The 42,077-nt window shown below is 61.2% G+C and carries 43 protein-coding genes and 1 tRNA gene; 15 read left to right on the top strand and 29 right to left on the bottom strand.

The window, feature by feature from the left end; all coding sequences use genetic code 11:
• Positions 1–167 precede the first annotated feature (167 nt).
• Positions 168–851 carry a replication endonuclease gene (locus tag SSPSH_RS19960; RefSeq protein WP_084623709.1) on the top strand — a complete coding sequence of 228 codons (684 nt, stop codon included), beginning with the start codon at positions 168–170 and terminating at the stop codon, positions 849–851.
• A 224-nt stretch (positions 852–1,075) separates the two neighbouring features.
• Here the strand turns inward: SSPSH_RS19960 and SSPSH_RS16235 are convergent, their stop codons facing one another.
• From SSPSH_RS16235 to rpsU, 10 genes are all read right to left on the bottom strand, one after another.
• The gene (locus SSPSH_RS16235; protein ID WP_006915187.1) at positions 1,076–2,035 is read right to left on the bottom strand and encodes a hypothetical protein; all 960 of its coding nucleotides are present in this window, start codon (positions 2,033–2,035) and stop codon (positions 1,076–1,078) included.
• A gap of 107 nt (positions 2,036–2,142) precedes the next feature.
• Positions 2,143–2,219 (bottom strand) — tRNA-Ile (locus tag SSPSH_RS16230).
• Complete coding sequence (locus SSPSH_RS18150; protein ID WP_152522848.1) at positions 2,210–2,749, bottom strand: group I truncated hemoglobin; 540 nt, start codon at positions 2,747–2,749, stop codon at positions 2,210–2,212. The genes SSPSH_RS16230 and SSPSH_RS18150 overlap by 10 nt, the downstream gene beginning before the upstream one ends.
• 1 nt (position 2,750) lies before the next feature.
• Positions 2,751–3,611, bottom strand: coding sequence for a DUF3034 family protein (locus tag SSPSH_RS16220; RefSeq protein ID WP_006915184.1), 861 nt, complete (start codon positions 3,609–3,611; stop codon positions 2,751–2,753).
• Positions 3,608–5,932, bottom strand: coding sequence for a putative bifunctional diguanylate cyclase/phosphodiesterase (locus SSPSH_RS16215; RefSeq protein ID WP_006915183.1), 2,325 nt, complete (start codon positions 5,930–5,932; stop codon positions 3,608–3,610). Before SSPSH_RS16215 ends, SSPSH_RS16220 begins: the two co-directional genes overlap by 4 nt.
• A complete protein-coding gene (locus SSPSH_RS16210) occupies positions 5,929–6,618 on the bottom strand; it encodes a methylamine utilization protein (RefSeq protein WP_021031894.1) in 690 nt (229 codons plus the stop codon). The genes SSPSH_RS16215 and SSPSH_RS16210 overlap by 4 nt, the downstream gene beginning before the upstream one ends.
• Positions 6,619–6,777: 159 nt before the next feature.
• On the bottom strand, positions 6,778–8,646 hold the full coding sequence (gene rpoD, locus SSPSH_RS16205) for an RNA polymerase sigma factor RpoD (protein WP_006915181.1): 1,869 nt from the start codon (positions 8,644–8,646) through the stop codon (positions 6,778–6,780).
• A gap of 54 nt (positions 8,647–8,700) precedes the next feature.
• A complete protein-coding gene (gene dnaG, locus SSPSH_RS16200; RefSeq protein WP_006915180.1) occupies positions 8,701–10,464 on the bottom strand; it encodes a DNA primase in 1,764 nt (587 codons plus the stop codon).
• Between the two features lie 120 nt (positions 10,465–10,584).
• Positions 10,585–11,028: a GatB/YqeY domain-containing protein gene (locus tag SSPSH_RS16195; protein ID WP_006915179.1), complete on the bottom strand. Its 444-nt coding sequence runs from the start codon at positions 11,026–11,028 to the stop codon at positions 10,585–10,587.
• 88 nt (positions 11,029–11,116) lie between these two features.
• Entirely contained in the window at positions 11,117–11,332 is a 216-nt protein-coding gene (rpsU, locus tag SSPSH_RS16190) for a 30S ribosomal protein S21 (protein WP_006915178.1), read from the bottom strand.
• An 81-nt stretch (positions 11,333–11,413) separates the two neighbouring features.
• On the opposite strand from rpsU, the gene tsaD reads away from it, so the two are divergent.
• From tsaD to SSPSH_RS16170, 4 genes are all read left to right on the top strand, one after another.
• Positions 11,414–12,475, top strand: a complete 1,062-nt coding sequence (tsaD, locus tag SSPSH_RS16185; RefSeq protein ID WP_021031892.1) for a tRNA (adenosine(37)-N6)-threonylcarbamoyltransferase complex transferase subunit TsaD — start codon at positions 11,414–11,416, stop codon at positions 12,473–12,475.
• Between the two features lie 154 nt (positions 12,476–12,629).
• The gene (gene folB / locus SSPSH_RS16180; protein ID WP_006915176.1) at positions 12,630–12,986 is read left to right on the top strand and encodes a dihydroneopterin aldolase; all 357 of its coding nucleotides are present in this window, start codon (positions 12,630–12,632) and stop codon (positions 12,984–12,986) included.
• Positions 12,983–13,483, top strand: coding sequence for a 2-amino-4-hydroxy-6-hydroxymethyldihydropteridine diphosphokinase (folK, locus tag SSPSH_RS16175; protein WP_006915175.1), 501 nt, complete (start codon positions 12,983–12,985; stop codon positions 13,481–13,483). The genes folB and folK overlap by 4 nt, the downstream gene beginning before the upstream one ends.
• A gap of 119 nt (positions 13,484–13,602) precedes the next feature.
• On the top strand, positions 13,603–14,409 hold the full coding sequence (locus SSPSH_RS16170) for an undecaprenyl-diphosphate phosphatase (protein ID WP_040608465.1): 807 nt from the start codon (positions 13,603–13,605) through the stop codon (positions 14,407–14,409).
• A 22-nt stretch (positions 14,410–14,431) separates the two neighbouring features.
• Here the strand turns inward: SSPSH_RS16170 and SSPSH_RS16165 are convergent, their stop codons facing one another.
• From SSPSH_RS16165 to SSPSH_RS16125, 9 genes are all read right to left on the bottom strand, one after another.
• The gene (locus SSPSH_RS16165) at positions 14,432–15,655 is read right to left on the bottom strand and encodes a multifunctional CCA addition/repair protein (RefSeq protein WP_006915173.1); all 1,224 of its coding nucleotides are present in this window, start codon (positions 15,653–15,655) and stop codon (positions 14,432–14,434) included.
• A gap of 14 nt (positions 15,656–15,669) precedes the next feature.
• Positions 15,670–17,619 (bottom strand): transglycosylase SLT domain-containing protein, encoded by a 1,950-nt coding sequence (locus SSPSH_RS16160; protein ID WP_040608463.1) that lies wholly within the window; start codon positions 17,617–17,619, stop codon positions 15,670–15,672.
• Between the two features lie 222 nt (positions 17,620–17,841).
• Positions 17,842–18,810 carry a hydrogen peroxide-inducible genes activator gene (locus SSPSH_RS16155; RefSeq protein ID WP_006915171.1) on the bottom strand — a complete coding sequence of 323 codons (969 nt, stop codon included), beginning with the start codon at positions 18,808–18,810 and terminating at the stop codon, positions 17,842–17,844.
• A 29-nt stretch (positions 18,811–18,839) separates the two neighbouring features.
• Positions 18,840–19,763, bottom strand: a complete 924-nt coding sequence (gene hemF / locus SSPSH_RS16150) for an oxygen-dependent coproporphyrinogen oxidase (protein WP_006915170.1) — start codon at positions 19,761–19,763, stop codon at positions 18,840–18,842.
• Position 19,764: 1 nt separating this feature from the next.
• Complete coding sequence (locus SSPSH_RS16145) at positions 19,765–20,367, bottom strand: L-threonylcarbamoyladenylate synthase (RefSeq protein WP_006915169.1); 603 nt, start codon at positions 20,365–20,367, stop codon at positions 19,765–19,767.
• Positions 20,368–20,398: 31 nt separating this feature from the next.
• Positions 20,399–22,930 carry a DNA topoisomerase I gene (locus SSPSH_RS16140; RefSeq protein ID WP_006915168.1) on the bottom strand — a complete coding sequence of 844 codons (2,532 nt, stop codon included), beginning with the start codon at positions 22,928–22,930 and terminating at the stop codon, positions 20,399–20,401.
• Between the two features lie 155 nt (positions 22,931–23,085).
• Entirely contained in the window at positions 23,086–23,556 is a 471-nt protein-coding gene (locus tag SSPSH_RS16135; protein WP_006915167.1) for a Smg family protein, read from the bottom strand.
• Between the two features lie 49 nt (positions 23,557–23,605).
• Positions 23,606–24,727, bottom strand: coding sequence for a DNA-processing protein DprA (dprA, locus tag SSPSH_RS16130; protein ID WP_006915166.1), 1,122 nt, complete (start codon positions 24,725–24,727; stop codon positions 23,606–23,608).
• 29 nt (positions 24,728–24,756) lie between these two features.
• Positions 24,757–25,896, bottom strand: coding sequence for a LysM peptidoglycan-binding domain-containing protein (locus SSPSH_RS16125; protein ID WP_021031891.1), 1,140 nt, complete (start codon positions 25,894–25,896; stop codon positions 24,757–24,759).
• A 120-nt stretch (positions 25,897–26,016) separates the two neighbouring features.
• Between SSPSH_RS16125 and def the strand changes: the two genes are divergently transcribed.
• From def to SSPSH_RS16105, 4 genes are all read left to right on the top strand, one after another.
• On the top strand, positions 26,017–26,538 hold the full coding sequence (gene def, locus SSPSH_RS16120) for a peptide deformylase (protein ID WP_006915164.1): 522 nt from the start codon (positions 26,017–26,019) through the stop codon (positions 26,536–26,538).
• A 3-nt stretch (positions 26,539–26,541) separates the two neighbouring features.
• The gene (gene fmt, locus SSPSH_RS16115; protein ID WP_006915161.1) at positions 26,542–27,471 is read left to right on the top strand and encodes a methionyl-tRNA formyltransferase; all 930 of its coding nucleotides are present in this window, start codon (positions 26,542–26,544) and stop codon (positions 27,469–27,471) included.
• On the top strand, positions 27,464–28,795 hold the full coding sequence (gene rsmB, locus SSPSH_RS16110; protein ID WP_006915160.1) for a 16S rRNA (cytosine(967)-C(5))-methyltransferase RsmB: 1,332 nt from the start codon (positions 27,464–27,466) through the stop codon (positions 28,793–28,795). Before fmt ends, rsmB begins: the two co-directional genes overlap by 8 nt.
• A 100-nt stretch (positions 28,796–28,895) precedes the next feature.
• Positions 28,896–29,462 carry a type 1 glutamine amidotransferase domain-containing protein gene (locus SSPSH_RS16105; protein ID WP_006915159.1) on the top strand — a complete coding sequence of 189 codons (567 nt, stop codon included), beginning with the start codon at positions 28,896–28,898 and terminating at the stop codon, positions 29,460–29,462.
• A gap of 96 nt (positions 29,463–29,558) precedes the next feature.
• On the opposite strand, the gene SSPSH_RS16100 is transcribed toward SSPSH_RS16105, so the two are convergent.
• The 10 genes from SSPSH_RS16100 to trkA form a co-directional block, all read right to left on the bottom strand.
• A complete protein-coding gene (locus tag SSPSH_RS16100) occupies positions 29,559–30,269 on the bottom strand; it encodes an SIMPL domain-containing protein (protein ID WP_006915158.1) in 711 nt (236 codons plus the stop codon).
• Positions 30,270–30,608: 339 nt separating this feature from the next.
• A complete protein-coding gene (gene hisF / locus SSPSH_RS16095) occupies positions 30,609–31,394 on the bottom strand; it encodes an imidazole glycerol phosphate synthase subunit HisF (RefSeq protein ID WP_006915157.1) in 786 nt (261 codons plus the stop codon).
• A complete protein-coding gene (gene hisA / locus SSPSH_RS16090) occupies positions 31,391–32,146 on the bottom strand; it encodes a 1-(5-phosphoribosyl)-5-[(5-phosphoribosylamino)methylideneamino]imidazole-4-carboxamide isomerase (protein WP_006915156.1) in 756 nt (251 codons plus the stop codon). The genes hisF and hisA overlap by 4 nt, the downstream gene beginning before the upstream one ends.
• Before the next feature lie 60 nt (positions 32,147–32,206).
• Complete coding sequence (hisH, locus tag SSPSH_RS16085) at positions 32,207–32,851, bottom strand: imidazole glycerol phosphate synthase subunit HisH (protein WP_006915155.1); 645 nt, start codon at positions 32,849–32,851, stop codon at positions 32,207–32,209.
• Positions 32,852–32,881: 30 nt separating this feature from the next.
• Positions 32,882–33,475: an imidazoleglycerol-phosphate dehydratase HisB gene (gene hisB, locus SSPSH_RS16080; RefSeq protein WP_006915154.1), complete on the bottom strand. Its 594-nt coding sequence runs from the start codon at positions 33,473–33,475 to the stop codon at positions 32,882–32,884.
• A gap of 110 nt (positions 33,476–33,585) precedes the next feature.
• Positions 33,586–34,026, bottom strand: coding sequence for a D-aminoacyl-tRNA deacylase (gene dtd / locus SSPSH_RS16075; RefSeq protein ID WP_006915152.1), 441 nt, complete (start codon positions 34,024–34,026; stop codon positions 33,586–33,588).
• Positions 34,023–34,979 carry a homoserine kinase gene (locus SSPSH_RS16070; protein ID WP_006915151.1) on the bottom strand — a complete coding sequence of 319 codons (957 nt, stop codon included), beginning with the start codon at positions 34,977–34,979 and terminating at the stop codon, positions 34,023–34,025. Before SSPSH_RS16070 ends, dtd begins: the two co-directional genes overlap by 4 nt.
• A complete protein-coding gene (locus SSPSH_RS16065; RefSeq protein ID WP_006915150.1) occupies positions 34,979–35,308 on the bottom strand; it encodes a tetratricopeptide repeat protein in 330 nt (109 codons plus the stop codon). Before SSPSH_RS16065 ends, SSPSH_RS16070 begins: the two co-directional genes overlap by 1 nt.
• Positions 35,309–35,335: 27 nt before the next feature.
• Positions 35,336–36,805: a TrkH family potassium uptake protein gene (locus SSPSH_RS16060; protein ID WP_006915149.1), complete on the bottom strand. Its 1,470-nt coding sequence runs from the start codon at positions 36,803–36,805 to the stop codon at positions 35,336–35,338.
• Positions 36,806–36,877: 72 nt separating this feature from the next.
• On the bottom strand, positions 36,878–38,257 hold the full coding sequence (gene trkA / locus SSPSH_RS16055) for a Trk system potassium transporter TrkA (RefSeq protein ID WP_006915148.1): 1,380 nt from the start codon (positions 38,255–38,257) through the stop codon (positions 36,878–36,880).
• A gap of 213 nt (positions 38,258–38,470) precedes the next feature.
• Here trkA and hisI point away from each other — a divergent pair, with 213 nt between their 5' ends.
• The 6 genes from hisI to SSPSH_RS16025 all read left to right on the top strand — a co-directional run bounded on the left by hisI (position 38,471) and on the right by SSPSH_RS16025 (position 41,674).
• Positions 38,471–38,905, top strand: coding sequence for a phosphoribosyl-AMP cyclohydrolase (gene hisI / locus SSPSH_RS16050; protein WP_006915147.1), 435 nt, complete (start codon positions 38,471–38,473; stop codon positions 38,903–38,905).
• A complete protein-coding gene (locus SSPSH_RS16045) occupies positions 38,898–39,239 on the top strand; it encodes a phosphoribosyl-ATP diphosphatase (RefSeq protein ID WP_006915146.1) in 342 nt (113 codons plus the stop codon). Before hisI ends, SSPSH_RS16045 begins: the two co-directional genes overlap by 8 nt.
• Before the next feature lie 15 nt (positions 39,240–39,254).
• Entirely contained in the window at positions 39,255–39,557 is a 303-nt protein-coding gene (gene tatA, locus SSPSH_RS16040) for a twin-arginine translocase TatA/TatE family subunit (protein ID WP_006915145.1), read from the top strand.
• 18 nt (positions 39,558–39,575) lie between these two features.
• A complete protein-coding gene (gene tatB / locus SSPSH_RS16035) occupies positions 39,576–40,010 on the top strand; it encodes a Sec-independent protein translocase protein TatB (protein WP_006915144.1) in 435 nt (144 codons plus the stop codon).
• Positions 40,007–40,783, top strand: coding sequence for a twin-arginine translocase subunit TatC (gene tatC / locus SSPSH_RS16030; RefSeq protein ID WP_006915143.1), 777 nt, complete (start codon positions 40,007–40,009; stop codon positions 40,781–40,783). Before tatB ends, tatC begins: the two co-directional genes overlap by 4 nt.
• Before the next feature lie 90 nt (positions 40,784–40,873).
• On the top strand, positions 40,874–41,674 hold the full coding sequence (locus SSPSH_RS16025; RefSeq protein WP_006915142.1) for an EF-hand domain-containing protein: 801 nt from the start codon (positions 40,874–40,876) through the stop codon (positions 41,672–41,674).
• The last annotated feature ends 403 nt before the right edge of the window (positions 41,675–42,077 follow it).

Genomic DNA, 42,077 nt, shown 5'->3' with positions numbered 1-42,077 from the left:
ACAGAAAGAATGTTGCTTAATCCACTAGCGCGGACGCGCTGTTATGTTCTCCACAAATCGGTTGGACAACTTTGTGGATAAACCGGGCGTAGCGCCGATATCAGCGCTCCGACAGCGATGATGATTTGTTCACCAACTGGCGTGCGGCGCTCAGCTAAACGGTATCGATTTCGCCTATACGGCGCTGTACGGTCCGAGAAAGCTGGCAGCGATATGCGTTCGAACACGATGGCAATGAGCCTGGCGTAAACACGCATCTTTTCCGTATCGAAGCGATCGATCCTGAAAAAGGAACGGCGGTCGGATACATCGCCAAATATATATCGAAAAATATCGATGGGCACCGAATAGAAACGGACGAGTACGGAACGTCCGCGGAAAAGGCTGCTGAGCGAATAGAAGCCTGGGCAAGCGTATGGCGTATACGGCAGTTTCAACAGATCGGCGGGCCGCCGGTATCAGTATGGCGTGAGTTACGCCGTGCCGATGGCGCGCCAGAGGGGCTGCTTAGCGAGGCGTGTACCGCGGCGGACTCGGGCAATTGGGCCGACTTCGTAACGCTAATGCGCGGGCCACAAGTAACGCGCAAAGAGATTCCCGTGCGCTTAGCCAAAGTGTGGAGTGACGAGCCAGGACGATATGGAGAGCCGACGGGCTATTCAGTCTTTGGCGTAACTGCGGGCGCGATCACGCTCACTACTCGCGTCCACAAGTGGAGCATAGAGAAGAGGGGCGAGCGCGCAGACCGCGGCGAGTTAAACGAGTCCGCGGCCTGCGCGACCGCCCCAATGCATGCGCCTCAGTTTTCAGCGCACGAGGCGGCGAAGCCGCCCTTGGAGTTCTGTCAATAACTGTACGAGATGGTCGAGCAGGGCTGTGTAAACACAAAAAAGCTCAGCTAATAGAATAGTGGCGACGCAGAATCTTTAGATCGCTGTCGACATTCTTATTAACAGCATGAGCTGTCAGCTTTCGACTATGGTGTTTGTTTGTTTCTGAAAGCGTAACAACGCTTTTAACCGCAGGTGTGCTCTTGGTTTTTTTAACGCGGCTGCCATTCGATGCTCGGCGCGTTTTAATTGCACTCATCGGCTAGACTCCGTAATAACAACAGACTATGTTCTAAGCGTATTCGTACTTCGAACGTTTCTAATACCCAGCTATAAAACTCGCTGTGGTGTTTGCGGAAGTACTTTTTACGATCCGCCTTAATAGACACCACGTACGGGACTTTGTTGCTGCTGCCATCGATAATAGGGTAGCAAATTAGCGACCCCTCTTCATCTTCGTTCTCTACCTTTCTATAACGTCTAGAGCGGTCAGGTTTTTTAGCTTCGGCCGCGATGTCTTCTATGATGACCATGCGCCGCCGTTTGATCGCATGCATGACTGTGCTGTCCGGTTTTGCCAACTCCTCCGGCGTAGCTAGCGGTGGTTTGCTGTCGGGGTGGAAATGGAACCAGCTTTCAGGGGCGCCGTTTTCGCTCACGCTCACAATTGCTGTAGCAATATTAGTATCGTGTCGATCGATAGCGTCAAAGAAAGTCTGAATGCCAATATTCAGTAGCGCAATCTGCTGATCTGGCTGCGTTATATTCCTAAAGGTCGCTTCCGCCGAGAATTCGCTGCGCGGTTTCTTATAGCTGGTAGAGACGTACTCCCCAAAGCGTTTAGATTTGGACCCCACGATAGTCTCGAGCACTTCGAAGAGACGGAGAAGGTCTTTGATTTCTACACGTTCGCTGCCTTTTGCTAATCGATGAACGCCTGAAATTATCGCGTTTAAACCGATGACATAGAGGGCAACAATTACCGATGCTAAGAATGGGTTCTGGTTGACCCAGTTGTAGAGAGGTCGAATGGGGCGGTAAAGGCTGTCCGCTTTATCAACGCGTAGGGTGGCAAAAAATAACGCGCCGGGTATCGATTGGAGCGCGGGTATAATCACAAACCGCACCCACCATATCTCTATAACCTTTTGAGCTTTGTGCGCAATTTGCGCGATCCGGGTACGGCTTATTGTTATATTTTTCATGCGGTGGACTGCGAGAACACACCTGCATAATGTGCAGTGCGTGTCTACATTGCGTCTACATCTTTATTCGTCGTCAAATCTGAGCGCGGGTAAACTATTCAGAATAATGGTGGGCCCGGCAGGACTCGAACCTGCGACCAAGGGATTATGAGTCCCCTGCTCTAACCAACTGAGCTACAGGCCCCGTACATCGCGGGGAGCACTATATCGGGATAGTGGAAGGTCGCCAAGGATGAGTTGGCGTAGTTCGGGCGAGGGCGGCGCCGGTGCGTCGACGATCGCGCGTCGATCGCGCGCAAGACGCGCCAGTAAGCGATTTTGGGTTGCGGTGGGCAAACCGTGTTCTTCCATCGATAGCACAAGGTCTTCGACCAGCGCGTTGAAGTCGGCGCTGCTGATCTGTTGGCCGCGATGCGCGTTGAGCATGCTATCGCCGGTGTATTCACACGGCCCGTCCGCGATCACGCAGATATAGTCGGTCAGCATGCGATGCAGGCGATCGATATCCACGCGTCGGAAATCGCCGGCGATACGTTTGTCGCCGGCGACTGTCAGCAACAGTGTTTCGGTGAGTTCGGCGATGCCCTCGCGTTCGCCCAGTGCACGGTACAGGCTGCGATCGTGAGCCGGCATCGATTGACATGCGCTCAGGGTCAGCGCCACCACGACCGTGATTGGTGCCCAGGCAGCGCTTAAACGAAGTCTCGCGCCCATCCTAAAAGCCTGTCTGCAGCGATAGAAAATAGCCGGTCTGATCGTCGAACCCCGCAACCCGCCCTAGATCGACATAGGCGAGGGTAAAGGCAAGCGCCCGCGAGGGTACATAAACCAGATACAACGTTTTCCAATCGTCCTCGGTCACGCTATCGAGCTTGTCCGGTTTCTCGCGATACTCGGCCCCGATCAGCCAGCGACGGTTGAGGAAGAGCCCGGCGCCGAATTCGCCGACGAGTTCGTAACTGTTGTCATTGGCACTGCCGAAGCCGAGCAGACCGAGCTGGTTGGCACGGGTAGCGCGCGCGGTGGCATTGACGATGACGTTGCGGTTGGCAATCGCTGCAAGAAATACCTTGCTGGCAGCGAAATAGAAATCCACGCCGTGGTTGTCCACAGCGCCGAGCAGGGCCGGTACGCCGAAATCGGCGTTGTGGGTATATTGCATACCCACGCTGTATTGGCCGAATCGGTCGTATAGTGCTTCGCCTGCCAGGCGCAACTTGAGCCCAACGGTCTGCTGTCGGATGTCGATGGCGAGTGGTTTTACGTCCAACCGATTGTGAGCCACGGTAACGGCCAGCCGGTTGGCCCAGTTAAAGCCAACACTCAGCGTTTGCAGGTTGAAATCGTCGACACGTGCGGTCGAGGTCGACAAGTTGAGGGTGGATTCACTATCGCTGGCATAGCCGTTGAGCACAGCCCAGGTCGTGATGCCGCCGCCGGCTGTGCCGTTGACATTGGTCACACCGCCGGTTGCCCAAAGACGGCTGCCGTTCGCCTGAGCGATCGTGGCTACGGTGAGCAGCAGCGCGAACGCCCATGCTGGGTAATAGCGGTATCGGTTCGACACGCTATTCATTGTTGTGGCTGTGGGTCGCTTGCGTGGTTGAGCCAGCGTGCGCGATTGGCGTCATGTTCGCCGACCCAGGCAATCATGGCGTCTGCAGGCATCGGCCGGGACAGGAAATAGCCCTGCATGAGATCGGCACCGCGGTGCGTCAGATATCGCCAGGATGCTGCGTTCTCGATGCCTTCGGCGACCACTTCGAGCCCGAGCTTGTGGCCGAGATCGATAATCAGGTCGACGATGAACTGATCGGCCGGGGTTTCGGCGAGCCCGAACACAAAAGACTTGTCGATCTTGAGCTCGTCCGGCGCCAGGCGTTTGAGTTGGGCAAGTGACGAATAGCCGGTGCCGAAATCATCGACCGATATACGCGCACCGCGCGCCTGGAGCGCACGAAGATTCTGCAGGGCCGTCTGGGGATCGCGCAGTAACGCGCTTTCAGTGACTTCGAGCGTAATTTTCTCGCTGGTCCGGCATTGCTCCAATAGGGGAGCGAGCGTTGCCTCGAGTTCGCTCTGCGCGATCTCGTCTGCAGAGAGATTGATCGCGACGCCGATGGACAAGCCGTTGGCGTGCCAGTGCGCGAGATCACGACAGACTTGTTTGACGACCCACTCGGTAACGAGCCTAATTTGCCCCGAGCGTTCGGCCAACTGAATGAATTCGTCCGGGGAGATCGGTCCGAGGGTCGGGTGGTTCCAGCGGGCGAGCGCCTCGGCCTGTACGATCCGGGCGCTGGCAAGCGCCATCTTGGGCTGATACACGAGCGACATTTCGCCTTGCTCGATGCCTGGGACGATACCCTGGATGATAGTCAATTCGCGTTGATGCGCCTCGTCCATGCCGGGCTGGTATAGAAAAGTCGCGCAGCGACGCTGGCGTGACGCGTCCCGCGCGATAACGGTGCGCCGCCACGCAGATTCGATATCGTTCGCATGGTCGGGTACGCGAACGACGCCGATATCGAGCAACAGCTGGATCGACGTATGCTGAAGATACAGCGGCTGTTCCACCGGGGCGCGTATACGGTCGACCAGCGCGTCGATCTCGTCGTCGTCGGCGCTACATTCGATAAGTGCCAGAAAGTCGTTACCTTCAATCCGTCCCAGCGTGTGCGCCATGGTGCAGGCATTTTTGAGACGGCCGGCGACGGTTTTGAGTACCTCGTCGCCCAGCTTGTAGCCGAGCGCGCTGTTGATACGCGAAAAACCGTGTAACGCGAATCGTACGAGGGTAACTCGGGCGCCATCGTTCATCTGCCGGTAGAGCACGTCGCGAACGACGTTGCGGTTGGGCAGGCCGGTGAGCGCGTCGTGCGTAGCCTGGTGGCGGATACGGTTTTCGCGTTGTCGTACCGCGATCTGCATATCGTTGAGCGCATCGCTGAGCACATCGAATTCGCCGATGCCTTGGGCGCCCGGGGTCTCGTGGTATTGTCCAGCAGCGACCGACTCGGCGAATTCGCTGAGTTCGCGGACCGGTTGGCTCAGCCGGCGCGCCAGCGCGATCGCGACCAGTGCGCTGAAGCCGATGGTGACAACGAATACCAGGCTTAGGCTGCTTGCCAGATCGTAGTAGGGCGACAGTACTGTTTGTCTGGACAACGACAACGCTACGTCCAACTGGCGGCCGTCCGCATCGAACAGGGTATGTCGTTCGCTAAGAAACGCATCGCCTTCGAGCGACACATCGCCGTGCTGATTCTGTGGGCCAGTGGAGAATAATTCGCGCTCGCCTTCGTGCACGATGAAGTTGACGTTCACCCCGGTTACGCTGGCCACGTTGCGGGCAATATTGGCGTCGACGAGAAAACCCATACCGACCCAGGCGATAAGCCGCGGCGCATTCACCGGCGCGATGACGTACTGGTAGGGGCGTTCGTCGACCATTACCAGACCGCTGGCACGGCCCAGGCGCCGGGCCCGTTCGAGCACGTTATTGAATGGCTCGATACTCAGATCGGCGTCGGTACGCGGCACTTGCGTGGTCAGTTCGCCCGAGGGGGCCGCGAGGGTGGCCAGGTCAGCATGCGCGCGGTCGCCAAAGTTGCGCAGCACCGTACGCTGCGTGGGCTCGTCCTGGGTCGCGATCGCGGATTTGAACCCGTAATCCGAGGTCAGAATGCTGACCGTGGCCAGTAGCTGCTCGGCGCGTAGGTTGAGTACTCGGTCGAGCACCCGATTGGCGACCTGGAGGGTATCGTGCGCCTGGCTTACGCGTTGGTTATAAGTGCGATGCAGAATAGCGATCGTCACAGTAAGTTCGGCCAGTAGCACGAAACCGAGCAGCACGATCATGAGCTGGTTTCGGAACGTGCGCGGGCGCAGGGTCATTGGGCAATCCGATCGAATCGCTGTTGCAGGGACATGGATTCCTTTGGCGGCGACGCAGGCGGCGGTGATATATCGATATCGACAGGTATAAAGTTGATATCGGCCGCCGCGTGCCGAATTACACCCTTCTGGCCATGATTAAGCCATTCATGCCAAATATAGAGCTCGCGCGGTAAGGCGGGGACGTTTTCGAGTACAGCACGCCCGTCTTTGGCCGTGACAGCCATCCTGGGTGCATCGTTAACCACGATGAACGCATGCATCTTGTCGTGGATATTGCAGCCGAGCGCGATAACACCGGGTTGGTCGAACAGAATCGGCCGTTCCGGAAAGCCGACATACAGCTTGATATCGAACGTCTTGGCCTCGGAAAACGAGTAGACGTGGTGGCGCGTGTTGTCGTAATTGGGGAACAGCACGCTGGTATTCACGGGCACGGCCAATACGTGCGGGATGAACGTCATATCCCGCTGGCGCATTACTGCCGGTTCGGGATCCGGCTCAGCCGGGGCTGCATTGGGCCACCGCACCGCAACGACGGCATTGCCAAGCGGGCGGCCCTGGGGATCGGTTACGCGCACGGTGAGATCTGCGGCCCAGCCGGGCTGCACGGCAAGCATCCATAGCCATATTCCGACCGCAAGCCGCCGGCCCGTGTCTCGACTGTCGACCCCCATCACAGCCATGCGTCTCCCGCAGATCGATGGCATGAACGGCAGAGTTGCCGGTCACGCTCATCCGCTTGCGGCTTGCAGATGCAATTTCGCCGCAAGCGAGATACTAATTGTCGGTCTAACGTGTGAGCGCACCGTTCATATTCGAACGGCGCGCTCACACGATCGATCCTATTCGTCCAGAAAGCTCTTCAGGAAAGTTGCCCGCGAGGGGTGGCGCAGCTTGCGCAGTGCCTTCGCTTCGATCTGACGGATACGTTCGCGGGTTACATCGAACTGTTTGCCGACTTCTTCGAGCGTATGGTCGGTGTTCATGTCGATGCCGAAGCGCATGCGCAGCACTTTGGCCTCGCGCGGCGTGAGGCTGGCCAGCGTGTTGTGGGTTGCTTCGCGCAGCGATTCGCCCGAGGCGGAGTCGTCCGGCGCAACCGCGTTGACGTCCTCGATGAAATCGCCCAGGTGCGAATCCTCGTCGTCGCCGATGGGCGTTTCCATCGAGATCGGTTCCTTCGCGATCTTGAGGACCTTGCGCACCTTGTCCTCGGGCATTTCCATACGCTCGGCCAGCTCTTCAGGGGTGGCTTCGCGGCCCATTTCCTGCAGCATCTGCCGGCTGATGCGGTTGAGCTTGTTGATCGTTTCGATCATGTGCACCGGAATACGGATGGTGCGTGCCTGATCGGCGATCGAACGGGTGATGGCCTGGCGAATCCACCAGGTGGCATAGGTGGAGAACTTGTAGCCGCGGCGATATTCGAACTTGTCCACCGCCTTCATCAGGCCGATGTTGCCTTCCTGGATGAGGTCCAGGAACTGCAGGCCGCGATTGGTGTATTTCTTCGCGATCGAGATCACCAGACGCAGGTTGGCCTCGACCATTTCCTTCTTGGCGCGACGAGCCTTGGCCTCGCCAATCGACATCTTGCGGTTGATTTCCTTGATGTGATTGACGTTAAGGCCGTTCTCGCTCTCGATTTCGCGAATGCGACCCTGTGCCCGAACCAGCTCCTCGCGGCGGCCGGCAATCGTCGACGAATAACGGCGTTTCGCCCGGATCAGCTTGTCGAGCCAGACTTCGCTGGTGAGATTGTCCGGCAGCTGGCGTACGAAATCGCGCCGCGGCATGCCGGCTTCGGTTACACAGATCTGCAGCATTTCACGTTCGATGCTGCGGATATCCAGCATCGTGGTGCGCAGCTGCAGAGTCAGGTCGTCTGCGGTCTTGGGCACCAGCTTGAAGCGCATGAAATGCGTGGCCAGCGCGTTGAGCGCTTCTTCCGTGGCCTCGTGTTCGCGGCCATGCTTGTCGAGCGTGGCAACGGCGGCTTCATGCAGGCTCTTGAGCTTGTCGAACTGGGCCTTGGCTTCTTCCGGGTCGGGGCCGTCGTTCGACGGCGCCGAGCCTTCGTCGTCGTCGTTATCGCTGTCGGCGGCTTCGTCTTCGTTGACTATCGGGTCGCCGGTGTCGGGATCGACAAAGCCGACCAGCACGTCGGTCAAGCGTTTGTCATCGGACTCCACCTGGCTCCAAAGCTCGAGCAGGCGGCCCGTTGTGGCCGGGAAATAAGCCAGCGAGAACATCATCTCGGCCAGGCCTTCTTCAATACGCTTGGCGATCCGGATCTCGCCCTGGCGGTCGAGCAGTTCGACCGTGCCCATTTCGCGCATATACATGCGCACCGGATCGGTGGTGCGACCGAATTGCGGATCCAGCGCGGCCAGTGTTGCCGCGGCTTCCTCCGCATCGTCGTCATCGTCTTCGTTGACGGTGTTTTCGTTCATCAGCAAGCTGTCATCTTCCGGTGCGGATTCGTGCACCGTGATGCCCATGTCGCTGATCATGTTGACGATATCTTCGATCTGTTCAGGATCGACGATATCGTCTGGCAGCGTATCGTTGACCTCGGCATAGGTCAGATAACCTTTCTGCTTGCCGTGGGCAATCAATAGACGAAGCTGCGATTTCTTGTCTTTGCTCATGTGCTTTTGCTGCGTATGTTGGGCTCGTGGGGCGTGGCGAACGCTGCGATAACCGGCCATGGTAACAAGTCGTGCGGCTGACGGCGACTTCGAGGCCCGGCGGCAGGCATTGTTCTAACCGGTTTGTTGACGATAACGTCTGAGCTGCTGATGTATCTGCTGCAACTCGGTGGCGGCCGCTGCATCCAGCGGGCCGCGATTTTGTTGGGCGACCAGTTCATCGTAACGCCGGCGAAGTGACGCCAGCGATGCGGTATTCGAACCCAGTCGTGCAACGGTTTCATCGAACTCCTGCGCCCGGCTTTCGGCATCACCTGGCGGCGTCGTTGCTGCCAGTTCCTGTAGCCGGTCGAAAAACCGGTGTTCGCGGTAGCGTTCCAGCCACTGCGATACCGATACGTTTGGGGTTTGTGCGAAAAACTCAATCGCTTCGGCAAGAATCGTTGCGCCCGGTGTGTCGGCCTCGCGTAGGGCCGCGCTATCGCGCACACGCTCGGCGAGTGCGCTATCGGCAAATAAAAGGCTCAGGGCGCGGCTCACCGGCGTCACTCTAGTCTTCTGTTGTGTAGAGCCTTTATCGACCGCTGCGCTCGACGTTGAAGGCGTACGGGCATACATCGTGCGCAAATCGTCTGCGGGCAGGCGCGCCAGCTGTGCCAGTTCGCCGATCAGTTCGGCCCGAAACGCCTCCGGCGGCAGGGCGTTCACGTAGGGGCGGGCCTTTTCGATCAAGGTGGCCCGGCCGTCGGGTGAATCCAGTGACAGGCCGTCGGTCAGAGCCTCCATCAACACGGCGGATGCAGGCCGCGCGGCATCGATTGCGGCCTGGAATCGTTGGGTACCATCCTCGCCTCGTACCATTGAATCAGGGTCCTCGCCTTCGGGCACGAACAGAAAGCGCACGCGCCGCGCGCCGCGCATCACCGGCAGGCTCTGGTCGAGCGCTTTGCGTGCCGCGCGTACGCCGGCGGCATCGCCATCAAAACAGAACACCACTTCTTCCGTATGTCGAAACAGCGTGGTCAGATGCGAGGCCGTGGTCGCTGTGCCGAGCGTGGCCACGGCGTTGGCAAAACCGTGCTGGGCGAGGGCGATTACGTCCATATAGCCTTCCACGACCAGCAACCGTGGCAGATCGCGCATGGCCTGACGGGCTTCGAACAGCCCGTACATATGGTCGGACTTGTGAAAGAGTGGCGTTTCCGGCGAGTTCAGGTACTTCGCCTTGTCGTCGCCGAGCGTGCGCCCACCGAAAGCGATCGTACGGCCACGCGTATCGCGGATCGGAAACATCAGCCGATTGCGGAACCGGTCGAAAAAACCGCCGCCGTCGCGCTCGATAAGAAGGCCCGCGCGAGCCCCCGACGCGCTATCGCGAAGCTGGCGCGTCAGGGCATCCCAGCTGTCGGGCGCAAAGCCCAAACCGTACTGTTTGGCCATCGCGCCGGACACGCCGCGCGTTTTAAGATAATCGATCACATCCGGATTGCGGCGCAGCTGGGTCTGATAAAAGCGATCGGCCAGGTTCATCGCATCGAAGAGCGGATCGCGCGGCGGACCACTCGGTGCCTGCGTCTGCGCATCTTCGGGGATTTCCAGCCCGGCGTTCTGGGCCAGAACGTCGACCGCGTCACGAAACTCCAGGCGGTCGTATTCCATGAGGAAGCTGATCGCCGTACCGTGGGCGCCGCAGCCGAAGCAATAGTAGAACTGCTTTGTCGGCGAGACGGTGAAGGAGGGCGTTTTTTCATCGTGAAAGGGGCAGCAGGCCGCATAGTCCGTGCCGGACTTCTTCAGCGGCACGCGCGCGTCGACGAGCGACACGATATCCGTGCGGTCGAGTAGCTGATCTATGAAGTCCTGAGGGATGCGCGCCATGGCAGGCCAGACCTCCGCTGATCCCGGTAATGATACGACGTCCGCCGAGGCGCGAATGTAACGCCTCAGCGGTTGTCTGCCACGCAGATGTCGTCTTCACGACGACCCATTCGTGCGTTATTACTGCAGCCGGGCCTTGAGCCGTTGGCTGACCACGGCCATGTCGGCCTGACCTTGCAGCCGTGGTTTGAGCACGCCCATGACCTTGCCCATGTCGCGCATCGATTCCGCCTGGCTTTCGGCAATCGCATTTTCGATCGCCTGATCGATCTCGGCCTCGGAGAGCTGGGTCGGCAGATAATTTTCGAGCACCGCGATCTCGGCGGCTTCGGCATCAGCCAGTTCCGGTCGGTTGGCGTCGCGGTATTGTTGCTCTGCATCGCGGCGTTGTTTGACCATCTTCTCGACCACGGCCAATACGTCGCCATCGGCGAGTTCTTCGCGATCATCCACTTCGCGCTGTTTGACCGCGGCCATGAGCATGCGGATGACGGCAAGGCGTTCCTTGTCGCGCGTGCGCATGGCGGATTTCATGTCGTCCTGTAGCTGGGCTTTGAGACTCAAGCGCGTTCTCCTGTCGAAATAGCGTCCTTACAACGAAAAACAGCGGCTCTGGGGCCGCTGTTTCGTGCGTCGGTATTGAAAGCCGTAATCAGTACTGGCGCGTAAAACGCTGCTGTTCGCGCTGGAGCTTTTTGGCATGGCGCTTGACCGCGGCAGCGCGCTTGCGCTTGCGGGTCTGGCAGGGCTTCTCAAAAAACTCGCGACGGCGTACTTCAGTTACAACGCCCGCTTTTTCGCAGCTGCGTTTGAAGCGACGCAGGGCGACTTCGAACGGTTCGTTTTCTTTGACGCGTACGCTAGGCATTGAGCAATCACTCTCCGGAAGAATCTGCGGTTTATTGATCCAGCCATGGGCATGATTCGGCCCGACAGCTAGAATAAGGCGATGAAGTCTAATACCTGCACGCGCGCTTTGCAAAGAAAAAACGTCATCCTCGGCATCGAGAGTTCCTGCGACGAGAGCGCCGCGGCCATTTACGACAGCGAGCGGGGGCTGCTCGCCCACGCGTTGCACAGCCAGGTGGCGCTGCACGCTGACTACGGCGGCGTGGTACCGGAGCTGGCGTCGCGAGATCATATTCGCAAGCTCATGCCATTGATTGAACAGGTCAGTGCCGAGGCGGGTGCGCCACAACTCACCGGTATCGCGTATACGCGCGGCCCGGGTCTGGTAGGCGCGCTTCTGGTCGGCGCGTCCGTCGCGGCGGGGTTGGGCATGAGTCGTGGCCTGCCCGTGTTGGGTGTGCATCATATGGAAGGCCACCTTTTATCGCCTCTGCTCGAAAAACGAGCCCCGGCGTTTCCTTTTGTGGCCTTGCTGGTTTCCGGCGGCCATACGTTGCTGGTTCAGGTCGAAGGCGTGGGCCGGTATCGCATGCTCGGGGAGAGTCTCGACGATGCAGTGGGCGAGGCGTTCGACAAGTGCGCCAAGATGCTTGCGCTGGGTTACCCGGGCGGTCCGGCGCTGGCGGCACTCGCGCAGGCAGGGCGGCGGGATGCCTACGACTTCCCGCGGCCGATGCTCAAACGCCCGGGTCTGGATTTCTCATTCTCCGGGCTCAAGACGGCGGTGATGCTGGCTGTAAAGGGCGCGCCGGATACGCGCCAGGCGCACGCCGATATTGCGGCAAGCTTCGAGCAGGCGGTCGTGGATACACTGGTCGCCAAATGTGCGCGTGCGCTCAAACAGACCGGCCTGGGGCGATTGGTGGTAGCCGGCGGGGTAGGTGCCAACCGTCACCTTCGCGCCGCGCTGACCCAGTGCGGCGCGCGCGACGGATTCGAGCTGTATTTCCCGCAGTCACAATTTTGTACGGACAACGCTGCCATGATCGCGCTGGTGGGGAGTCTGCGTGCCGACGAGATGCGAACCGGGATCGCGCCGGCGGACGCTGTGGCCCGCTGGCCCCTGGATACGCTCGAAGTACCGCAGGCTGTCGGCGTATAGAGGCATAGGTGCGTCCGTCTGGATTGACCGTGCGTAGGCTGAATGCATTGGTCGTGACTCGGCGGCAGGACATGTCTGGCGGGTGATAGATTGCGGCACGTTGACGGAAAGCCGCCGCGCTTCGGGCGCGGCAAACCAGGGTTCAGGAGGCGGTTTGGACACGATCTTCATCGAACAGCTCGCGGTAGATGCCGTGATCGGCGTCTACGACTGGGAACGAGAGATAACCCAGCGGCTGTTCATCGATCTTGATATCGGCTTTACGATCCGCGACGCGGCGGCTGACGACGACGTCGATCAGACGCTGGATTACCAGGCCGTGGCCGAGCGGGTGCAGGAATTCGTGGCGGCCAGCCGCTACCGGCTCATCGAAACACTGGCCGAAGAGATTGCCCGTTTGCTGATCGCCGATTTCGACGTGCTCGAGGTGGGGGTACGTGTGAGCAAGCCGGGCGCGCTGCCCCAGGCTGCCAACGTCGGCGTACGCGTTACCCGTTCTCGCGAGGTATGACATTAGCGGTCGTTGGTATTGGCAGCAATGTATCGCCGCATGCCCATATTGCGCTCGCGTTGGATGTGCTCGAACAGAGTTTTGGGACGTTGTGGCGATCTTCGGTCTATCGCTGCCCGCCGGTCGGGATGCGGGGGGCGGATTTTCTGAATCTCGTGGCCGCTTTCGATACCGCGGCCTGTCTTGCCGATATCTGTGTACAGCTGCGCGATATCGAAGCGGCCTGCGGACGCGATCGCGCCCATACGCATACACCGCCATGTATCGATATCGATCTTCTGTTGTTTGGCGACGTGGTGCGCGAAAGCGATCCGGTATTGCCGCGTGCGGATATCCTCGACCAGGCGTTTGTGCTGGGCCCGCTAGCCGAAATCATGCCGCAGGCGCGCCATCCTGTATGCGGCACCTGCTATGCCGATCTTTGGGGACAGATGGCGGCGCAATCGAGCACGCTCGAACCGGTGCAGTTGCAGACAGATGCGCCCTTGTCGCCATGACCACGAGACCGCAACGAAAACGTAACGCGTCCTGCTGGATGCTCGCGCTATAGTGCGCGCTGCTTGCGGCCGATAGGGCCAAATACGCAGCCGATTATTTCTTTCTTTCGGGCGAGTCTATGGAGTGGTATCAGATGGTGGTGCTTGCGATCGTGCAAGGCATCACCGAGTTTCTGCCGATTTCGAGCTCGGCGCATCTCATCCTGGTGCCGCATTTTCTGGGCTGGCCGGACCAGGGGCTGGGTTTCGATCTGGCCATGCATCTCGGCACGTTAGTGGCAGTACTGGTCTATTTTCGCCACGACATGGTTCGGCTGTGGCACGCCTGGGTCGAATCGATAACTGCCGGCCGTCGTGACGGTGAAGTCGTCATGGCCTGGGGGCTGCTGCTTGCCACCGTGCCGGCCATCATATTCGGTCTTTTCCTCGGCTTGATCGGGGAATCGATGCTGCGCGTACCGGGTGTGATCGCGACCACGAGTATCGTGTTCGGGCTGGCTCTTGGATGGGTGGACTGGCGTGCGCCGTGTACACGCGAGCCGGACCAGATCGGCTGGCGTGCCTATCTGGCGATCGGGTTCGCGCAGGCCATCGCGCTGATTCCCGGCGCGTCGCGCTCCGGCATGACCATACTCGGTGCCCGTGCCTGCGGACTCAATCGCCAGGCCGCAGCGCGCGTTGCGTTCTATCTCGCGATTCCAATCACCACGGCGGCCATTGCTTTCGAAACCGTGTTGTTGATCCAGACGCCGACAGCCGACGCCTGGGGCGCAATGGCCATGGCCGCGGTGCTGGCCGGCATCAGCGCATTTGCCGCGATCCATTATTTCCTGCGCATGCTGCAATCGGTCGGCATGATGCCGTTCGTGGTCTATCGCGTGATTCTGGGCATCGCGCTGTTCGCGATTTTCGGCTGGAACGGTTAATGCCGTTAGGGCAGCGTACTCGTTAGCGGCGTCCGATCGCTTCGGCGATCGCGTTTATACGCTCGCGATGCAATGCCTCACCGATCTGCGGACCTTTAAGGCCTGAAGCGGCGAGCCGACCTGCATCGATGGCACGCGCGGCCTCGAACGCTGCGCGCGCGGTTGCCGGCTGGTCGTACTGTCGTTTTTCGAAGCCCAGCCGGCCGCGCACATCGGCGATACATACAGCGATGAGGATCTCGAGACGTTCCGGCCGGCGAAAGGCATCGATGCCTTCGAATACCTCGAGCATGGTGGCCGGACGCAGTTCGTGCATGCGGTGGATATGCGTATGCCAGCGCGTGACGATAGCGGCGGTCTCGCGTACGGCCTTGGGCACGCTCAGGCGGTTGCTGCAGTTATCGGCAAGAGGCACACCGGCGGCTTCGTGGCCATGATGGCCCGGCAGAATATGCGGCGGTGTGCTCGCCTTGCCGTAGTCGTGGCACAGCGCCGCATAGCGCGCGGCGAGCGAATCGCCAGCGGCCGCCGTCTGGCCGAGTACCAACAGCGTATGCACGCCCGAGTCGATCTCGGGGTGATGACGAATCGGCTGAATCACGCCGAACAGATTGTCGAGTTCCGGGAAAAGACGCGATAGGGCACCGCATTCGCGTAACAGATAGAAGAATAGCTGTGGCTCATCGTGCATGAGCGCGCGTTCGGTTTCGGCCCACACCCGTTCGGGCACCAGATGATCGACTTCGCCTGAAGCCACCATGTCGCGCAACAGCGCCATCGTTTCGTCGGCCACGCGAAAGCCCAGGGGCGCAAAGCGCGCGTAATAGCGCGCCAGGCGCAACAGGCGCACCGGGTCTTCGACGAAGGCCGGTGAGACGTGGCGCAATACGCGCGCTTCGAGATCGGACCGACCGCCGCATGGATCAATCAGCGTGCCATCGTCGGCGCGGGCGATCGCGTTGATGGTCAGATCGCGACGGACGAGATCGTCTTCGAGGCTGACATCGGCGCCGGTATGGAATACGAAGCCATGGTAGCCGCGCCCGCTTTTGCGTTCGGTACGAGCAAGCGCATGCTCTTCATGGGTTTCGGGATCAAGAAATACGGGGAAGTCGCGTCCGACCGGCCGATAGCCGGCGGCCACCATATCTTCGGGTTGAGCGCCGACTACCACCCAGTCGCGATCGGACACCGGTAAACCGAGCCATTCGTCCCGCAGTGCGCCGCCGACCAGATAACGTTGCATATTTCGTTCCCGGGCTAACGGCTAGCGGTTTGGTCGCCGTAGCTCGGTTTGATCTCGTCGATGCGTTTGTCGAGCGGCACAATGTTCTCGTTCAGCCGGGCCTGGAAGACGGTCATATGCGACATCGCCCGCTGCACGTAGTTGCGGGTCTCGGTATAGGGAATGTTCGCAATCCAGATCGTCGGATCCATATCGTCGTCGGGCAGCCAGCGCTGGATACGCTGCGGCCCGGCGTTATAGCTTGCACTCGCCATGGCAATATTGCCGTCCCAGCGATCGAGCATCTGAGCCAGATAGCCCGTGCCGAGCTGGATATTGATTTCAGGGATTGTCAGCGCGCTGCTCGAGGGGGATGTTGCGTCCATACGACGGGCTACCAGCCGGGCAGTGCCCGGCAACAGTTGCATCAGGCCGACGGCGCCCGCCGAGGAACGGATGGCCGGCTGGAACAGCGATTCGGTTCGCATGATGGCGAACACATAGGCCGGGTCGAGATCGTTGTCGTCGGCGAACTGACGTACCGCATCGCTGTAGGGCGTGGGGTAGCGAATATCCAGGTCGTCCCAGTAGTCGGCTTTCACCAGTGTAATGATCGCGCGTGAATGCCAGTTCCATTCATGGGCGATACGTGCAGCCTGGGCGAGCGCCGCCTGATCCAGACCGTCGATGACCGCGTTCCATTCGAGCCCGGCGGCATGCTCCATGCCGAGGGCGCGCAGTTCGTAGGCGCGATCGAGCGCGGCTCGCGACTCAACGCGTGCCCGTGCGGGGCGGTCCACGACCAGGGGCTGTTCGTTGAGGCTGTAGTCCTGATCGAGCGCGTCGGCGGCAAGATAGCCGTGGTAGCTGCGTTCCTGAGCCAGCGGCGTGTAAAGCGTACGCGCCTGTTGGGTGCGGCCCATGGCTTCGAGTGCCCGCGCATGCCAGTAGCGCCATTCTTCCTCGTCGGCGATGGCGGGCGGCAGATCGTTGATGGCGTCCACGACCAGCGGCCATCGCTCGTGATAGATCGCGGCACGAATTTCCCAGCCAAGCGCGTGCTCGTCGTCGTTCATACGCGCATGATCCATACGTGCGAACCACACCAGCGCCTGGGATTTTTGAGACTGGGCGTAGAGCAGGGCGAGCTGGCGCTTCATGTCGTGGCGCTGGGCTTCGTCGAGCTGCAGGCGTTCGGCCAGGGGCGTGAACAAGTCGGCCGCACGGTCGAGATCACGTAGCGCGTAGCGTTTGAATGCGTAGACCGCGATATCGCCGTCGAGGCCGGCCGACGCGTAGTGCAGGTTTGCAGGCGTTTCCGCAACATCAAGCCACTGGTCGACGCGTGCGCGCCGGTTCGCCGGCAGCTGGCGTGCCAGATAGCGGGTGAGGCCGAACTGGCCTGCCAGCACGGCCAGGCGTGCGCGCTCTAGAACTTCGTCCGCACCAAGTAGGCCCTGCGCTTCAAGCCAGCCGAATACAGGGTCGCAGGCATCGGGCTGACTGCGGCCAACGCGCCAGAGATCGAGCGCGGCGGCACGCGGATTGCCGCCCATCTGAATACGGGCGTTAACGGCGCGACAGGTCGCAGTCGAGCCGTCGCTGTCTTTCGTGTTGGCCAGTAGCATCGACCAGCGATCGCGCCGGGCCAGTGTCGGGAGCCAGTTGCGGCGCAGGCTTTCGGCCGGCGGAAGGTCCGGGTGGGCGGATATGAACGACTGGATCTGGGTGTCGAGCGCGGCGTTGGCATCGGTATCGAGCCGGTAGCGCAGTTCAGCAGCACTCAGATAATTGTAGAGCGGGTAAGTTTGTAGCTGCGCACGTAGGTCCGAGCGGTCGTCCAGACGGCCTTGCTGGGCGGCCGCGAGCGCATCGCGAAATACCGCGCGCTGGGCGGCATCGGCGGCGAGGCTGGTGCCGGCATACAGCAGCAGTATGGCCATGAAAAACAGGCGCATGGCGATCTTGGCGTTGGGGCTATTCACAGCGCCGAGTGTAACTCACGCTGGCCGGCGCGGCGGACGTGTTTTTGTTGACGCGGTATGAAAACAGCTGGCCAGTCGGGTTAATAAAACGAATGCGCGCTGCACGTATGCGTGGCGGGCGTTAGCCGTGAAGCCTTGTTCGAATGAAAGACGGACATGTGCCGGCCTTCATGGGGCGAGGCGTTGAAAACAGTGGCCATAGTCAGCTGTGCTGGTGCCGGATTAAAAGCTTTCAGCGAACGTGTCGTCGTCGACGTTGACCGCGACTTCTTCTGGCAACAGCGTGACGCCGCTGGGGTCGCATTGCATGACGGCATCGTGCAGGGCCGTGATGGCCCGTGGTCGCGGAAAGCTCTTGCGCCAGGCAATGGCAATACGGCGCATGGGCGCATCGCCGGCGAACGGTCGAGTCTCCAACAGGCGTGACTCTTCCGACAGGCCTGGAATCGACGAACGGGGCAATACGGTCACGCCGAGGCCGCTGGCTACCATGTGGCGAATCGTTTCCAGACTGGAGCCGGAATGCGGCTGGCGTTCGCGTTCGCGATCCCGACAGTCTTCGCAAAGCGCCAGTACCTGATCGCGAAAGCAGTGGCCGGGCCCGAGCAACAGCAGATCTTCCTCGGCGAGTTCGTTGGCATCGATCTCGTCGCGGTGGGCCCAGCGATGCGTCTGTGGCATGACGACGACGAAGGATTCGTCATAGAGCGGCCAAGTGGAAAAGCCGCCGACATCGTAGGGCATGGCCACGATCACGGCATCGAGCTCGTTGTTGCGTAACTGCTGGGTGAGTGCGCCGGTGAAGTTCTCTTCGATAATCAGCGGCATATCGGGCGTGCTTTCGCGCAGCGCCGGGATCAGGTGCGGCAATAGATACGGGCCGACCGTATAAATCACGCCCAGACGCAGGGCGCCCTTGAGCTCGTCACGGCCCTGTTCGGCTACGGTTTCCAAGGCGCTGACTTCGCCCAGAATACGATAGGCCTGTTCGATGATGCGGCGGCCGATCGGCGTGACCCGGGCCTCCCCGCGATTGCGTTCGAATACGGTGACACCGAGCTCGCCTTCGAGCTTCTTGACCGCGACCGACAGGGTCGGCTGGCTCACAAAAGCGCGTTTGGCGGCCCGGCCGAAGTGGCGCTCCTTGTCGAGCGCGATCAGATACCGCAGTTCGGTAAGCGTGATATGCATCGGGTGGTGAATCTCATCCTTCGGTCGGCTCAAGTCGCGCCGAGCCAGTCACGAGGCTTGAGAAAGTCCTCGTAGAGCGTGGCTTCGGGGCTGCCGGGTACGGGCGTGTACCCATATTGCCACGATGCCAGTGGCGGCATCGACATCAGGATGGATTCGGTACGCCCGCGCGATTGCAGGCCGAATAGCGTGCCGCGGTCGTAAACCAGATTGAACTCGACGTAGCGCCCACGCCGATAGAGCTGGAAGTCGCGCTCGCGCTCGCCGTAATCGTGCTCGCGCCGGCGCTCGATGATCGGCGCATAGGCATCGATAAACGCCTGGCCGACGCTACGCACGAAGGCAAAGCTGTCTTCGAAGCCAAGCTCATCGAAATCGTCGAAGAACAGCCCGCCGACGCCGCGTGTCTCGTCGCGATGGGGCAGATAGAAGTAGTCGTCGCACCAGGCCTTGAAGCGGCCGTAGAGTTCGTCGCCGAAAGGCGCACAGGCATCGCGCGCTGCTTCATGCCAGGCCACCGCATCGGCTTCGAACGGATAGTAAGGCGTCAAATCGAAGCCGCCGCCAAACCACCACACCGGGTCTTCGCCTTCTTTTTCGGCAACGAAGAAACGCACGTTGGCGTGGGCCGTGGGGGCATAGGGATTGCGGGGGTGGATGACCACCGACACACCTGTGGCAATAAACGAGCGACCGGCGAGTTCCGGCCGGCGCGCGGATGCCGAGGCCGGCAGGTTGTCGCCGGTCACGCGGGAGAAATTCACGCCGGCGCGCTCGAATGTTTCACCGTCGGCGAGCACGCGGGTATCGCCGCCGCCGCCGGCCGGTCGCTGCCAGGCGTCGATATGAAAATCGAGCGTGGGCTCGAACACGCTCAGGCGATCGCAGATATGGTCCTGCAGCTCGCGAAACCAGGTGATTACGCGATCGGCATCGATTCCGGCGTGACTCATCTCAGCGGCCTCGCAGCGTCTCGCCGCTGCGGGCGTCGCGAATCGTGCTGGGGCGCCCCGGCGTATCGGGCGTGCCGCCAAGGATCATGTCGACAAGCGTACGCCGATGCGTACCCAGCCGTGCACGTGCTTGCCAGGTACTGCGTACCGGCGGGCGCGCGCTTATGTTTGCACTGGTTGAAACCAGCGCGCCGCCGAATGCCCGGCATAGCGCAGCGCTGTCGGCGTGGGCGGTCTGGCGCAGGGCAATGCTATCGTGGGCTCCGGTGAGCCACCAGGGCGTGTTGTCTGCCGCGGGCAGCAACCAGGTTATGGCGGCGGGCCAGCTTTCAGTGGCCCGTGCCCAGGCCTGATCGGCGTCGCTTGCAACGAAGGGTTCGAGCTGCGTGCTATCGGCCCCAATGACAATCAGGCCGCGCTCGATATCGCGTTGCTTGAGCGTGAGCAGGCGCAGCACGGCCGCCGGATCCAGCGGATCGCAGGCCAGACCCCACACGCCTTCCGTGGCATGGGCGACCACGCCGCCCGCATGAAGAATACGGGCGGCATGGCGCAGGCGGTGGGCGCTGACATGCGCGCCTGCACGGTTCGAATCTGTAGTCATAGACGCTCGGTCGAGTCAGGCGTGTGCGTAATCAGGCGTCGCCCTTGTTGGCGCTGTCGGCCGATTTTGTGCTCGATTTGGCCGGCGCCTTCTTGGCCGTGCTGCGTTTGGCCGTGGTCTTCTTGGCGGCCGCGGCCTTGGTTGTGCTCTTGGCCTTGGACGTACTCTTGGCCGCCGTGGTTTTTTTCGCAGCGGTGCTCTTGGTTGTCTTGGCTGTCGACTTCGCGCTGGTTTTTGCGGTGTCTTTCTTGGCCGCGCCTTTACGGCCGCGCTTTTTCTTCTCGGGCGCCTTGGCGATGATCTCCTGACACTGTTCCAGGGTCAGATCGGCCGGCTCCTGGTCCTTGGGCACGCTGGCGTTCTTTTTGCCGTCGGTGATATAGACACCAAAGGGGCCGTGCTGGACCTTGATGCCTTCGGCTTCGAAGTGCTTGATCAGTTTCTTGGCGTCGGCCTCTTTCTTCGCGGCGACCACTTCCAGCGCACGTTCCTTGGTCACCGTGTAGGGATCGTCTTCCTTGAGCGAGGCGAACTTCTTGCCGTAACGCACATAGGGGCCGAAGCGACCGACGTTGACGATCATTTCCTCGCCTTCCGGCGTTTCCCCGAGATCGCGCGGCAGGTTGAACAGATACAGCGCCTCGTCGAGGGTGATCTTGTCCATGTCCTGGCCTTTGCGCAGGCCGGCGAACTTGGGTTTTTCTTCGTCGTCCTTGCTGCCGATCTGCACGAACGGGCCGAAGCGGCCGATGCGCACGATCACCGGTTTGCCGGATTTCGGATCGGTACCGAGTTCCCGGGCCTGGGCGACTTCTTCGCGCGAGAGATCTTGCTTGGACTCGATCTGCTCGGAGAAGCGATCCCAGAATTCCCTGAGCAACGGTTGCCATTTCTCCTCGCCACGCGAGACCGCATCCAGCCGGTCTTCCAGATTGGCGGTGAACTTGTAGTCCACATAGCGGGTGAAATGGTCGGTCAGGAACTTGTTGACGATCTTGCCCAGCGGCGTCGGCATGAACGCTTTGCCATCCATTTCGACGTACTCGCGATCCTGCAGCGTCGAGATGATTGAGGCATAGGTCGATGGCCGGCCGATATCGTATTCCTCGAGCGTTTTCACCAGCGCGGCTTCGGTAAAGCGCGGCGGCGGCTCGGTGAAATGCTGAGTCGGGATGATCTCGGCGAGCTTGAGCAGCTCGTTTTCTTCCAGGTGCGGCAGGCGCTTATCGGCGTCGTCGTCGCCCTTGTCGTCGTCCTTACCTTCCTTGTAAACCGAAAGAAAGCCCGGCTCGCGCAGGGTTCGGCCCGAGGCCCGGAAGAGGTGCTTCGCGTCGTCGCCAGCGGCGAGATCGGCCGAGACCGTATCGAACAGGGCATGCATCATCTGGCTGGCGACAGTGCGCTGCCAGATCAACTCGTACAGGCGCGCCTGATCGCTGGTCAGGTTGGATTTGATTTCGTCCGGGATACGCGCGCTCTCGGTCGGCCGGATGGCCTCATGCGCTTCCTGGGCGTTCTTCGATTTGGTCTTGAAGGTACGCGGCGCGTCGGGCAGGTTCTTGTCGCCATAGCGCTTGCCGATCATCGAACGCAGTTCGTTGACCGCATCCGCGGCCAGACTGACCGAGTCGGTCCGCATATAGGTGATCAGACCGGTCGCCTCGGCGCCGTCGATCGATACGCCTTCATACAGGCTTTGTGCCGTGCGCATGGTGCGCTTGGCCGTAAACCCAAGCTTGCGTGCGGCCTCCTGTTGCAGCGTGGAGGTCGTGAACGGCGGCGCCGGATTACGCTTGCGCTGTTTGCGATCGACCTTGACCACGCGCAGCTGGCCTTGCGCGGCCTTGGTGAGCGTTTCCAGGGCGGCATCAGCGCTGCCCTGGTTGTTGACCGTGAACTGCTCGACCTTTTCGCCGTCGAGCTGCGACAAGCGTGCAGAAAACGGCTGTGCGTCCTTTTCGACCTGGGCTTCGATCTTCCAGTATTCCTGGGGGATGAAGGCTTCAATCTCGGCATCGCGCTCGCAGATCAGGCGCAGCGCCGGTGACTGCACACGCCCGGCCGACAGCCCACGCTGAACCTTGCGCCAGAGCAGCGGTGAAAGATTGAAGCCCACCAGATAATCGAGCGCCCGCCGAGCCTGCTGGGCATTAACCAGATCGTCGGAGATTTCACGCGGATTGGCGACCGCGGAGCCGACCGCTTTCTTGGTGATTTCGTGGAAAACCACGCGGGCGACGTGCTTGTCTTCGAGCAGACCGCGTTCGCGTAGCAGTTCGAGCAGGTGCCAGGCAATGGCTTCGCCTTCGCGATCCGGGTCAGTCGCCAGCAGCAGGGCATCCGACTTCTTCAGCGAGCGGGCAATCTTGTCGACCTGCTTCGCGTTGCGATCGATGATGTCGTAGCGCATCGCAAAGTCGTGCTCGGTATCAACCGCGCCCTCCTTGGGCACGAGATCGCGCACATGGCCGTACGAGGCCAGGACCTCATAGTCCTTGCCGAGATATTTTTCGATCGTCCGGGCCTTGGCCGGCGATTCCACGATGACGAGATTACGACTCATCGATTCACGCTATATTTGGGATTGAGGCCTGCACTTACGCGCAGGGCGCTGCACACTAGCATAGCCTTTGAAGCATGCGCGACCGAGGCACGTCAACCGCGTCGGCCGGCGCATGACGAGCCTGCGAGCGGCCGAAGCGCAGGGCAGGGAGTTCGCTAGTGACTCGCCCCGGGCGATTCGGCGTGGATCATCGCTTCCATGCGGGCATAGGCCTGATCCTGACCGCTCGAGGACAGGACCATCATCACAACCCATTTAAGCTGTTCGATCTCGGCGCCTTCAAAAGCGTCTTCGGCCAGGGCCATCATCCGATCGATCACAATCTCTCGGGCGGTGGCACTGAGCACGCCGGCCTGCTGCAATTGGGCGAGATAGCCGCGGCATTCGGCATCGAGCACATGCATTTCGCGCTCGGCATACACCCGGATAGCGTCGTCGCTGGGCGTTTCGGCCATTGACTGGCCGGCGGGGTCGGTTGCGCGAATCCAGGCGAAGGCATCGTCGATCTCATCATCGAAGAAACCGGCGTCGCCCAGGTCGTCGCGTACGCTGGACAGGTGCTCGGCATCCGCCAGCGAGAAGTTCTCGAACAGATAGAGCAACACGTCGAGCAGGTTTTCGTTCATCGGCGCAGATCCGTCGTAGGTGAACCGTGGCGCTCAGCCATGCCCGCGTTCAGGACACTGCCCGGGTATAGGCGCCGCCCGGGCCCGCCTGTACGCGGCCTTCCAGTTCCAGGATGAGCAGAGTGGATGATACCGCATCTGCCGACCAGCCCGTGCGAGCGACCAGATCGTCGACCCGAGCCGGGCCGTGGCCGAGCGCGGCGAGAAGCGTGGCGTGGTCGTCGCTTTCGATAGTTGACGCGGCGGCGGACTCAACGTCTTCGTGTTCATGATCAGACGTATAGGCGTGTTGCCTGCGGTAGCCGTCGAGTACGCCGGCGATGTCTTCAAGTATGTGGTCGGTGGTTTCGACGAGCTTGGCACCATCGCGAATGAGTTGGTGGCAGCCGCGTGCCAGCGGGTTGTGGATCGAGCCGGGCAGAGCGAAGACATCGCGTCCGGCGGCGCTCGCCATTCGCGCGGTGATGAGCGAACCGGAGGCGCGTGCGGCCTCGACCACGAGTGTGGCGGTGCACAGCCCGGCAATAATACGGTTGCGTCGCGGAAAGTTGCCACGTGCCGGCTCGGTGCCGAGTCCGAATTCCGAGAGCAGCAGGCCGTTGGCGGCAATGCGCTCGGCCAGCTCCTTATGCATGGCGGGATACACGCGATCCAGGCCGGTGCCGCAGACCGCGATCGTCATGCCGTCGGCAGCAAGCGCGCCTTCGTGGGCTGCGGCATCGATACCACGTGCCAGGCCCGACACCACGACCAGCCCCGCTGAGGCAAGCGCAGAGCCGAATTCACGCGCGGCTTCGAGTCCCGCGGGGCTGGGGTTGCGACTGCCCACGATCGCAATCGCCGGATAGTTGAGAAGCTCGGTATCGCCGAGCCCGTAGAGCCAGGGCGGGGCCGGGTCGAGCTCGGCGAGCGCGCTTGAGTAATGACGATGGTCGCGGGTGATGAAATGATGATTCGGCGCTTCGAGCCAACGCTCGGTTTCATCGAGACGCGCGTTATCGCTGGCGGCGAGCGCTGCACAGGCCGCGCGGGGCACCCCGAGTTCGCGCCACGCACGTTCGCCGGCCGCCAAGGCGCGCTCGGCCGTGCCGAAGTGCTGGATCAAGCGGCTACCGAGCGTGGCGCCGATGCCCGGCGTACAAGCCATTTGCAGCTCGGCGTGCGGCATCATGGCACGGCCTGTCGCACCATCGGCACGTCTTAACGTGCCGGCGTGCGTACGAAATCTTCGATATGCACCGCACGTTCGGCGCGCATGATCACCGCAAAGCTGACCTGTTCGTCGGTCTTGAACACCAGCAGCTGACCCGATTTGAGTTCGGGCAGGCGAACCTGGCCACCCTTGACCGGATCGAGCACGACACGGCCGGCCTCGAAGATATCGAGCACGTGGCCGCGTTCGACACCGTCCGTACTGCCCAAACTCAGGGTTACAACCTGATACTGGCCGATGGCGGAGACGCCGTCATACACGGAGATGATGCGGCCTTCGATCGCACGATCGGGGGCGTGCGGATAGAAGTCGCGTACCAGGTCTTCGGTTTCCATAGGCAGCAATCGGTCGGCGACCAGGGCCTCACGATAACTTTTGGTGATTTCGGCTTTCGCGACCGGGCCGTATTCGGTGATTTGTATTTCGCCGACCGGTACGGCCTGCTGGCCGAGAATTTCGCCAGTATCGGGATCCTTGTAGGGGCCGGCATCGCGTACGAGGCTGTAACGATCGGCATCGTGACCCTGGCCGTCGACGCCGCGAACATAGCTGACGGTGCCTTTTCCGCCGACGAGATGCTCGTCGATAAAAGACACGATATAAGGCGCCTCGGCCAGTTCTTCCTGGCTGACCAGCCGCGGCCCGGTGATGAAGGCCCGGATTGCATCCAGCGGAATGGTCGCGACCGACTCGAGCGAACTTTCGCGTACCCGGGGTGAAAGCACTTTGGTGCCGGCCCGGCGAAGCTGGAAATTGCCGTCGGCGTCGCGGGTAAGAATCAGCACGTCGCCCGGATAGATGAGATGCGGATTGGCAATATCCGGGTTTGCATACCAGAGCTGGGGCCAATACCACGGGTCGCGCAGGTAATACCCGGCGATATCCCAGAGCGTATCGCCCTTCTTGACCACGTAGCGCAACGGCGCATCCGCACGCAATTGGCTGGACACGGTGTTCTCGCGCACCACGGGCGCTGCGCGTTCAGGCAGCGGCGTCGCCGGGGCTGCCGGCGCGAGTTCGGGCTCGGCCTGCTGATGGGCGCAACCGCTCGCGGCGATCGCCATGACCAGGGTCAAACCCGTGCCGGCGTACTTCATGGCCTGTTTCAAATCGTTATACTCTCGCATCCAGGACGCGCCCCCAATTTATAGCGCTTGAACGGGCCATGCCGTGTGCTTTTTCGTTATCGGCCAGTCAGATCATTTATTAATGGCCGGCCCACTTGCGACTTTGACGACCAATAGAATATGGCGATTCTCGAGATTTTGCATTTCCCCGATCCACGGCTGCGCGAACGCACCGAGCCGGTCACCGTTTTCGATGAGACTTTGTCACGTTTCATCGACGATATGTTCGAGACCATGTACGACGCGCCTGGGGTGGGGTTGGCTGCCACACAGGTCGGCGATACGCGCCGGGTCGCGGTTATGGATTGCTCGGAGGATCGCAACGAACGCATCGTGATGTGCAATCCCGAAATACTCTGGCGTGAGGATCTCGAGACGGTCGACGAAGGCTGTCTATCGGTGCCCGACCATTACGACAAGGTCAAACGTTACGCGCGGGTGCGTTTCGCGGCCCAGGATCGTGACGGCGAGCGTTACGAAATGGATGCCGAAGGCCTGCTTGCCCAATGTGTGCAGCATGAGCTGGCGCATCTGGATGGCGGGTTGTATATCGATCAGCTGTCGCGGCTAAAGCGCGAGCGTATCCGTCGCAAGCTGGCCAAGGCGGCGCGTCAGCAAACCGCCGACCAAAGCGACGAATAACGCGTGAATATTGTTTTTGCCGGCACGCCCGAATTTGCGTTGCCCTGTCTAAATGCGGTCGCGGAGAGTTCGCATCGTCTCACCGGCGTGCTCACCCAGCCGGATCGGCCGGCCGGACGCGGGCGCAAGTTGGCCACATCGCCGGTCAAGCAGCGCGCGCTGGAACTGGGTGTCCCCGTTCAACAGCCGCTATCGCTCAAGAAAGACGACGCGTTCGAAGACTTGGCAGCGCTGGAGCCGGATCTGATGGTCGTGGTGGCCTATGGATTGCTGCTACCTAAAAAAGTGCTCGCGCTGCCGCGATACGGTTGTATCAATGTTCATGCATCATTGTTGCCTCGCTGGCGCGGCGCTGCGCCCATTGCCCGTGCGATTCTGGCTGGCGATAGCGAAAGCGGCGTAACCCTGATGCAGATGAACGCGGGGCTTGATACTGGCCCGATGCTCGCGCGCCGTGCTGTGGAAATCGGTAGCGATACCACCGCGGGCGAACTGCACGACCGGCTTGCGGAACTCGGCGCTGCCGAGCTTTCGGCGCTGCTCGGACGCGTCGAACAGGGCGTGACCGGCGAATCGCAGGATGACGCACAGGCCTGCTACGCGCGGCGCCTGGATAAAGGCGAGGCGGCGATCGACTGGCGGCTGCGCGCTGACGAGATTGCGCGCGCGGTCCGTGCTTTCGTGCCGTGGCCGGTGGCACACGCCCGACTGGGTGGCCAACCGATCCGGTTCTGGCGGGCTGGCACTGCGCCGACTTCGGCTGGCGCCAGCGCCGAGCCGGGTACGGTCGTTGCGGCCAGTCCGAAGGGAATCGATATCGCTACCGGCGCCGGCACCTTGCGGGTGACCGAGTTGCAGTTGCCGGGCAAGAAGCGCATGGACGCGGCGGCTGCCGTGAACGGTCGCGCCTGGGTCGGTCAACGCTTTGAGTAAATCGCAACGTCGCGATACACCGCCGGCGTCGGTCGAAGGCGCGGCTTCGCGGGCCTGGGCTGCGCGGTGCGTGTCGGCGGTGATGAATGATCGTCGCAGTCTCGATGCCGCGCTGGCCGAGTTGCCGGCCGATATGAGTGGTGCCGATCGTGCGCTGGTTTCCGCACTCGCCTATGGCGTACTGCGCGACTATCGCCGCCTGGAAGCGCTGCTCGCGCCGAAATTGTCGCGCAAGCCGCAGCCGTTGCTACGCGCGCTGTTGCTGGTCGGGTTGTTGCAGCTGGAGGCGATGCGTATTCCGCCGCATGCAGCGGTGCATGCCACGGTATCGGCTGCGGCGATGCTCAAGCTCGGTAGGGCGCGCGGTATGGTCAACGCCATTCTGCGGGGACATCAGCGCGACGCGGCGGCTGCCGATTCCAGTGAACTCGCGGTGGGCGTTCGCTACGGCTATCCGGACTGGGTAGTTCGCATGATCGAAGCCGACTGGGGCAGCCTGTGGCCCGCCGTGCTAGCCGCCGGCAACCGGCCGGCGCCGATGCATCTGCGTGCCAATGCGCGCCAGTGTAGTCGGCATACGGCAATGCAACGTCTGGCCGAAGCAGGCATCGCCAGCCAAGCCGTGCGTGTTTGCGATAGTGCGCTCACGCTCGACAGCGCGATATCCGCGCGCGATCTGCCCGGCTTTGCCAGCGGTGAGATTTCCATTCAGGACGCAGGCGCACAACTGGCTGCCGGGCTGGTCGCCGCGCAGGCGGGCGATCATGTGCTCGATGCCTGTGCCGCCCCAGGCAACAAGAGCGCGCATCTTCTGGAACGTGCTGATATCGATCTGCTTGCGCTCGATATCGATGCCACGCGGCTCGAAACGCTCAATGAAACTTTGCAGCGCGTGGGCACGACTGCCCGTGTACAGGTAGCCGACGCGGGCGACATCGAACATTGGTGGGACGGCCGTGCCTTCGATCGTATTTTGCTGGATGCGCCCTGCAGCGGCACCGGTGTGATTCGTCGCCATCCGGATATCAAGTGGCTGCGACGGCCGGACGATATCGCAGCGGCGGCCAAGCGCCAGAATGCGTTACTGGACGGTTTATGGCGCACGCTCGCGCCGGGCGGGCGTCTGGTTTATGCCACCTGCTCGATCCTGCGCGCCGAAGGCGTGGATGTGATCGATGCATTTCTGGCCCGAACCGATGATGCACGCGAACAGGTCATCGATGCCCATTGGGGGTTTGCCGAACGCTATGGCCGGCGTATTGCGCCGGGTATGCACGGCTTTGATGGTTTCTACTACGCGGTGCTCGAACGCGACGCGGCTTGAACGATGGTTCTTCGCCGGTAAGTAGCATTACGGAGTTGAAACGATTGCGCGCAACCGCACGATTGGGGGTGTACTGATTCATCAACCAATTGGAGTTGTGATGAGCGACGAACTCAAAGGCAAGAAGGTGGCGTTCCTGGCCACGAACGGTTTCGAATATTCGGAGCTGACCCAGCCTTGGGACGAGATCAAGGCCGCGGGGGCCGAGGTCGAACTGATCTCGCTCGAAAACGGCAAGATTCAGGGTGAAAGCGGCGGCGAGCCGAAAGGCGATCCGATTGCGGTCGACAAGACCGTCGATCAGGTATCCGCCGGCGACTACAACGCACTCGTTCTGCCGGGTGGTCTGGCCAATCCGGATACGCTGCGCATGAACGACAAGGCGGTCCAGTTCGTGCGCGATTTCTTTGCCCAGCACAAGCCGGTGTCCGCCATCTGCCACGGTCCGTGGTTGCTGGCCGAAGCCGACGTGCTCAAGGGCCGCACGGTAACCTCGTTCCCGTCGATCAAGACCGACCTTCAGAATGCAGGCGCCAAGTGGGAAGACCGCGAAGTGGTCTGCGACGAAGCGCTGGTGACTAGCCGTACGCCCGACGATCTGGATGCGTTCTGTGCCAAGACGATCGAAGAGATCGCCGAAGGCAAGCATGAAGAACAGACCACCTGATCTGTTCAAGTCTAGCCATGTGCAATACGAAGCCCGGGTCTCGGCCCGGGCTTTTTTATGCGCGCTGCATGCGATGCTTGGCGCGGGGAGGGTTGTCTAATCTTCCAGCGTGTAGTCGATCGTGGTCACGACCCGGACTTTCTTGATGTCCGGTGTGTAACTGTCCAGATCCTGGATCGAGAAATAGCCCTGCGAGGCGGAACGAATGGCGCCGACCTTGCTGCCGGAATCCTCGGCGAACTGGCGTGCGGCCTTGCGCGCGTCGGCTGTGGCCTGCGCGATCATTTCCGGCTTGATGGTTTCCAGATCGGTGAACAGGAATTCGGTGCGATATTCATAGTTGGGCGAGAGCACGACCCCCAGGCTCACCAGTTCGCCTACGCGCGGCATCGCCTGTTTGACCCTGTCGATCTTCGGGGTACGTACGAGTACCGTCGTTTCGGCCGAATAGCGGGTTGGCGGCCGCTGGTTGCCGTAGCTGTTGGCATAGCGATCCGTGACCTGTGGCGACGTCGTGGTGATCGACTCCGGTTTGAAACCGGCATCGGTAAGAAAGCGACGAATGATGTCGGCCTGACGATTGACCTGCTGCTGCACGGTACTCAATTCGTCGCCAGTGACCGTGAAATGCAGCGGCCAGAGGGCGAGGTCAGCCCGCACTTCGCGTTCCGCGAGACCCTTGACCGTGACCGCGCGTTCGGCCGATTTCCATTGAATTGCCGCGCTCTTGAGATAGCTGCCGCCGACAATAAGTCCGACGGCAAGACACAGGCCAAGAACAGCTGCGGCCAAGATATTGTTCTTCATTACTTATTTGCGGCATAAACGCATGGCGGGTGAGTGCTCAGATTATCCGATCCCAAAGCTTGCGGCTGGCTTAAGCACGCCGGCTTGATTCGCGGCGGCGTCGCTGATCGCGGTGCGAGGAACGCATATCCGCAGGTGGCACGGAATGTTTGGATTGAAATCGCTGCCTGTGCGGTCAATCGATCTGATGTGAGAGCGCGTATCGAGCGCTGCAACGATATCCAGCCGCACGTATTGAAAGTCCGCCTGGCCCGTCGGCTTCGGCTGGAATGCTAAGCACGATGCCTGGCACCAAGCAGCCCGCGCGGGAATGAAGCACGCCCGGCGCGGGCCAGGGTCTTAACGATAGATCGGGTCGCGTACGACCACGCCGCGCTCAGCGAGATAGCCTTTGGCCTGCTGGATCGTATAGGTGCCGAAATGAAAGATCGATGCCGCGAGCACCGCATCGGCCGTGCCGATTTCCAGGCCGTCATGCAGATGTTCGAGGTTGCCGACGCCGCCCGAGGCGATCACCGGCACGTCTACGGCTTCCGAGATCGCACGCGTAAGCTTGAGATCGAAGCCGGACTTGGTGCCGTCCTTGTCCATACTGGTCAGCAGCACTTCGCCGGCGCCGAGCGACACCAGCTTCTGGGCCCATTCGATCGCATCGATGCCGGTGGATTTACGCCCGCCGTGGGTGAAGATTTCCCAGCGAGGGGCCTCGCCTTTGCGGGCCACGTTCTTGGCGTCGAGCGCGACCACGATGCACTGCGAGCCATAGCGATAGGCCGCTTCGGCGACGAAGTTCGGGTCTGAAATCGCAGCCGTGTTGATCGACACCTTGTCGGCGCCCGCCGATAGTAGGCGACGCACATCGGGCAGCGTACGCACACCGCCGCCCACGGTCAGCGGGATGAAGACCTCGCCGGCCACCCGCTCGACCACGTCCATCAGGGTGCCGCGGTCTTCGTGGCTGGCGGTGATATCGAGAAAGACGAGCTCGTCGGCGCCTTGCTGGTCGTAGCGCCGGGCGATCTCGACCGGGTCGCCTGCATCCTTGATCTCGAGGAACTTGACGCCTTTGACGACCCGGCCCTTGTCGATATCCAGGCAGGGGATGATGCGTTTGGCCAGGCTCACGCGGACCCCTCGCCCTGGGCTTTGCGATCGTTGACCAGTTTGCGGGCTTCGGCGAGATCGATCGTGCCTTCATAGAGCGCGCGTCCGATCACCGCGCCGGTCACGCCGTCTTCCTCGGCGGTGAGCAGCGCTTCAATATCGTCGAGTCGCGTCACCCCGCCCGAGGCAATCACGGGGATGGTGAGTTCGGCAGCCAGTGCACGGCTGGCTTCGACGTTGACACCCTGCATCATGCCGTCGCGGCCGATATCTGTATGGATGATGGCAACCACGCCGTCCTCTTCGAACTGCTGGGCCATTTCGGCGACGGTGTTGTTCGACAGCTTGGACCAGCCGTCGGTCGCGACCATGCCGTCCTTCGCATCGAGACCGACGATGATATGGCGCGGAAACTCCACGCCGGCATCGGCCACGAAATGCGGTTCGGACACGGCGCGCGTGCCGAGAATCACGTATTCGACGCCGCGCTCGAGATAGGTCTCGATCGCGGCTTCATCGCGGATGCCGCCCCCGACTTGGACCGGCACGTTGCCGCAGGCCGACACGATCTGGCCGATCACACGGTCGTTGACCGGGTAGCCGGCCTTCGCGCCGTCGAGATCGACCACATGGATTCGATCCGCGCCTTCGGCAAGCCAACGCTCGGCTACGGCGACCGGGTCTTCATCGAAGACGGTCACGTCGTCCATGCGGCCCTGGCGCAGGCGTACGCACTGGCCGTTCTTGATATCAATCGCTGGTATGAGTAGCACGCCGATAATCCTCGTCTACGGCTTGAATGGTCGAAACGACAGCAAGTTTGCGAACCGCGCTCAGGCGGCGCCGTCCCATTCCAGGAAATTGGCCAGCAACTGAAGGCCGGCCGACTGGCTTTTCTCCGGATGAAACTGCACCGCGAACACGTTCGGGCGCAGAATCACCGAAGCAAAACGCACGCCATAGTCGGTTGTGCCGGCGATATGGCGCTCGTCGCTGGGGACCACGTAATAACTGTGTACGAAATAGAACCAGCTCGCCGGCGCGATGTCTTTCCAGAGCGGATGATGACGCTCCTGGCGAACCTGGTTCCAGCCCATGTGCGGGATCTTGCGACGCACGCCATCGGGCTGGGCATCGGGCGCGGCGAAATGCACGGTATCGCCGGGAAACGCGCCCAGGCACTGCACGCCGCCCGATTCTTCGGAATGGCCCATCAGCGCTTCGATACCCAGGCACACGCCCATCAGCGGCTTCTTGCCGAGCTGTTCGCGCAGCATGTCGTCGAGTTCGAGCCGATGCAGTTCGTCCATGCAATGCCCGATCGCGCCCACGCCGGGCAGAACCAGACGGTCCATGCGCGATAGCGCGTCCGGGTCGAAGCTGACTTCGATCTGTTCGTCCGACGCCACGTAACGCAGCGCCTTGGCAATCGAGTGCAGATTGCCCATCCCATAGTCGATGATACCGACGGTAGCCATAGTGTGATCGTGTACGAAGAAAAGAAGGGTTTAGAGGCTGCCCTTGGTGGACGGCATCGTATCGCCAGTCCGGCCATCGGCCGCGACCGCCATGCGCAGCGCGCGCCCGAACGCCTTGAACAGGGTTTCGGCCACGTGATGGGCGTTATGGCCCTTCAACGCATCCATGTGCAGAGTGAGCGCGCCGGCGCTGGCGAGCCCCTGGAAGAACTCGCGCACCAGTTCGACATCGAAGGTGCCGATCTTGTCGCGGGTGAAATCCGCGGCAAAGAACAGCCCCGGACGCCCGGACAGATCGATGACCACACGTGAAAGCGCTTCGTCGAGCGGCACATAGGCATGGCCATAGCGGGTGATGCCACGCTTGTCACCAACGGCTTCGCGCAGCGCCTGTCCGATACAGATACCGACATCCTCCACCGTGTGGTGGTCATCGATATGCAGATCGCCTTTGGCGCGCACGTCGAGATCGATCATACCGTGGCGGCTGATCTGATGAAGCATGTGATCGAAGAAACCCACACCGGTTTCGGCTGCGAACACGCCTTCGCCGTCGAGATCCAGTGTGACCTGTATCTCGGTTTCAGCGGTCTGACGTGAGATCGTTGCGCGTCGTGCCTTCATTGACAGAATCAAGTCTGTGGATCACCCCGAGAGGCGGGATAATACGCCCATTGATTAGGCAACGCGAACGTAGCGGCCGCTGCCAGGTATCGTGATTGGCGCGGAGCGCGCTAAGAGTGTAACCAGAAGGTCACCGGGCCATCGTTTATCAACGAGACTTGCATATCGGCGCCGAATACACCCTGTTCGATACGCTCGGTATGGCGCGCGTGTAATACGTCGATGAATGTATCGAACAGCTCGCGTGCGCGGGCCGGCGGGCACGCCGAGGAAAAACCGGGCCGGTTGCCACGCTGCGTATCGGCCGCGAGGGTGAATTGTGGCACCGCAAGCACCTGCCGTCCGGTTTGCCGAGTGCTGTGATTCATACGCCCGCATTCATCGGCGAATATGCGATAGCCAAGCACGCGTTCGGCCAGGCGGGTGGCCTGGGCCGCTGTGTCGTCGGGTTCGGCGGCAACGAGTGCGAGTACGCCGGGGCCGATACGGGCGACCGTTTCGCCGTCGATGGCCACGGCGGCCTGTGTCACGCGCTGAATGAGCGCGATCACGGTTGGCCGATCAGCGCGGGTGCAGCCTTGCGGTGCGCACGCAACAGTCGCTCGAACGGGCTGGGGTCGTGGATATGAGTGACGTCGCCGTCCATGGGAAAGTGATAGTCGATCAGCCGCGAGGCCCAGAAGCGCAGGGCGGCCGCACGCAGCATCGCAGGCCATGCTGCATGTTCGGCCTCGGTGAGCGCGCGACGCCGATCATAGGCCCGTATGAACGCCTGCCAGTGTGTACCTCGATATTGCCCGTTGTCGTCGAACGCCCAGTCGTTGCAGATCACGGCCAGGTCGAACAGCAGATAATCGTGGCAGGCGTAATAGAAATCGATGATGCCGGAGACGCGATCGTCGGCGAATAACACGTTGTCGCGAAACATGTCGGCATGGATCACGGCCTCGGGTAAGCTGCGATAAGTCATGTGTGTGCTATCGCGCTGGAACGCAATCTCGTCGTCGAGCAGGGCTGCGGTATCGGCATCGAGCCGATCGACGAGCCGGTCACGCGCGTTGCTGATCCAGGCCAGGTCGCGTGGGTTAGGCTGGGCTTCGCCGAAGGAGCGCACGGCGCGATGCATTTCAGCGACTACACCGCCGAGCGAGGCACAGTGGCCGGCTTCCGGCGTCTCGATGCTCGCGCCCGCGAGGCGATAGACCAGCGCGGCCGGGCGATTCTGGACCCGGCTGAGAAAGCCGCCGTCGTTGCGTGCCACGGGGTGCGCGCCGGGCACGCCATGGCCGGCCAGATGGTCCATCAGCTGCATGAAAAACGGCAGCGAGCCGTTGTCCATCTGCTCGAACAGGGTGAGAACCCAGCGTCCGGTCGAGGTGTCGACAAAATAGTTGGTGTTGGTGATCCCTGCGGTAATACCGCAGAAATCTTCCAGTTCGCCAATCGAATATTCGGCCAGTAGCGCGCGCAGATCGTCTTCGGTAACGCGGGTGTAGACCGACATCAGTTGCCTGCGGACTGTTGTTTTCTTGCGCGCTTGGCGAAGACTTGCATCTCGCGCGCTGCCTGGTTGTCGCCGCGCGCCTCGGCCACGGTGATGCCGTGGTCGAGTACGTCGATGCCCGCGGTTATATCCCCAGCATCCACCAGCGCCCGCCCGTACAGTTTCCACGCGGCGGAATAGTCCGGGTCGTGGGCGACCGCTTCGGCCAGATGCGTGGCCGCATCGGCATAGTGGCCGTCTTTATAGAGTAGCTCGCCAAGGGAAAAACGCAGCAACGCGTTATCTTCGCCGGCGGCGAGCATCTTTTCGAGTTGGTCTTTCATCGCCATGGGCACAGTGTACCGATACACGCCCTGTTATCGGCGCCAAAATGCTGGTGTGAGTATCACCAGCAGGGTGAAAATCTCAAGACGGCCCAGCAGCATGGCCAGACAAAGCACCCATTTGGCCAGCCCCGGCAGGCCCGCCATGTTGGAGGAGACCTCACCCAGGCCCGGGCCCAGGTTGTTGATCGATGCCGCCACGGCGGAAAAGGCGGTGAGCTCGTTGAGACCGGTCGCCAGCAGGATCAGGAACATCGCCACGAAAATAGTGATATAGACCGCAAAAAACCCCCAGACCGCCTGGATGACCCGATCGGGGATGACCTTGCCGCCCATCTTGATCGGGATTTCGGCGTTCGGGTGTACCAGGCGACTGATTTCCCGCGAGCCCTGTTTGGCCAGCAGAACGAATCGCACGACCTTCATTCCGCCCGTGGTTGAGCCTGCGCAGCCGCCCACGAAGCTGCCCAGCAGCAAGAACATCGGCAGAAAACTTGGCCATAGCGAATAGTCTGTGGTGGTAAAGCCGGTCGTCGTGCCGATCGAAACCACTTGGAACATGGCCTTGATCAGTGCGTTGGGCAACGATACATAGGTGCCAGCGATTAGCAGTACGATGCATCCGAGCAACGTGGCGCCTACCACCATGATCAGGAAGGTGCGGGTTTCCGAATCGCGCCAGTAAGTCATTGGATTGGCGCTGCGCCACACCGCGAAATGCATGCCGAAACTGATCGAGCCGACGATCATGGCGACGATGGCGGCCATTTCGATGATGGCGTCGTCGTGATGGCCCAGCGAAAGATCGTGGTTGGAAAAACCGCCGGTCGCAATCGCCGAAAACGCATGGCTGATCGAGTCGAAAACGGTCATTCCCGCGACCCAGAATACCAGCGCACATACGCCGGTCAGAGACAGATAGAGATACCAGAGCGCCTTGGCGGTCTCGCGGATACGCGGAGTGAGCTTGGAATCCTTGATTGGCCCCGGTGTTTCGGCGCGATAGAGCTGCATACCGCCCACACCGAGCATGGGCAGTACGGCCACGGCCAGCACGATGATGCCCATGCCGCCCATCCAGTGCAGCAGCTGGCGCCAGAACAGGATCGCGTGAGGCAGGGTGTCGAGGCCGACAAGTACGGTTGCCCCGGTTGTGGTCAGGCCCGATACGGCTTCGAATACCGCATCGGTCACGCCGATATCCGGGCGCTCGGCCAGATACAGTGGCACCGCGCCAAACAGGCTCAGCACCAGCCAGAACAGCACCACTACCAGAAAGCCGTCGCGGATTTTAAGTTCGCGACGCACGTGGCGCACAGGTAGCCAGGCCAGAAGACCGGTGAGCAGGGTGATCACGAAACCGATAGCGAACGCGTCGGCCTCGCCGTCGCCGTAGGCCATGCCCATGATCATCGGCACCAGCATGCTGGTGGAGAAGATCATCAGCAGGATGCCGAGTACGCGCTGGACGACCGCGAAGTAGTAGTTCAGCGACAGTTTCATACGCTGGCGAGCGGTCGGTGGCGGCAGGCGGTTCGGCCGTGCCGTGTTGCGTGTCTGGAACGCATGCCGCGCCTATACATAAGACACGCCGACCTGGAATAACTTCTCCACGTCCGCGGTATGTTTCTTTTCGATGATGAAGAGCATGACGTGGTCGCCAGACTCGATCACCGTGTCGTGATGGGCGATCAGCACATCGTCGCCGCGTGCGATCGCGCCGATCGTTGTGCCCGGCGGGAGCTTGATTTCGTCGATACGCCGGCCGACCACGCGTGAGTTGGAACGCTCACCGTGGGCAATGGCTTCGATCGCCTCGGCGGCACCACGGCGCAGAGTATGCACGCGCACCACGTCGCCGCGGCGTACATGGGCCAGCAGTGCAGAAATAGTCGATTGCTTGGGCGAGATCGCGATATCGATCTGCGTGCCGGACGACTCGATCAAGTCCACATAAGCGAGACGATTGATCAGCGACATCGCTTTGCGTGCGCCCAGGCGCTTGGCCAGCATCGCCGAGAGGATATTGGCTTCGTCGTCGTTGGTGATCGCACAGAATACGTCGACGGATTCGATATTTTCTTCGACCAGTAACGATTCGTTGGCCGCGTCGCCCTTGAGTACGATTGAGCGGTTGACCTTTTCTGAAAGCCAGCCTGCGCGCGCCGGGTTGTTCTCGATGATCTTGACCTGGCAATGGTTTTCCAGCGCCAGGGCCAGGCGCAGCCCGATATTGCCGCCGCCGGCGATCATCACCCGCTTGACCGGGCGGTCGATCTTGCGCAGCTCGCCAATCACCTTCTTGATATTGCGGCGCGCGGCGACAAAAAAGACTTCGTCGTCGGCTTCGATAACGGTATTGCCTTCGGGAATCATCGGTTTGCCGCGCCGATAAATGGCGACCACGCGCGTGTCCGCTTCGGGCAGATGCTCGCGCAGGGTGCGCAATTCCTTACCTACCAGCGGGCCGCCGTAATAGGCCTTGACGCCGACGACCTGCACCTGGCCGTCCGCGAAATCCACGACCTGCAGGGCGCCTGGATATTGCACCAGGCGCTTGATGTGTTCGGTAACCAGTTGCTCCGGGCTGATGCTCATATCGATCGGAATCGCGTCCTGATGAAACAGGCGATCCTCGATCAGATATTCGGCCGCGCGGATACGCGCGATCTTGGTCGGCGTGTGGAAAAGCGTGTACGCGATCTGGCAGGCGACCATGTTGACTTCGTCTGCCGCCGTGACCGCAATGATCATGTCGGCATCGTTCGCGCCGGCGCTGCGCAGGATATCGGGGTGCGCGGCGTAGCCGTGTACAGCGCGAATATCGAGACGGTCCTGAAGCGGGCGCAACAAGGCTTCGTCGGTATCGACGACAGTCACGTCGTTGGACTCATGGGCAAGGTTTTCGGCGAGGGTCGCGCCGACCTCACCCGCCCCCAGAATGATGATCTTCATGCGCTGTAGTGTAGTCCATCGAAGCCGTAATGCTTGTAAAAGCGTGCCAGAAACAGCTGGTGACGTAAGCGGCTTTGTTCGGCTATTGCTCCTGTTAGACGACGGGTCGCGCGGCGAACATGGCCTATCCGGTCAGCGTGGCGGGGCTTTCCCTCTGGGTTTGCGATCGGCGAAAGCGTAGGATGGCGGCACACAGTTTCGACTATTGCAATCGTGACCAAGGACAACACTACTCTCCATACTGCGGATAATCGATCGGCCGAATGGCTCGACCAGGTAGCCTGGAACGAGCAGGGCTTGGTGCCGGCGATAACCCAGGCCTACGACACCCAGCGCGTGCTGACGTTGGCGTGGATGAACCGAGAATCTCTCACCGCGACGATCGAAAGTGGTTTTGCAACGTATTGGTCACGTTCGCGTGCCAAACTCTGGCGCAAGGGCGAGTCGTCGGGAAATCTGCAGCGTATCCGCGAAGTGCGGTTGGACTGCGACAACGACGCTGTGCTGCTGATTGTTGAACAGATCGGCGGCGTTGCCTGTCATACCGGACGCGAGTCCTGTTTTTTCCAGGTCTACGACAACGGCCGCTGGGTCACTCAGGATCCGGTGCTTGTCGATCCTAGTGATATGTACGGTCTGCATGAGTAATTCCGATATCTTGAGCCAACTCGACGCGGCTCTGTCCAAGCGCCGTAATGCCGATCCAGGCAAGAGTTATACGGCGTCACTTTATGCCGGCGGCACACCTGCAATCACGGCCAAGATCACCGAAGAGGCGGCCGAGGTCGTCGAGGCAGCGGCCGAGGCTGATGATGGTCATCTGGTGCATGAGATCGCGGACCTGTGGTTTCACACCATGGTCCTGCTGCAGGCACGCGGCCTGAACGCCGCGGCCGTACAGGCCGAATTGGCTCGGCGCTTCGGTGTGTCGGGCATCGAAGAAAAAGCGGCGCGCGGCTCCTCCGATACGCCGGCTAACTGATTAAACGAGGTAGACATGATTGGTGGTATCAGCATTTGGCAGTTACTCATTCTCCTGGTGATCGTGGTGTTGATATTCGGCACCAAACGCCTGCGTAATCTCGGTGGCGATCTGGGCTCTGCGCTCAAGGATTTCCGCGGCGCGATGAAGGACAGCGAAGCCGACAAGGAGGACGAAACCACTCAAGACGCCCGCAAGCGACCCGAAGATCCGCAACTGGTCGACGATCTCGGCAAGACCAAGCCCAATACCGGCCCGGTCGAAGAAGCCCAGCGTCGCAACGCCCAGAAGAACGAAACCGACGATAAACAGGACTGATCGAACCGGAATCAAGGTATGTTCGATATCGGTTTCTGGGAACTGACGGTCATCGCGGTCATCGGCCTGATCGTACTCGGGCCCGAGCGCTTGCCTGTGGTCGCGCGTACGTTGGGCACCTGGGTCGGGCGCGCGAAAGGGTATGTGCGCGGTCTGACCAGCGAACTCGAGCGCGAGGTCAATGTGGACGACATTCGTTCCGAGGTGTGCCGTACGCGCGAGCGTATCGAGGCCGGTACGCGCGACACGGTTGATTCCGTTCGCGAAGTCGACCCGCGCGAGGCTAACAGGGCACCGCGCTATACCCAGGTTCCGCCGCCGGCCGATACCGCGGATGAGGCCGCCACGGTCGAAGCCGATAGCGCCAATCCCGTCGCCGATGCCGCAGCTGCACAAACGTCGGCACAAGAGGCGACAGTGGACCGCGCCAACGATAACGAACGCAACGCATGAGCGACGAAGAACTGGAAGGCCAGGAACAGCCGCTGATCGCGCATCTGCTCGAGCTTCGGACGCGGCTGCTGCGTATCGTCATCGGCATACTCGTGGTGTTTCTGCCGATGGCGTATTTCGCCCGCGATCTGTTCACGTTTCTGTCCGGGCCGTTGCTTGCCCATATGCCGGAAGGCAATAGCCTGATTGCAACCGGTGTGGCGGCGCCCTTTCTTGCCCCGTTCAAACTCTCGATGTTGCTCGCCGTGGCCGTATCGTTGCCTTGGACGCTCTATCAAGTGTGGATGTTCGTGGCCCCCGGGCTGTACGCACAAGAGCGCCGATTGGTGACACCGCTGCTTATATCCAGCACCGGGCTTTTCTATCTGGGTATGGCGTTTGCCTACTACGTGGTCTTTCCCGTGGTCTTCGGCTTCTTCATTTCCGTAGCACCGGTCGGCGTTGCGGTGATGACCGATATCTCGGCTTATCTGGATTTCGTGCTCGGCATGTTCCTGGCGTTCGGTATCGCGTTTGAACTGCCGGTGGGTATTTTTCTTATCGTCTGGGCGGGCTTTGTCACGCCGCGTCAGCTGGCCAGCTACCGTGCCTATATCATCGTCGCCGCGTTCGCGGTCGGTATGGTGCTTACGCCGCCGGACGTAATCTCGCAGACGCTTTTGGCCGTGCCGGTCTACCTGCTTTATGAAGTGGGTATCGTGATGGCGCGACTGTTCGTGCCCGGCATGCGTGAAGTCGAGGCCCAGCAGGACGAGCAGTCGGGCGGACCCTAGACTGAGTCCCTGGAAACTCGGTTAAGTAAAGGTTCATGGCGTGACCCTAGGGTAGGGCCACCTTTTCACGTGCCATGGAAACAAAACGCCATGATGAAGAAAACCGCAATCGCACTCGGCCTGGCCATGGTTTCCGGCTTGGGCGTCGCCGCTCAGAACGGCGCGGCCGTCGGCGCCAGTGCGCAAGCGAACGCTGGCCAGTCCGGCGTAGGCATCGATATGGAAGCATCGATCAACACGCAGTTCGATGCACTCGATACCAATGGCGATGGTGTGCTCAGTCGCAGCGAAGCCGAATCCAATCCGCGTATTTCGGCGCTGTACGACTCGATGAACACTGCCGATACCATCGAGGATAGCGCTAAAGAGAGTACGCCGAACGGCCTCACGCGCGATCAGTTCCAGGCCGGCATGCAGGCCGCGGCGTCGGGCTCCGGCAGCCTTGGCCCGGCTGCTTCCGGCGGCGAAACCTATACGATCATGCGGGATGGTAGTCGCAAGCTTAAGCAAGGTGCGACCGGCGCTGCTTCAAAAGCCGGCTCACGTGCACAAGGCGCGGCCTCGGCGGTAACCGGACAAGTCGGTGATGCGGCAAGCCAGGCCGGGGCAGAAGCACAAAGCCAGCAGCAACGCCTTCAGAACCAGTCGCAGTCGATGCACAACCGTGCCCGGGATGGCGCGGAGCAAGTGCGTAGCGAAGCTGAACCCCGGCGTGATCGTACACAGAACAAGGCAGCCGAAATGCAGCAGCGTGCACGAGGCCAGGGTGGCACGAGCGATGCGCCACAAGGTGCCAACGCGCAGGGCTCGGTTGAAACCGATACGTCGATTCAGCGCTCCGGCAATTACGGCGCAGCGGCCGAGACGAACACGCGTATCGACGCTGACTGACATATCATGATCAGCTCAAGGGGCCGCCCTCGTATCTTCGGGTACGGGGGTTTTTTATGACTGAGTTATATAACTTGCGCGTGCGCGTCGGCGTCGGCGTCGGCGTTGGGTCGAGGCCCTGCCGTCGAGCATGCCAAGGGCAAGGGACGATTGGCCCGCGCGTATTACGGAAAAAAGCACGCCATTGGGGGCGGGGGCTTTTGTTGCCAACGAGCCGTATTGCGTATGGGGTTTGGCGCCCGCGGGTGGTTCATGGCGCCGCGTTGTCGTGTATCGGTCGGCGGGCCCGAGCCCCGGTGCGTGTGCTCTGCGGCGATGTCGAACGCCGTTCATGCAGGTTGCTCGGCGCAGATACACGGCAATAAAAAGCCCGGCGCATGGCCGTAATGCCGTTCATTTAAGC

It is taken from the genome of Salinisphaera shabanensis E1L3A (assembly GCF_000215955.2).
Lineage (GTDB): Bacteria > Pseudomonadota > Gammaproteobacteria > Nevskiales > Salinisphaeraceae > Salinisphaera > Salinisphaera shabanensis.
This window is presented reverse-complemented; position numbering and strand designations above follow the sequence as displayed.

What these genes read in the sequence shown, in the direction of transcription:
- SSPSH_RS16235 (WP_006915187.1), bottom strand. Translation starts at nt 2,035, where the DNA reads ATGAAAAATATAACAATAAGCCGTACCCGGATCGCGCAAATTGCGCAC.
- SSPSH_RS18150 (WP_152522848.1), bottom strand. Translation starts at nt 2,749, where the DNA reads ATGGGCGCGAGACTTCGTTTAAGCGCTGCCTGGGCACCAATCACGGTC.
- SSPSH_RS16220 (WP_006915184.1), bottom strand. Translation starts at nt 3,611, where the DNA reads ATGAATAGCGTGTCGAACCGATACCGCTATTACCCAGCATGGGCGTTC.
- SSPSH_RS16215 (WP_006915183.1), bottom strand. Translation starts at nt 5,932, where the DNA reads ATGACCCTGCGCCCGCGCACGTTCCGAAACCAGCTCATGATCGTGCTG.
- SSPSH_RS16210 (WP_021031894.1), bottom strand. Translation starts at nt 6,618, where the DNA reads ATGGCTGTGATGGGGGTCGACAGTCGAGACACGGGCCGGCGGCTTGCG.
- rpoD (WP_006915181.1), bottom strand. Translation starts at nt 8,646, where the DNA reads ATGGCCGGTTATCGCAGCGTTCGCCACGCCCCACGAGCCCAACATACG.
- dnaG (WP_006915180.1), bottom strand. Translation starts at nt 10,464, where the DNA reads ATGGCGCGCATCCCTCAGGACTTCATAGATCAGCTACTCGACCGCACG.
- rpsU (WP_006915178.1), bottom strand. Translation starts at nt 11,332, where the DNA reads ATGCCTAGCGTACGCGTCAAAGAAAACGAACCGTTCGAAGTCGCCCTG.
- tsaD (WP_021031892.1), top strand. Translation starts at nt 11,414, where the DNA reads ATGAAGTCTAATACCTGCACGCGCGCTTTGCAAAGAAAAAACGTCATC.
- folK (WP_006915175.1), top strand. Translation starts at nt 12,983, where the DNA reads ATGACATTAGCGGTCGTTGGTATTGGCAGCAATGTATCGCCGCATGCC.
- SSPSH_RS16170 (WP_040608465.1), top strand. Translation starts at nt 13,603, where the DNA reads ATGGAGTGGTATCAGATGGTGGTGCTTGCGATCGTGCAAGGCATCACC.
- SSPSH_RS16165 (WP_006915173.1), bottom strand. Translation starts at nt 15,655, where the DNA reads ATGCAACGTTATCTGGTCGGCGGCGCACTGCGGGACGAATGGCTCGGT.
- SSPSH_RS16155 (WP_006915171.1), bottom strand. Translation starts at nt 18,810, where the DNA reads ATGCATATCACGCTTACCGAACTGCGGTATCTGATCGCGCTCGACAAG.
- hemF (WP_006915170.1), bottom strand. Translation starts at nt 19,763, where the DNA reads ATGAGTCACGCCGGAATCGATGCCGATCGCGTAATCACCTGGTTTCGC.
- SSPSH_RS16145 (WP_006915169.1), bottom strand. Translation starts at nt 20,367, where the DNA reads ATGACTACAGATTCGAACCGTGCAGGCGCGCATGTCAGCGCCCACCGC.
- SSPSH_RS16140 (WP_006915168.1), bottom strand. Translation starts at nt 22,930, where the DNA reads ATGAGTCGTAATCTCGTCATCGTGGAATCGCCGGCCAAGGCCCGGACG.
- SSPSH_RS16135 (WP_006915167.1), bottom strand. Translation starts at nt 23,556, where the DNA reads ATGAACGAAAACCTGCTCGACGTGTTGCTCTATCTGTTCGAGAACTTC.
- dprA (WP_006915166.1), bottom strand. Translation starts at nt 24,727, where the DNA reads ATGATGCCGCACGCCGAGCTGCAAATGGCTTGTACGCCGGGCATCGGC.
- SSPSH_RS16125 (WP_021031891.1), bottom strand. Translation starts at nt 25,896, where the DNA reads ATGCGAGAGTATAACGATTTGAAACAGGCCATGAAGTACGCCGGCACG.
- def (WP_006915164.1), top strand. Translation starts at nt 26,017, where the DNA reads ATGGCGATTCTCGAGATTTTGCATTTCCCCGATCCACGGCTGCGCGAA.
- SSPSH_RS16105 (WP_006915159.1), top strand. Translation starts at nt 28,896, where the DNA reads ATGAGCGACGAACTCAAAGGCAAGAAGGTGGCGTTCCTGGCCACGAAC.
- SSPSH_RS16100 (WP_006915158.1), bottom strand. Translation starts at nt 30,269, where the DNA reads ATGAAGAACAATATCTTGGCCGCAGCTGTTCTTGGCCTGTGTCTTGCC.
- hisH (WP_006915155.1), bottom strand. Translation starts at nt 32,851, where the DNA reads ATGGCTACCGTCGGTATCATCGACTATGGGATGGGCAATCTGCACTCG.
- hisB (WP_006915154.1), bottom strand. Translation starts at nt 33,475, where the DNA reads ATGAAGGCACGACGCGCAACGATCTCACGTCAGACCGCTGAAACCGAG.
- SSPSH_RS16070 (WP_006915151.1), bottom strand. Translation starts at nt 34,979, where the DNA reads ATGTCGGTCTACACCCGCGTTACCGAAGACGATCTGCGCGCGCTACTG.
- SSPSH_RS16065 (WP_006915150.1), bottom strand. Translation starts at nt 35,308, where the DNA reads ATGGCGATGAAAGACCAACTCGAAAAGATGCTCGCCGCCGGCGAAGAT.
- SSPSH_RS16060 (WP_006915149.1), bottom strand. Translation starts at nt 36,805, where the DNA reads ATGAAACTGTCGCTGAACTACTACTTCGCGGTCGTCCAGCGCGTACTC.
- trkA (WP_006915148.1), bottom strand. Translation starts at nt 38,257, where the DNA reads ATGAAGATCATCATTCTGGGGGCGGGTGAGGTCGGCGCGACCCTCGCC.
- SSPSH_RS16045 (WP_006915146.1), top strand. Translation starts at nt 38,898, where the DNA reads ATGAGTAATTCCGATATCTTGAGCCAACTCGACGCGGCTCTGTCCAAG.
- tatA (WP_006915145.1), top strand. Translation starts at nt 39,255, where the DNA reads ATGATTGGTGGTATCAGCATTTGGCAGTTACTCATTCTCCTGGTGATC.
- tatB (WP_006915144.1), top strand. Translation starts at nt 39,576, where the DNA reads ATGTTCGATATCGGTTTCTGGGAACTGACGGTCATCGCGGTCATCGGC.
- tatC (WP_006915143.1), top strand. Translation starts at nt 40,007, where the DNA reads ATGAGCGACGAAGAACTGGAAGGCCAGGAACAGCCGCTGATCGCGCAT.
- SSPSH_RS16025 (WP_006915142.1), top strand. Translation starts at nt 40,874, where the DNA reads ATGATGAAGAAAACCGCAATCGCACTCGGCCTGGCCATGGTTTCCGGC.